General features: G+C 37.6%; 55 protein-coding genes, 1 tRNA gene, 1 pseudogene and 1 other annotated feature (2 of these 58 cut by a window edge). Of the genes and pseudogenes, 36 read left to right on the forward strand and 21 right to left on the reverse strand.

What is annotated here, in order from left to right:
* Together P3T75_RS02210 and P3T75_RS02215 are read left to right on the forward strand one after the other, a co-directional pair.
* A protein-coding gene (locus P3T75_RS02210) for a YhgE/Pip domain-containing protein (RefSeq protein ID WP_282462095.1) crosses the window boundary here: on the forward strand, nt 1-182 show its 3' portion. It extends 2,524 nt beyond the left edge of the window; 182 of the gene's 2,706 nt are visible here — the last part of the coding sequence; its start codon lies off the left edge, out of view; its stop codon occupies nt 180-182.
* Between the two features lie 270 nt (nt 183-452).
* The gene (locus P3T75_RS02215; protein WP_206903574.1) at nt 453-2,279 is read left to right on the forward strand and encodes an APC family permease; all 1,827 of its coding nucleotides are present in this window, start codon (nt 453-455) and stop codon (nt 2,277-2,279) included.
* A gap of 531 nt (nt 2,280-2,810) precedes the next feature.
* Here P3T75_RS02215 and P3T75_RS02220 read toward each other — a convergent pair.
* From P3T75_RS02220 to P3T75_RS02240, 5 genes are all read right to left on the reverse strand, one after another.
* Nucleotides 2,811-3,473: an ABC transporter permease gene (locus P3T75_RS02220; protein ID WP_206903657.1), complete on the reverse strand. Its 663-nt coding sequence runs from the start codon at nt 3,471-3,473 to the stop codon at nt 2,811-2,813.
* 10 nt (nt 3,474-3,483) lie between these two features.
* Complete coding sequence (locus P3T75_RS02225) at nt 3,484-4,401, reverse strand: osmoprotectant ABC transporter substrate-binding protein (protein WP_282462096.1); 918 nt, start codon at nt 4,399-4,401, stop codon at nt 3,484-3,486.
* Complete coding sequence (locus P3T75_RS02230) at nt 4,398-5,036, reverse strand: ABC transporter permease (protein WP_206903576.1); 639 nt, start codon at nt 5,034-5,036, stop codon at nt 4,398-4,400. The genes P3T75_RS02225 and P3T75_RS02230 overlap by 4 nt, the downstream gene beginning before the upstream one ends.
* A gap of 3 nt (nt 5,037-5,039) precedes the next feature.
* The gene (locus tag P3T75_RS02235; RefSeq protein ID WP_206903577.1) at nt 5,040-6,203 is read right to left on the reverse strand and encodes a betaine/proline/choline family ABC transporter ATP-binding protein; all 1,164 of its coding nucleotides are present in this window, start codon (nt 6,201-6,203) and stop codon (nt 5,040-5,042) included.
* Between the two features lie 347 nt (nt 6,204-6,550).
* The gene (locus P3T75_RS02240) at nt 6,551-7,438 is read right to left on the reverse strand and encodes a VOC family protein (RefSeq protein ID WP_282462097.1); all 888 of its coding nucleotides are present in this window, start codon (nt 7,436-7,438) and stop codon (nt 6,551-6,553) included.
* Between the two features lie 173 nt (nt 7,439-7,611).
* Here P3T75_RS02240 and queA point away from each other — a divergent pair, with 173 nt between their 5' ends.
* Nucleotides 7,612-8,643: a tRNA preQ1(34) S-adenosylmethionine ribosyltransferase-isomerase QueA gene (gene queA, locus P3T75_RS02245; protein WP_206903579.1), complete on the forward strand. Its 1,032-nt coding sequence runs from the start codon at nt 7,612-7,614 to the stop codon at nt 8,641-8,643.
* Between the two features lie 175 nt (nt 8,644-8,818).
* Here queA and P3T75_RS02250 read toward each other — a convergent pair whose 3' ends face one another.
* Nucleotides 8,819-9,430, reverse strand: a complete 612-nt coding sequence (locus P3T75_RS02250; RefSeq protein ID WP_282462098.1) for a CPBP family glutamic-type intramembrane protease — start codon at nt 9,428-9,430, stop codon at nt 8,819-8,821.
* Nucleotides 9,431-10,156: 726 nt separating this feature from the next.
* On the opposite strand from P3T75_RS02250, the gene P3T75_RS02255 reads away from it, so the two are divergent.
* Nucleotides 10,157-12,793, forward strand: coding sequence for a cation-translocating P-type ATPase (locus tag P3T75_RS02255; protein WP_282462553.1), 2,637 nt, complete (start codon nt 10,157-10,159; stop codon nt 12,791-12,793).
* A 123-nt stretch (nt 12,794-12,916) separates the two neighbouring features.
* On the opposite strand, the gene P3T75_RS02260 is transcribed toward P3T75_RS02255, so the two are convergent.
* On the reverse strand, nt 12,917-13,657 hold the full coding sequence (locus P3T75_RS02260; protein ID WP_206903582.1) for a DUF975 family protein: 741 nt from the start codon (nt 13,655-13,657) through the stop codon (nt 12,917-12,919).
* Between the two features lie 215 nt (nt 13,658-13,872).
* On the opposite strand from P3T75_RS02260, the gene tgt reads away from it, so the two are divergent.
* The 7 genes from tgt (at nt 13,873) to P3T75_RS02295 (ending at nt 23,354) form a co-directional block, all read left to right on the forward strand.
* The gene (gene tgt / locus P3T75_RS02265; RefSeq protein ID WP_282462099.1) at nt 13,873-15,021 is read left to right on the forward strand and encodes a tRNA guanosine(34) transglycosylase Tgt; all 1,149 of its coding nucleotides are present in this window, start codon (nt 13,873-13,875) and stop codon (nt 15,019-15,021) included.
* Nucleotides 15,022-15,101: 80 nt separating this feature from the next.
* A complete protein-coding gene (yajC, locus tag P3T75_RS02270; protein ID WP_206903658.1) occupies nt 15,102-15,458 on the forward strand; it encodes a preprotein translocase subunit YajC in 357 nt (118 codons plus the stop codon).
* Between the two features lie 115 nt (nt 15,459-15,573).
* Nucleotides 15,574-16,344 carry a MurR/RpiR family transcriptional regulator gene (locus P3T75_RS02275; protein WP_282462100.1) on the forward strand — a complete coding sequence of 257 codons (771 nt, stop codon included), beginning with the start codon at nt 15,574-15,576 and terminating at the stop codon, nt 16,342-16,344.
* 297 nt (nt 16,345-16,641) lie between these two features.
* A complete protein-coding gene (malX, locus tag P3T75_RS02280; protein WP_230711265.1) occupies nt 16,642-18,198 on the forward strand; it encodes a maltose/glucose-specific PTS transporter subunit IIBC in 1,557 nt (518 codons plus the stop codon).
* 17 nt (nt 18,199-18,215) lie between these two features.
* Nucleotides 18,216-19,376 (forward strand): MalY/PatB family protein, encoded by a 1,161-nt coding sequence (locus P3T75_RS02285; RefSeq protein WP_230711266.1) that lies wholly within the window; start codon nt 18,216-18,218, stop codon nt 19,374-19,376.
* A gap of 334 nt (nt 19,377-19,710) precedes the next feature.
* A complete protein-coding gene (gene adhE / locus P3T75_RS02290; protein WP_206903586.1) occupies nt 19,711-22,317 on the forward strand; it encodes a bifunctional acetaldehyde-CoA/alcohol dehydrogenase in 2,607 nt (868 codons plus the stop codon).
* Between the two features lie 563 nt (nt 22,318-22,880).
* A complete protein-coding gene (locus P3T75_RS02295; RefSeq protein ID WP_282462101.1) occupies nt 22,881-23,354 on the forward strand; it encodes a hypothetical protein in 474 nt (157 codons plus the stop codon).
* 69 nt (nt 23,355-23,423) lie between these two features.
* On the opposite strand, the gene fni is transcribed toward P3T75_RS02295, so the two are convergent.
* Genes fni through mvk form a run of 4 tightly spaced genes read right to left on the reverse strand, consistent with a single transcriptional unit; the run spans nt 23,424 to nt 27,525 of the window.
* A complete protein-coding gene (gene fni / locus P3T75_RS02300) occupies nt 23,424-24,491 on the reverse strand; it encodes a type 2 isopentenyl-diphosphate Delta-isomerase (protein ID WP_195515716.1) in 1,068 nt (355 codons plus the stop codon).
* The gene (locus P3T75_RS02305) at nt 24,481-25,593 is read right to left on the reverse strand and encodes a phosphomevalonate kinase (RefSeq protein WP_282462102.1); all 1,113 of its coding nucleotides are present in this window, start codon (nt 25,591-25,593) and stop codon (nt 24,481-24,483) included. The genes fni and P3T75_RS02305 overlap by 11 nt, the downstream gene beginning before the upstream one ends.
* 29 nt (nt 25,594-25,622) lie before the next feature.
* Nucleotides 25,623-26,597: a diphosphomevalonate decarboxylase gene (mvaD, locus tag P3T75_RS02310; protein WP_282462103.1), complete on the reverse strand. Its 975-nt coding sequence runs from the start codon at nt 26,595-26,597 to the stop codon at nt 25,623-25,625.
* The gene (gene mvk, locus P3T75_RS02315) at nt 26,590-27,525 is read right to left on the reverse strand and encodes a mevalonate kinase (protein ID WP_282462104.1); all 936 of its coding nucleotides are present in this window, start codon (nt 27,523-27,525) and stop codon (nt 26,590-26,592) included. The genes mvaD and mvk overlap by 8 nt, the downstream gene beginning before the upstream one ends.
* Before the next feature lie 384 nt (nt 27,526-27,909).
* Between mvk and P3T75_RS02320 the strand changes: the two genes are divergently transcribed.
* Together P3T75_RS02320 and P3T75_RS02325 are read left to right on the forward strand one after the other, a co-directional pair.
* A complete protein-coding gene (locus P3T75_RS02320) occupies nt 27,910-28,569 on the forward strand; it encodes a deoxynucleoside kinase (protein WP_206903592.1) in 660 nt (219 codons plus the stop codon).
* A gap of 88 nt (nt 28,570-28,657) precedes the next feature.
* Complete coding sequence (locus P3T75_RS02325; protein WP_282462105.1) at nt 28,658-29,563, forward strand: magnesium transporter CorA family protein; 906 nt, start codon at nt 28,658-28,660, stop codon at nt 29,561-29,563.
* 1 nt (nt 29,564) lies between these two features.
* Here P3T75_RS02325 and P3T75_RS02330 read toward each other — a convergent pair whose 3' ends face one another.
* On the reverse strand, nt 29,565-30,191 hold the full coding sequence (locus P3T75_RS02330; RefSeq protein ID WP_230711269.1) for a pentapeptide repeat-containing protein: 627 nt from the start codon (nt 30,189-30,191) through the stop codon (nt 29,565-29,567).
* Between the two features lie 382 nt (nt 30,192-30,573).
* Here P3T75_RS02330 and nox point away from each other — a divergent pair, with 382 nt between their 5' ends.
* The 6 genes from nox to leuD all read left to right on the forward strand — a co-directional run bounded on the left by nox (nt 30,574) and on the right by leuD (nt 37,726).
* Nucleotides 30,574-31,908, forward strand: coding sequence for a H2O-forming NADH oxidase (nox, locus tag P3T75_RS02335; RefSeq protein ID WP_282462106.1), 1,335 nt, complete (start codon nt 30,574-30,576; stop codon nt 31,906-31,908).
* A 309-nt stretch (nt 31,909-32,217) separates the two neighbouring features.
* Nucleotides 32,218-32,748 (forward strand): ClbS/DfsB family four-helix bundle protein, encoded by a 531-nt coding sequence (locus P3T75_RS02340; protein WP_230711271.1) that lies wholly within the window; start codon nt 32,218-32,220, stop codon nt 32,746-32,748.
* Between the two features lie 347 nt (nt 32,749-33,095).
* Nucleotides 33,096-34,622: a 2-isopropylmalate synthase gene (locus P3T75_RS02345; RefSeq protein ID WP_282462107.1), complete on the forward strand. Its 1,527-nt coding sequence runs from the start codon at nt 33,096-33,098 to the stop codon at nt 34,620-34,622.
* A gap of 20 nt (nt 34,623-34,642) precedes the next feature.
* Nucleotides 34,643-35,695 (forward strand): 3-isopropylmalate dehydrogenase, encoded by a 1,053-nt coding sequence (leuB, locus tag P3T75_RS02350; protein WP_407649825.1) that lies wholly within the window; start codon nt 34,643-34,645, stop codon nt 35,693-35,695.
* Nucleotides 35,696-35,750: 55 nt separating this feature from the next.
* Nucleotides 35,751-37,136 carry a 3-isopropylmalate dehydratase large subunit gene (leuC, locus tag P3T75_RS02355; RefSeq protein ID WP_016173749.1) on the forward strand — a complete coding sequence of 462 codons (1,386 nt, stop codon included), beginning with the start codon at nt 35,751-35,753 and terminating at the stop codon, nt 37,134-37,136.
* Nucleotides 37,136-37,726: a 3-isopropylmalate dehydratase small subunit gene (gene leuD / locus P3T75_RS02360; protein WP_282462109.1), complete on the forward strand. Its 591-nt coding sequence runs from the start codon at nt 37,136-37,138 to the stop codon at nt 37,724-37,726. Before leuC ends, leuD begins: the two co-directional genes overlap by 1 nt.
* 346 nt (nt 37,727-38,072) lie before the next feature.
* Here leuD and P3T75_RS02365 read toward each other — a convergent pair whose 3' ends face one another.
* Complete coding sequence (locus tag P3T75_RS02365) at nt 38,073-38,492, reverse strand: MarR family winged helix-turn-helix transcriptional regulator (RefSeq protein WP_206903600.1); 420 nt, start codon at nt 38,490-38,492, stop codon at nt 38,073-38,075.
* Nucleotides 38,493-38,601: 109 nt separating this feature from the next.
* Between P3T75_RS02365 and P3T75_RS02370 the strand changes: the two genes are divergently transcribed.
* Together P3T75_RS02370 and P3T75_RS02375 are read left to right on the forward strand one after the other, a co-directional pair.
* Nucleotides 38,602-39,015 (forward strand): Ohr family peroxiredoxin, encoded by a 414-nt coding sequence (locus P3T75_RS02370; RefSeq protein WP_282462110.1) that lies wholly within the window; start codon nt 38,602-38,604, stop codon nt 39,013-39,015.
* 16 nt (nt 39,016-39,031) lie between these two features.
* Entirely contained in the window at nt 39,032-39,973 is a 942-nt protein-coding gene (locus P3T75_RS02375; protein ID WP_016173753.1) for an NADP-dependent oxidoreductase, read from the forward strand.
* A 120-nt stretch (nt 39,974-40,093) separates the two neighbouring features.
* Here P3T75_RS02375 and P3T75_RS02380 read toward each other — a convergent pair whose 3' ends face one another.
* Nucleotides 40,094-41,113 (reverse strand): PocR ligand-binding domain-containing protein, encoded by a 1,020-nt coding sequence (locus P3T75_RS02380; RefSeq protein ID WP_016173754.1) that lies wholly within the window; start codon nt 41,111-41,113, stop codon nt 40,094-40,096.
* Nucleotides 41,114-41,345: 232 nt separating this feature from the next.
* Between P3T75_RS02380 and P3T75_RS02385 the strand changes: the two genes are divergently transcribed.
* The 9 genes and pseudogenes from P3T75_RS02385 to rplT all read left to right on the forward strand — a co-directional run bounded on the left by P3T75_RS02385 (nt 41,346) and on the right by rplT (nt 47,772).
* Nucleotides 41,346-42,485 (forward strand): glycerol dehydrogenase, encoded by a 1,140-nt coding sequence (locus P3T75_RS02385; RefSeq protein ID WP_016173755.1) that lies wholly within the window; start codon nt 41,346-41,348, stop codon nt 42,483-42,485.
* 29 nt (nt 42,486-42,514) lie between these two features.
* The gene (gene dhaM, locus P3T75_RS02390) at nt 42,515-42,910 is read left to right on the forward strand and encodes a dihydroxyacetone kinase phosphoryl donor subunit DhaM (protein ID WP_282462111.1); all 396 of its coding nucleotides are present in this window, start codon (nt 42,515-42,517) and stop codon (nt 42,908-42,910) included.
* A 4-nt stretch (nt 42,911-42,914) separates the two neighbouring features.
* Nucleotides 42,915-43,898, forward strand: a complete 984-nt coding sequence (gene dhaK, locus P3T75_RS02395) for a dihydroxyacetone kinase subunit DhaK (RefSeq protein WP_282462112.1) — start codon at nt 42,915-42,917, stop codon at nt 43,896-43,898.
* Between the two features lie 29 nt (nt 43,899-43,927).
* A complete protein-coding gene (dhaL, locus tag P3T75_RS02400; RefSeq protein WP_282462113.1) occupies nt 43,928-44,524 on the forward strand; it encodes a dihydroxyacetone kinase subunit DhaL in 597 nt (198 codons plus the stop codon).
* A gap of 39 nt (nt 44,525-44,563) precedes the next feature.
* Nucleotides 44,564-45,728 (forward strand): annotated as a pseudogene (locus P3T75_RS02405) (iron-containing alcohol dehydrogenase).
* Nucleotides 45,729-45,985: 257 nt separating this feature from the next.
* Entirely contained in the window at nt 45,986-46,195 is a 210-nt protein-coding gene (locus P3T75_RS02410; RefSeq protein ID WP_016173760.1) for a hypothetical protein, read from the forward strand.
* A 229-nt stretch (nt 46,196-46,424) separates the two neighbouring features.
* Nucleotides 46,425-46,550 (forward strand) — a sequence feature (ribosomal protein L20 leader region).
* Nucleotides 46,551-46,575: 25 nt separating this feature from the next.
* Entirely contained in the window at nt 46,576-47,097 is a 522-nt protein-coding gene (infC, locus tag P3T75_RS02415) for a translation initiation factor IF-3 (protein ID WP_016173761.1), read from the forward strand.
* Between the two features lie 52 nt (nt 47,098-47,149).
* Nucleotides 47,150-47,350: a 50S ribosomal protein L35 gene (gene rpmI, locus P3T75_RS02420; RefSeq protein WP_016173762.1), complete on the forward strand. Its 201-nt coding sequence runs from the start codon at nt 47,150-47,152 to the stop codon at nt 47,348-47,350.
* 62 nt (nt 47,351-47,412) lie between these two features.
* On the forward strand, nt 47,413-47,772 hold the full coding sequence (gene rplT / locus P3T75_RS02425; protein WP_173103647.1) for a 50S ribosomal protein L20: 360 nt from the start codon (nt 47,413-47,415) through the stop codon (nt 47,770-47,772).
* A gap of 119 nt (nt 47,773-47,891) precedes the next feature.
* On the opposite strand, the gene P3T75_RS02430 is transcribed toward rplT, so the two are convergent.
* The 4 genes from P3T75_RS02430 to P3T75_RS02445 all read right to left on the reverse strand — a co-directional run bounded on the left by P3T75_RS02430 (nt 47,892) and on the right by P3T75_RS02445 (nt 50,411).
* Nucleotides 47,892-48,065 carry a tyrosine-type recombinase/integrase gene (locus P3T75_RS02430; protein ID WP_282462114.1) on the reverse strand — a complete coding sequence of 58 codons (174 nt, stop codon included), beginning with the start codon at nt 48,063-48,065 and terminating at the stop codon, nt 47,892-47,894.
* Between the two features lie 147 nt (nt 48,066-48,212).
* Nucleotides 48,213-49,037: a hypothetical protein gene (locus P3T75_RS02435; protein ID WP_282462115.1), complete on the reverse strand. Its 825-nt coding sequence runs from the start codon at nt 49,035-49,037 to the stop codon at nt 48,213-48,215.
* 8 nt (nt 49,038-49,045) lie between these two features.
* Nucleotides 49,046-49,321, reverse strand: coding sequence for a hypothetical protein (locus P3T75_RS02440; protein ID WP_282462116.1), 276 nt, complete (start codon nt 49,319-49,321; stop codon nt 49,046-49,048).
* A 484-nt stretch (nt 49,322-49,805) separates the two neighbouring features.
* Nucleotides 49,806-50,411: a DUF1054 domain-containing protein gene (locus tag P3T75_RS02445; RefSeq protein ID WP_206903610.1), complete on the reverse strand. Its 606-nt coding sequence runs from the start codon at nt 50,409-50,411 to the stop codon at nt 49,806-49,808.
* A gap of 167 nt (nt 50,412-50,578) precedes the next feature.
* On the opposite strand from P3T75_RS02445, the gene P3T75_RS02450 reads away from it, so the two are divergent.
* Nucleotides 50,579-51,574 (forward strand): LPXTG cell wall anchor domain-containing protein, encoded by a 996-nt coding sequence (locus P3T75_RS02450; RefSeq protein WP_282462117.1) that lies wholly within the window; start codon nt 50,579-50,581, stop codon nt 51,572-51,574.
* Between the two features lie 161 nt (nt 51,575-51,735).
* Here P3T75_RS02450 and P3T75_RS02455 read toward each other — a convergent pair.
* Nucleotides 51,736-51,809: transfer RNA gene (locus P3T75_RS02455), tRNA-Pro, on the reverse strand.
* 149 nt (nt 51,810-51,958) lie between these two features.
* Between P3T75_RS02455 and P3T75_RS02460 the strand changes: the two genes are divergently transcribed.
* The 5 genes from P3T75_RS02460 (at nt 51,959) to P3T75_RS02480 (ending at nt 56,207) form a co-directional block, all read left to right on the forward strand.
* Nucleotides 51,959-52,609, forward strand: coding sequence for a hypothetical protein (locus P3T75_RS02460; protein ID WP_282462118.1), 651 nt, complete (start codon nt 51,959-51,961; stop codon nt 52,607-52,609).
* Between the two features lie 309 nt (nt 52,610-52,918).
* Nucleotides 52,919-53,848, forward strand: coding sequence for a PLP-dependent cysteine synthase family protein (locus P3T75_RS02465; protein WP_282462119.1), 930 nt, complete (start codon nt 52,919-52,921; stop codon nt 53,846-53,848).
* Between the two features lie 50 nt (nt 53,849-53,898).
* Nucleotides 53,899-55,044 (forward strand): cystathionine gamma-synthase, encoded by a 1,146-nt coding sequence (locus P3T75_RS02470; protein ID WP_282462120.1) that lies wholly within the window; start codon nt 53,899-53,901, stop codon nt 55,042-55,044.
* On the forward strand, nt 55,045-55,689 hold the full coding sequence (locus tag P3T75_RS02475) for a class I SAM-dependent methyltransferase (RefSeq protein WP_206903614.1): 645 nt from the start codon (nt 55,045-55,047) through the stop codon (nt 55,687-55,689).
* Between the two features lie 53 nt (nt 55,690-55,742).
* A complete protein-coding gene (locus P3T75_RS02480) occupies nt 55,743-56,207 on the forward strand; it encodes an S-ribosylhomocysteine lyase (RefSeq protein WP_206903615.1) in 465 nt (154 codons plus the stop codon).
* Nucleotides 56,208-56,492: 285 nt separating this feature from the next.
* Here the strand turns inward: P3T75_RS02480 and P3T75_RS02485 are convergent, their stop codons facing one another.
* Together P3T75_RS02485 and P3T75_RS02490 are read right to left on the reverse strand one after the other, a co-directional pair.
* Entirely contained in the window at nt 56,493-56,921 is a 429-nt protein-coding gene (locus P3T75_RS02485; protein WP_282462121.1) for an acyl-CoA thioesterase, read from the reverse strand.
* Between the two features lie 59 nt (nt 56,922-56,980).
* Nucleotides 56,981-57,671, reverse strand: partial view of an aldo/keto reductase gene (locus tag P3T75_RS02490; protein WP_282462122.1) — the 3' portion only. The gene runs 248 nt beyond the window's last position; the window shows 691 of its 939 coding nt (coding positions 249-939); the start codon falls outside the window, past its right edge; its stop codon occupies nt 56,981-56,983.

The following is a 57,671-nucleotide window of genomic DNA, read 5'->3' on the forward strand; positions in this document are numbered from 1 at the left end:
CGGTAGATTTATTGCGGGAGTCAGCGGGAGGAATTTATTGGGCAAATGCTTGGCCAAATATTTTTATCATGTTAGGACTGTTTATTTTCTTTGGTGTCGTTGGGACGATCGCCTATCCATATTTAGAAGGAGCGACAAAAAAACTCGGCAATATGACCAAAGAAAGTCATTTCTTCCATTAAAAGTAAGAGAGCAAATTGTAGCAACGCAAATTACTGCAATTTGTTCTCTTTTTTCTTCTTTTTAGAAAGCGATTTCTTTTGCTTGTTAGTGGTCCTTTAAAGCTTTAAAAAAAGCTATAGATTTTTAAATGAAATTTTCATTGACTTTTTCAAAAGAGAGGCGTAGCATACACTCTTGATTGCAGCAATTATTTCTATTTTTTGGGTTGTTACAAAACCACGATTAACTATCTTGTTAGACTAAATTATTTCGTAAAGGAGTAAGGAAAAGTGAATTATTTAAAGCGGCTGTTAGTGGGACGGCCTTTAAAATCAGCAGAAAATGATGAACAAAAATTAACGCGGTTTGCGGCGTTAGCATTATTATCTTCTGATGCACTATCTTCAATTGCGTACGGAACAGAACAAATTGTTGTTGTTTTAGTCGCTTTGTCCACAGCGGCAATTTGGTATTCATTGCCAATTGCAGCATTTGTCATTATTTTGTTGGTCTCTTTGACATTGTCTTATCGGCAGATCATTCATGCTTATCCACATGGCGGGGGCGCCTATGTCGTTAGTAGTGAGAATTTGGGGCGGAATGCAGGCCTGATTTCCGGAGGCTCCCTTTTAATTGACTATATGTTAACCGTAGCGGTATCTGTTTCTGCTGGTGCTGAAGCGATTACTTCAGCTGTACCGGCGTTGTACGGACACCAAGTTGCCATTTCCATTTTCATCGTTTTGCTGATTATGATGATGAACTTGCGGGGATTAAGAGAGTCGGCTAGCTTTTTGATGGTGCCGGTTTATACATTTATTGCCGTAATCACGATTTTAATTGCTGTTGGTCTATTTAAAATCATTAGCGGTGCACAACCACTTAATGCAACAGCGCTACCTGGAGCAGCGATTCCGGGAATTTCGATTGCGTTAATTTTACGAGCATTTTCTTCTGGTTCATCTTCTTTAACTGGGGTGGAAGCCATTAGTAACGCTGTACCTTTCTTTAAAAAACCTCGGGCAAAAAATGCAGCTGCAACGCTAGCAATCATGGCGAGTATCTTAGGCTTCTTCTTTGTCGGAATTACTTTTATCAACTATTGGTATGGGATCGTCCCTGAACAAGAGGTAACAGTTTTATCTCAAATCGGGGAAGCTGTTTTTGGTCACGGAATTATGTATTATGCATTACAATTTACGACAGCTTTAATCTTGGCTGTGGCTGCCAATACGGGTTTTTCAGCTTTTCCAGTTTTGGCTTATAATTTAGCAAAAGATAAATTTATGCCGCATATGTATCAAGATCGTGGTGATCGCTTAGGTTATTCCAATGGGATCATAACCCTTGCAGCAGGCTCTATTGTCTTGTTGATTATTTTCCAAGGTTCGACAGAGCGCTTGATTCCGCTTTATTCTATTGGGGTATTTATTCCCTTTGCGTTATCACAAACCGGGATGGTCCGTCACTGGCAAAAACAAGGCAGTGGCTGGTTGAAAAAATCAATTGCAAATATTGTCGGTGCCTTTATCTCATATGCGATTATTACAATCTTATTTGCTTATCGCCTAGGTGATATTTGGCCATTCTTTATCATTATGCCGGTTTTATTATTTATCTTTTACAAGATTCATGATCACTATCGGAAAGTTGCCGAGCAATTGCGTTTAATGGAAGATGAAGCCAAACTTCACACTTACGACGGCAATACCGTGATTGTCTTAGTTGGTAATGTGACCCGCGTAAATGTCGGGGCACTAAATTATGCCCAATCTATTGGTGATTACGTGGTTGCGATGCACGTTTCATTAGATGAAGATGTAAAAAAAGAAAAAGAGATTGAAGCAGAATTTAAACAAAACTTCCCAGATGTACGTTTTTCTGTTGTTCATTCCTCTTACCGTTCGATTGAAAATCCGATTATCCGTTACGTCGACTTAGTGAGTAAAAATGCCGTGAAACACAACTATACGACAACGGTTATCATTCCCCAATTCGTACCGCGGCGACGTTGGCAAAATATTTTGCACAACCAAACAAGCTTACGTTTGCGGATGCGTTTATCTTGGCGTCAAAATATTGTCGTCAGCACCTATAGTTACCATTTGAAAAAATAAAAAAGACTTGAATTTTTGTACCGACTGTTAAGGGTTAGTTTTTACGCTAGCTCTTAACAGTCGGTATTTTTTTCAAGTCTTTTTTAGTTGATTCACTGATATGTTTTTAACTAAAATTAGCATTCTCAAATGAATAAATCGCTTTAGCAAAGCTTTCTAACTAGCTAGCTTCATGTACTAACGCGCCAGCAATAAGTCAAAATTTCAAAGAAATTTGCAGAACAATTTATTGCAATTCTGTCTTATTGCGTGCGAGTAAAACAAGTTTGAAAAACTTTTATTGATGTCTAGTTTTTCAAACTAACTCGCTGTGACAATAAGCCAAAATTTCAAGAAATTTGCAGAATAATTTATTGCAATTCTGTCTTATTGCGTGCGAGTAAACCGAGTTTGAAAAACTTTTATTGATGTCTAGTTTTTCAAACTAACTCGCTGTGACAATAAGCCAAAATTTCAAGAAATTTGCAGAACAATTTATTGCAATTCTGTCTTATTGCTTGCGAGTAAAACAAGTTTGAAAAACTTTTATTATTATTTTGAAGTTTTGCCAGCGGGATCTAGGCGATGTTCTACAATGCTTAAAATCCAGTCTGTGATAATCGCCATTAAAGCAGTTGGTAAAGCACCGGCTAAGATAATTGAAGCACCATCTGTAGCATTTGTACCGCGAATAATAATGTCGCCTAACCCCCCAGCACCCACAAAAGCACCAATTGCTGTAATCCCGATCGCAACCACTAAGGCGTTACGAATTCCGGCCATAATAACAGAAATGGAAAGCGGCAATTCAATCATGTAAAGACGCTGCCAGCTAGTCATCCCCATCCCTTTACCAACATCTAAAGCATTTTTATCGACCTGTTTCATTCCCGTATATGTGTTTTTAATAATCGGTAAAATAGAATAAAGGAAAACCGTTACGATAACGACATTTACCCCTAGACCTAATCCAATCATTAAAATGGATAACATTGCCAGCTGCGGTACGGTTTGAATGACATTAGCAATCCGAATCACCCAATCGGCTAATTTGTGTCTTTTAGAAATTAAAATCCCTAGTGGAATTGCCACGATCGCTGCGAGTAACACGCCATAAATCGAAATTAAGAAGTGACGTAAAAACTGGCTGAAAACGTAGCTGCCGTTTTCTTTAAAGTAATAAACAAATTGTTCGGCTAAATTCATATTTTGCAGATCCATCTACTCACTTCCCTTCGAAATAGTGGTTGTCTTTAAGAAATTTTTCTGCAACGACAGAAGGTTCAACTAAATTATTATCGGCTTCATAATTTAATTTTTGCATTTGCTTGGTGTCTATAACACCTTCTAGGCGTCCTAATGCCGTCTGTAAATCAGGGTATTTTTTTAACAATGCATTATCGGCAATAGCAGCTGCATCATAAGGTGGGAAGAATTTTAAATCGTCTTCTAACATCACCAAGTCGTAGCTGGCAATCCGGCCATCGGTGGAGTAGCCTAATACGATATCCATTTTGCCGGCGGCTACTGCGTCATAAACTAAGCCAATTTGCATCGGTAAAATATTTTTAAATGAAAAACCATATTCTTTTTGGAAGCCGTCATACCCATCACCTTTACGATTAATCCAAGAAGTATCGACGCCGGCAACTAGCTTGTCACTTACATTTTTTAAGTCGCTGATTTTTTTCAAATTATACTTTTCAGCTGTATCTTTGCGAACTAAAAACGTATACGTATTGTCAAAACCATAAGATTTAAACCAAGTTTGTTGATAACGCTTGTTAAACTCGGATTTTACAATCTTAAAAGCTTCGGCGGGATCTTTGACCGGTTCCATGCCTAAGGTGGCAGTTAAGTCAGTCCCGGTATAGCGCGCAGCTGAAATTTGAGCGTCGCCATTTATCATAGCTTGGTTGTTAATTGTAGTAGTCGCCAAGTTATTAATAATTGTCGTATCCAAATCGGTGTAGTGTTCAATCATACCAGCGACTAAACTCGCTAAAATTTGTGCTTCAGAAGTAATACCACCAGTAATGGCAACTGTATTTTCACTACTAGAAGAAGCTAGTCCAGGAAATGAACAACCAGCTAATAAAACCGTCGTCATCAGCGTAAGGAAGAGTGTTTTTAATTTTTTCATTCGTCTGCCCCCCTTAAAGCTTTTGGCGTTAAATAGTTTTCTAATAAACCTAAAAGAAAATCACTTAATAAAGCCAATAGTGTTACTGGAATAGTCCCAGCAAAAATTAAATCAGGTTGGTAGTTATTTAACCCGCTGAAAATTAGATCCCCCAAACCGCCAGCACCGATATAAGAGGCTAGCGTTGCCCAGGCGATGACATAAACTGAGGCTAAGCGAATTCCGGCCATAATGGTTGGCATCGCAATCGGCAGTTCCACACTAAAAATTGACTGCAAATTCGTCATGCCCATTCCGCGGGCGACATCTAGGTAATTGCCATCGACATTTTTCATCCCAATGTAGGTATTCCGTAAAATTGGTAAAAGCGAATAGATGAATAAGGCAATAATCGCCGGTACTTTTCCAACACCAAAAATGGGAATCATCAATGCCAAAAGTGCAAGAGAGGGGATAGTTTGCAACGCAGAGGTGACCGTAATCACAATGTTAGCTGCTTTTTTAAAGCGCGTCAAAAGAACACCTAAAGGCACTGCAATAACAATCCCTAATAATAAAGCAAAAAAAGATATATAAATATGCTCAAAACTTTTATTTAAAATTTCAGAACCGTGTTTTGCAAAAAAATCAGCCATGCTTTACGCCTCCTCTTTTGCAGATTCAATCGCTTCACTGATGGAAGCTTCATCACCCCATAAAACATCGTAAACAATATCAACCAATGAGGCGCGGGTTAAAATTCCGACGACGCGGGTTTTTTGATCCACCACTGGAACATATTTTAAGCCCCGTTTTAAAATGCGCTGCAACACGTCCCGTAGTAATTTATCTTCTTTGACATAAAAGACGTCTTTATTCAAAATATCCCCCACACTAGAGGCTTTTCCGCGCATTTTATCGATAGACTCGACGTCGATAAACCCTTTTAATATTTTGCTGTTATCTGTTACCAGTAGCGTATCCACGCGTTTTTCCCGCATCAAAGAGATTGCTTCACGTAAAGATTTTTCTGGTGTAATCGTAATCGCGCTTTTTAGCATAACTTCGCCAACGGTGGTTGTATCAGGTTTTGCTTGTAATAAGCGGTCTTCACCAATTAATTCTTCGACGAACTCATTCGCAGGATTACGCAAGATATTTTCTGGCGTATCAAATTGGATCACTTTACCTTCACTCATAATGACAATGCGGTTGGCTAATTTTAAAGCTTCGTCCATATCGTGAGTAACAAAAACAATCGTTTTACCTAAACGTTCTTGTAGATCCTTCACTAAATCCTGTAATGCGTCACGGGTAATGGGATCTAAGGCACCAAAAGGTTCATCCATTAAAATGATGTCTTGGTTGGCTGCAAGGGCGCGTACTACCCCAATGCGCTGTTGTTGACCGCCGGAGAGTTCAGCAGGGTAACGATCTAACATTTCTCGTGGTAATTCCACTAGATCAATCATTTTTTCTGCAGTTTCTTTGCGAGTTTGTTCATCTACTTTCAGTAGCTTTTGGACCAAGGTAATATTTTCTCGAATCGTCATATGGGGCATTAAGCCGATATTTTGAATTACATAGCCAATTTTGCGTCGTAATTCCACCGGATTAACTTCCTTGATGTCTTTGTCATTAATTAAAATTTTTCCTTTTGTCGGTTCATTCATCCGGTTAATCATCCGCATACAAGTCGTTTTACCAGAACCACTTGTGCCGATAAAACAGATAAATTCCCCCTTATCAAAAGACAAATTGACGTCTTCGACAGCGACTTTGCCGCCTTTGTAAATTTTTGTTACATGTTGAAATTCGATCAATGTGCTTCACCTCTTCATCTTTTTTCCCTGTAGGTATCATTACTAGTATGAAAGTAAATGGAAAATATGACAAATAATACGCATATTTTTGCAAAAATAAATGAATTAAAGGGTGAATGATAGCGTTTTATTATTTTTGGCTTATTTAAATCCTGTATGAAAAAATTCACATCGGGATAACGAAATCCTAAAGGTAATCTATGGTTCTTAATAAACAGATAAACTCAAATTAGCTTCGTATATTTTTAAATTGATGCTCTTTGTTTCAAAAAAATTCCAGACACAGAACATGTATGCAAAAAAAGGCCCAGTGACAAAGATTGTCACTGGACCTAAGTAAAATATTTTTAGTCAACTGGATATAAATTGGCTTCAATTTCCGCCCGCTTATCAGCTAAAAATGGTGGTAAAGCAAAACTTTCTCCTAACGTTTCCAAAGGTTCATCGATAGTAAAGCCTGGCGACATCGTAGCAAATTCAAGTCGGTTACCACCTGGTTCACGAATATAGAGGCTCTTGAAGTAACCACGGGAAATAATTTCTTCAATATTCCAATTTTGCTCTTGTGCTTTTTTGTATAAATCATCTAAGGCAGTATCATCTTTTACCGCAAAGGCAACATGGTCGATACTACCACGACCCATCCGCATTTTTTCTGGGGTCTTTGTTTGATAGATTTCTAAATGTTCACTTTCACTTAGTTTGATTTGACCAGCGACCACATCCCAATCCAAATAGCGTTTGAAAAAGTCCGCCGTTTTTTCGAGATCAGCTACATGTAGTTGTGTTGAAGCTAACCCGAGGATTTGTTTGTCACCAGGAATATCATTTTTGACCTGTAATTCAGATTTTAATGGACCTTCTGGTACTTCTGTTAAGATTACAGCTACATTATCAGGATCATCAAAAAATAGTTGATTTTCTTGTTGGGTAACCGCAACACCGGCATTTTCTAACCGTTCTTGCCAATAATTCAAACTATTTTTGGGAATCTTTAATCCAATCGTGGCTAAAAAGTGGTCGTGATCATATCGTTGGCCAAGATGGGGCACAACAAAAAAAGTAACAACACTGCCGGGACTGCCGGTATAATCACCGTAATAGTAATGTAGCATTCTATTATTTTCTTGATTGACAGTATTTTTAACAAAACGCATACCCAACAGTTCAGTATAAAACGCAACATTTTGCTTGCGGTCTTTGGTTAATAACGAAATATGATGAAACGCTGGCATAAAAGACACCTCTTTTTAAAATTGGAGAAAACAAAGCAGGGGCTAAGTTTCTCTTACTTAATGTAAGGATACTTGCTAAAAGTCTTTTCAGCAAGTATTGTGTCTCATTCATCGTCAAGGCTTCTAAAAAGTGTTAAAATACAAAAGACAATTTCAGGAAAAGAGTGGTAAATATGTTAACAACAGAAGATTTTGATTTTGATTTGCCAGAAGAACTAATTGCGCAAACGCCCTTGGAAAAGCGTTCTAGTTCACGTTTGTTAGTTTTAAATCGGCAAACAGGTGAAATGGAAGACAAACACTTTGGGGATATTATTGATGAATTGAATTCTGGCGATGCGCTAGTCATGAATGACACGCGTGTTTTACCAGCCCGTTTGCATGGCGAAAAACCAGATACAGGGGGCCATTTAGAAGTTTTACTTTTAACCAATACCAAAGGTGATACATGGGAAACACTGATTAAACCTGCTAAAAGAGCTAAAGTGGGGACAGAAATTGTTTTTGGCGATGGTAGATTAAAAGCCGTGGTAGAAGAAGAGTTAGAACATGGTGGTCGCATTATTACTTTTAAATATACGGGCATTTTCTTAGAAATCTTGGAATCATTAGGAGAAATGCCGTTACCACCTTATATCAAAGAACGTTTAGAAGACCCAGATCGCTATCAAACAGTATATGCAAAAGAAAATGGTTCGGCGGCAGCGCCAACGGCTGGATTACACTTTACCCCTGAATTATTAGCAGCAATTGAAGCAAAAGGGGTCAAATTGGTTTATCTAACATTACATGTGGGACTTGGCACATTCCGACCGGTTAGTGTCGATAATATCGCTGAACACCAGATGCACAGTGAATTTTATCGTCTGACCGAAGAAGCCGCCCAAGTGTTAAATGATGTTCGTGCAAATGGGGGCAAGATTGTCGCAGTGGGAACGACATCCATTCGTACCTTGGAGACAATTGGTACGAAATTTGATGGTGAAATTAAGGCAGATAGCGGTTGGACAGATATCTTTATTACGCCAGGCTATGAATTTAAAGTTGTCCAAGCTTTCAGTACCAACTTTCACTTGCCAAAATCAACATTAGTTATGTTAGTCAGTGCCTTTGCCGGTCGTAAATTAACTTTGGATGCTTATCAACATGCCATAAACGAGCGTTACCGCTTCTTTAGTTTTGGCGATGCAATGTTTGTAAAATAAATGGCGTTAAAAAATTCCTAAGCAGGTAGTAATCCTTTAAGATTAGCTTTGCTCTAATTTTAAAGGAAAATATCCGCTTAGGAATTTTTTATGGGGAAATAAAGATTTATCCTCCCTTAACTAGGTTTTGACAAGTTAAAAGCATTTTGCCGGTTTGAGATGTGGTGAAAGTGAATTAGAAGATAAGCGTAACAATATCCACCAACACATGAGAAAGCCAAGAGCCCCAAATACTGCGATTTGTTTTTAAATAGACGGAGTTAAAAATCAGGCGTGCCACTCCTTGGAGCAGTAAAACGTGGAGCAAGGTTGAAAATATGGAACCATCCCAATAAACAAAGCTATGCATCAAACCAAAAATCAAGGCGCTCAAAAGTGAGCTACTCATTAAAGATAGACCTTTATTTCTAGCGGTTTCTAAAATGCCGATACCTAATAATTCTTCTCCCATTAACATAAAGGGAATTTTTAACAGCATACTGCCCAGCTGGTTGGCAATGGGATTACCTGCCCAAGAAAAACCTAAAAACTTAGCCAAGGTACCAACAACAATACCTAAAATTAAGTAACCGACAAATCCTACTAGAATAATCCAAGGATGCTTTGGAAAGGTAAAAATAGTAAATAAGTCTTTCTTAAAGACGATAAGCCAAGCAGCGATACTTCCTAATAGCAGTGCCCACCAGGCCCATGTGAAAAGCGATAATAGTGTAAACCCAATACATAAAAATAAAGCACCCAGCACAATGTTGCGTGTTTGTAGTGGCTTTGATTCTAATCGATTCATTTAAATTTCTCCTTTCTATTTTTTTAGCGTGACCTACATAGATTATTGTAACAGCCAAACTTCTTAATAGGAAAAGATAGCGCTTTAGATAATCAAAAGAGCAACACTGAAGTCTATTGAAATACTATTTGTACACTTTTTTGCAATAGTTAAAAAGACAAAAAGAAGAGGATGGGCTCTCGAGTGCCCATCCTCTTTTATATCATGGAAGGATTTGTTGAAAAGGGTATTTGCAGTTTATATATGCAAAGTATTAATCTCTTGTGTTAAACATAAAATTTTGTTTTCACTACATTTTCTACACTAAAACATGTGATTCTTGTTGCTATTCACTTGTAATTTTGTATCCTGTAATTGTTACGTATTGATTTTTTTACTACATGTTGCTTAATTCTCAACCTCTAATACGCATTCACTATTTATAATTTGGTGCTACTTCACACATATAAATCTAGGTGAATCTTGTACATCGAACAACTTTTAGCTTGTTTAATTTTTCTTCTTTTCGAGATCTCCTTTCCAACAAATATCTTCCTTCCTTACACCCATAGTATAGCACGATATAAAAGCGCTTTCAAGTAATAAACTCACCTTTTTCAAAAGAAAATTCCTACCTTAAATATGAATAAAATATGAACATTTGTGAAAAAACCGCATATAATTTGTGGTCTTAAAAAATCATATGTTATAGTTAGATTGTGAATTAAATTAAAGGGAGAGAAGATGATGGACTATTATAAAAAAACAGCGGATGAAATAGTGAAGGAGTCTTCTTCACAAAGTAAAGCAGGCCTTAGTCAAGATGAAGTAAAAACGCGTTATGAAAAATATGGACCAAACCGTTTTGCTGAAGAAAAAAAAGATTCCATGCTAAAGAAAATTTTATTAAGTTTAACGGATTTTACTACATTAGTTTTAATGGTAGCGGCAATTATTTCGTTTTACACCGCCATTGCAACGGATCATGGTGACTTATTTGAAGGAATTTTGATTATTGCGATTATTGTCATTAATTCGGTTTTGACAATTGTGCAAGAAGGAAATGCTGAAAAAGCGCTCAGTGCGTTGCAGGATATGAACAAACAAACGGCAACTGTTATAAGAGACGGTCAGCAAAAAGATATCGATGCGGATGAATTAGTACCAGGTGATTTATTGGTTATTGAAAATGGTGCAATGATTGCGGCGGATGCTCGTTTAACGCAAGCTTCCCAATTGCGAATTGAGGAGTCTGCGTTGACCGGGGAAAGTGAGCCGGTGGAAAAAGATGCTGATTTTGTTAGTGAGGAACAATTACCATTAGGAGATCAGCAAAACATGGTCTTCAAAGGCTGTACTGTCGTAAATGGACGCGGACAAGCGATTGTTACTGCTACCGGGATGCAAACGCAAATGGGTAAAATTGTGGGCTTGTTAAGTGACGCAGGCACTTCTTTGACACCTTTACAAAAAAGGTTAAATCAATTAGGCAAACGGATCAGTTTAATTGCTTTGGTTGCTGCAGCTTTAGTCTTTTTAATTGGGTATTTACAAAATGAGCCAATTTTAGAGATGTTTATGACGTCAGTTTCTTTAGCTGTTGCGGCAGTTCCTGAAACCCTAACTGTCATTGTCACATTAACATTAGCTTATGGCGTGCAGAAAATGGCCAAGAAAAATGCAATCATTAGACGATTACCGGCAGTCGAAACGCTCGGGACTGCAAGTGTGATCTGTTCGGATAAAACTGGTACCTTGACTCAAAATAAAATGCAGGTTCGCCGTGTTTGGTCTAGAGGCGATGAAGTAACAGACGTTGAAGATGGCATGACAGATGAAGCGATGGAAGTATTAAAAATTGCCAGCCTTTGTACCGATGTCATTGTAGAAAAAGGCGAAGATGATGAAGTAATCGTCAAGGGTAACCCGACAGAAGTTGCCATTGTAAGAGCGATCGAAGAAAATTATCATACAAAAAAAGAATTAGATGAAGAATATCCGCGGATTGCAGAATTGCCTTTTGATTCACAGCGCAAGATGATGACAACGGTGCATAAAATGGGGAATAAGAAATTTCTTTCCGTTACCAAAGGCGCCTTTGATGTTTTAATGCCCAAATTTCATTATGGGGACGTAGAACGGGCACAAGTTGTAAATGATCGTTTTGGGAAAAAGGCGTTGCGCGTCATTGCAGTTGGGTATCGGATCTTTGAGGCAGAGCCAACTGAGATCACTTCGGAAAATTTGGAACAAGATTTACGCTTACTGGGATTAGTGGGGATGATCGATCCGCCGCGACCTGAAAGTAAAGGTGCGATTAAAAAAGCACGCAAGGCAGGAATTAAGACCGTTATGATTACAGGGGACCACGTAGTAACTGCTAGTGCAATCGCCAAAGAGTTAGGTATTTTGAATCACAAAAATCAAGCAATCTCCGGGGCGCAATTGCAAAAATTAACCGATGATGAATTAGATGGAAAAGTAAAAGATTTAACCGTCTATGCTCGTGTAACACCAGAAGATAAAATCAGAATTGTAAAATCATGGCAGCGAACGGGTGCTGTCGTGGCCATGACCGGAGATGGTGTCAATGATGCACCGGCACTAAATGCTAGTGACGTTGGATGTGCGATGGGAATTACCGGGACAGATGTTGCCAAAGGAGCAGCAGATATTGTTTTAACCGACGATAATTTTGCTACAATTGTTGATGCAGTTGCGCAGGGGCGAACTGTTTATCAAAATATCCGTAAAGCGATCAACTTTTTATTAAGCTGTAATATCTCAGAAATTTTCATCGTCCTTATTGCTATGCTGATTGGCTGGGGAGCACCATTTAGTGCTGTGCAATTGCTATTTGTAAATGTTGTAGCAGACGGCTTGCCAGGTTTTGCCTTAGGAAGAGAGCCAGCTGAAGCGGGAATTATGAATGAGCCACCAATTCCAGCTCATGAAGGAATTTTTGCCCGTGGTCTTTGGCAGAAGATTGCGGTAAATGCAGGTATCTTTACTGTAGTAACACTATTTGGTTATTATCTTGGTTCTTTTGTGGATAGCGTTAGTCCATGGGTAGATGCAAGTGCTGAAGTAGGTCAGACGGTTGCCTTTTTAGTCTTAGCCTATTCTTCGATTATTCATGTTTTTAATGTTCGGAGCAGTCGTTCGATTTTCCAAGTGAAATTAGCAACGAATAAATCATTGTTTGAAATGGCAGTCTTAGCGATTTTGATTACAACTGCAATTGCTTTGTTGCCTTTTACACAAGACTTGTTTAATTTAGTGCATATTAGCTTAAATCACTGGTTTTTAGTGGCGATTTTATCAATCGTCCCGGTATTTGTAAATGAAATGATTAAGTTTCATTTTTCAACTGACGAAGAATAAAAAATTCCTGAAATTTTTAGAATGCTCTTTTTACGCTAAGATAAAAAAACCTCTGTTGCCTTCATCTAAAATGAAAGTAACAGAGTTTTTTTGTGTTTGATTTTTTTACACTAGCATGACTTATTAAAAAGTTTCGGCTTCGTTTGGTAAGTTGTTGTAAAAAGCTGCTTTAGTGGCATAAATATAAGGATTTAACCATAAGTAGCCAATACCGCAAGTCAATACTGCCAAGATGTGCCAACCGATAAAGCTTAGATCCAACCAGAATAACTGGCCTTTGTAGCCGTTCATTAAGCGACGGCTTGCAGTAATACATTCAAGATAACCTGGTTTTTGGCCAGTACCATCTAAAATATCGTAATAGATAAAGTTCGCTTGTGAATAAGAATAACTTTTAACAATCCCAGGAATTAAGAATAGTAAAGACCACAAACCAATAAAGATTGTTGAAAGTAGGTAAATACATACAACGCCAACTAGATAAGGGCTTTTGAATGCACGGAAAATATCACTCATTGGATGGATGTCCACACGTTTGCCACGGTAAATATCTAAGAAAGTCCAAGACATTCCAGAGACAAAAATAGAGGTCAGAAGCCCGCTAATAATGCCGCCACCTTGTTGTCCAATTTGTGCTGTCCAAGAGACATCACCGTTACTGTTTTGAATCCCATTTGAAACGGTATCCAATGTATCAGGACTAAAAAGTGCGATACCACTAATAATAGCAATAAGAGGAATGATAATAATTGCTGCAATTGCAATACCAATAACCGTTGGGATTAAGTTCATTAAAACGGCATCTTTCCAGCGCCCTTGTAGCATTTGTTTTGCTTCTAACTTTAATTCACCAGATGATTTCATTTTTTTCAACTCCTTTTTCAAAGTAATATTAGTATAACAAAAACTTTAACTTTTGGAAAATTACAAGAATTTTTCTGTATTTTGCCTTTTTTTAAGGGAATAAAAGCACATTTATTAAGAGAAAATAACAGTAGAAATTATAACCTTGCAAATTTTTTCCCGAGCCTTTATGATGGTTGAAGCTACAAAGAACAAAGTAGAAAGTAGGGAGTAAAATGGCACAAGAACCAGCCATCAAATACCGTTTAATAAAAAAAGAAAAACATACGGGAGCTCGGTTAGGTGAACTGATTACACCTCACGGGACTTTTCCAACCCCAATGTTTATGCCAGTAGGAACATTAGCAACTGTAAAAACTATGGCGCCAGAAGAATTAAAGGAAATGGGTGCCGGAGTAATTTTGAGTAACACTTACCATTTATGGCTACGACCAGGGGAAGATCTAGTTGCAGAAGCTGGTGGTTTGCACAAGTTTATGAATTGGGATCAACCTATTTTAACTGATTCAGGTGGCTTTCAAGTATTTTCATTAGCCGATATGCGTAATATCACCGAAGAAGGCGTTCATTTTAAAAATCACTTAAATGGTGCACCGCTTTTCTTATCACCAGAAAAAGCGATTAATATTCAAAATAAACTGGGTTCAGATATTATGATGAGTTTTGATGAATGTCCGCCGTTTGATGAAAGTTATGATTATGTCAAAAAATCCGTTGAACGGACTTCACGTTGGGCACAAAGAGGATTAGAAGCCCACGCCAATCCAGATCGCCAAGGTTTGTTTGGTATTATCCAAGGAGCTGGCTTTGAAGATTTACGTCGTCAAAGTGCCAAAGATTTAATTAGTATGGATTTTCCCGGCTATTCTATTGGTGGGTTATCAGTTGGTGAACCAAAAGCTGAAATGAATCGCGTCTTAGATTTCACAACACCGCTGATTCCAGATCATAAGCCCCGCTATTTAATGGGCGTTGGGGCAGCAGATTCACTAATTGATGGTGTGATTCGCGGAATTGACATGTTTGACTGTGTCTTACCAACAAGAATTGCCCGCAATGGTACTTGTATGACTTCACAAGGCCGGTTAGTTGTAAAAAATGCAAAATTTGCCCACGATTTTAGACCATTAGATGAAAAATGTGATTGCTATACTTGTCGTAATTACAGTCGCGCATATATTCGTCATTTGATTCATTGTGATGAAACCTTTGGGATCCGTTTAACCACATATCACAACTTATACTTCTTGTTGAATCTAATGAAACAAGTTCGCCAAGCAATCATGGATGATAACTTGTTAGAATTTCGTCAAGCTTTCTTTGAAGAATATGGCTATAATAAAGAAAACGCGAAAAGTTTTTAAAATTCATAGAAAAAACTAGTTTAAGTAAAGAATCTTTGTTAAAGTTATTCTTGTGAATCAAATTAAACGAGGTGAATAAAATGGGTGGCTTACCAACGATTATCATGTTCGTTGTTTTATTAGGGGCAATGTGGTTTATGTCACGTTCAACGAAAAAACAACAACAAGAACGTCAAAATACGTTGAATGCAATGAAACCAGGCGATGAAGTTGTAACAATCGGCGGCTTACATGGTGTTTTGTCTGAAGTTGACGAAACGAATAAAACCGTAACAATCGATTGCGAAGGTGTGTTTCTTGTTTTTGATAAACAAGCAATCAAATCAATTACTCCTGGTAAATCTGTCGTAGTTGACGATACGGTGACAGAAGTTAAAACAGAAGACTTAATTTCTGATTCAACAGATTCAACTGACGAAAATAGCGATAAAGAATAATCCTGCTTTTGCGGGATTTTTCTTTTATCCTTTAGTGTTAGTCAGCTAATAAAAAAATACCCGATACATAAAAAAGATGGAGTTTGCACGACCTTTTTAATACAAGGAGAAAAAAATGCAAAGCTTAATTAATAAACTGCAAAAAAGACGGGACCAGCTAAGTGAATTGGAACGCCAAGTTTTTGATTATATTTTACGTAATCCGCAAAAAATTGGGCAGATGACCGCCGATGAAGTCGCTGGGGAGCTGTTCATTTCAACGGCGACAGTATCGCGTACGGCAAAACATCTGGGATTTCGCGGCTTTCAAGAATTAAAATACGCGATTGCGCAATATGACGATGTGGAAAAAGCAGAACAGCACGATTTACGAATTGATCACGACATAAAAACCATTATGGCCTCAATTGAAAAACAATTGCATCAAACATTTCGTCTGTTGCAAAAAGAGCCGTTAGATGAAGTAGTGACAAAGTTGTTTCATGCTGAAAAAATTGAAATATTTGGTGTTGGAGGCAGTTTGCCAAATTGTATTGAAGCTGCACGCAAATTAACCTTCTTAGGTAAAAATGCCTCTGCAAGAATTGATTGGGATGAACTTCAAGCGGTTTCTAAATCTTTAACAAAAAAAGATGCCGCAATTATTGTCTCCAATAGCGGCGAGACAATTCATTTAATGGAATACGCCCGTAACCTGATGGCAAATAAAGTTCCAATCATTGCTATCGTGGGAACGAAGAATTCAACCTTGGCTAAACTGGCGGACTATCCCTTACAAGTTATGGTAGAAATGGTTTATTTTGATCAAGTTGATTTAAGCTCGCGGGTGTCTTTAACAGCTGTTACAGATATTTTAATGATGAAACTAGCAGAAAAAATGAGATAAAAATGGCAATAGCGATAATGAAAGAGCATACAAAATCTTGTATGCTCTTTCATTGTCTTTCGCAAATATTGCATTTTTGTTTTAACTGGCTAAAATAAGACAAGTAATAAGAAAGCGGATACATAACGTTTTTCTTGTTGCAGGTGATGTGTAATAAAATAAAAAAATATTATGCACTACCACAAATTAAAAATTATCACTGAAACTTATCTAATGTATCCGAAATAATTTACAGCACTCATTTAATTAGCATAAGAACAGATGATAATAAAAATAACAAGTGTGGAGGACACAAGAATGAAGAAAAAAGCTGGGTTTTGGGAATTTTTTCAAGGATTAGGAAAAACGTTTATGCTTCCAGTAGCATTGCTGGCGTTTATGGGGATTTTACTAGGGATTGGGAGTTCATTTTCTAGTGAGTCAACAATCCAAGCCTTACCATTTTTAGGAAATGATATTTTACAAGTTATCTTCCGCTTTATGTCAGCGATTGGTGGTTTTGCATTTACTTATTTACCAGTTATGTTTGCCATGGCAATTCCTTTAGGTTTAGTTCGTAAAGAAAAAGGGGTAGCAGCCTTTTCTGGTTTTGTCGGCTACGTTGTAATGAATTTAGCCATCAATTTTTACTTAACTGAAACAAACAACTTAGCTGCTGCTGAAAGTTTACGAGAAGCAGGCCAAGGAATGGTCTTTGGTATTCAGACAATAGAAATGGGTGTACTAGGGGGTATTATTGCCGGAGTAATCGTCTATCATCTGCATAATCGTTTTTATCAAACGCAGCTGCCAGATAGTTTTGCTTTCTTTTCAGGCGCTCGTTTTGTACCAATTATCACATCACTTGTAATGGCGTTGGTAGGGACAGCGATTCCGATGATTTGGCCAGTATTTGCTTTACTTATTACTGGTATTGGCACTTTAATTCAAAAAGCTGGTCCATTTGGTCCATTTTTATTTGGTTCAGGCGAACGTTTATTACTCCCATTTGGCCTGCATCATATTCTAGTATCTATGATTCGTTTCACAGAAGCTGGGGGTCATGCAGTAATTGATGGTAAAGAAGTTTTTGGTGCTTTAAATATTTTTTATGCAGAATTGCAAAATAATTTACCAATCAGCTCTGCTGCTACTGCCTTTTTATCACAAGGTAAAATGCCAACATTTATGTTTGGTCTACCAGCAGCCGCACTGGCAATGTATCAAACTGCCAAACCAGAAAATCGTCATAAAATTAAAGGACTATTAATTTCCGGCGTAATTGCAACTTTTGTCACAGGAATCACAGAACCGATTGAATTTCTATTTTTGTTTATTAGCCCATTACTATGGATTTTCCATGTTATTATGACTGGCGCTGGTTTTATGATTATGAGCTTATTAGGAGTTACGATTGGCAACACAGATGGTGGGGTATTAGACTTCTTAATCTTTGGTGTAATGCAAGGTAATTATACGAAATGGTGGATGGTATTAATCGTGGGTGCTTTTTGGTTTGCAATTTACTACTTCGTCTTTAAAACTGTTATCTTACGAAAAGACTTGAAAACACCAGGTCGTGAGGCAGTAGTAGATGAAACAGAATACACTGATACTGAGACAAACTACGCTAAAAAAGGTGGCTATGATGCGACGGGCATTTTAAATGCTTTAGGTGGCGCAGAAAATATTGAATCATTGGACAATTGTATTACACGTCTTCGTTTAGTTTTACAAGATGGCAAAAAAGTTCAAGATGATGAATTGAAAAAATTAGGGGCTTTAGGCGTCGTGCATTTGGATGATACCAATGTTCAAGTCATTATCGGTACTAAAGTTACAACAGTGCGCAATGCACTAGACAATTTGATTTAAGAAAAGAGGCAAAGACGATGGATTTTGACACAGTCGTCAATCGTAAAGGTACATTTTGTACCCAATGGGATTATGTTCAAGATCGTTTTGGCGTAGCGGACTTGCTACCTTTTACGATTTCAGATACCGATTTTGCTTTACCTGATGAAGTAATGACAGCTTTAAAAGACCGGTTGCAACATCCAGTTTTTGGTTATACCCGCTGGAATCACGAAACATTTAAACAAAGTATTTTACATTGGTATGAAAAAAGGTTCACGAGTTATCTTACGCCAGAAGATATCGTTTATAGTCCGACAGTCATGTATAGCATTTCAAAATTATTGCAAATCGTCTCTAAAAAAGGAGAAGGTGTTATCGTTCAAACACCGGCCTATGATGCGTTTTATAAAACAATTGCTGGTAATGAACGTAAAATTATTCCCAATCCCTTACGTTATGAAGAAGGTCAGTATGAAATTGATTGGCAAGATTTAGAACTAAAATTAGCAAGTCAAGAGAATACGGTGCTGTTATTATGTTCTCCTCACAATCCTACTGGACGCGTGTGGCAAAAAGAAGAATTGGCTAAAATTGTCAGCTTGTGTTGGCAATACGATGTCTTTTTGATCAGTGATGAAATTCATATGGATATCCTTCGTAAGGGGCAAAAGCACCACCCGATTATAGATTTCATGGATAAAAATGTTGCGCTAGTAACATCGGGGTCTAAAACTTTCAATTTTCCGGGGTTAATTTTTTCATACGCTATTTTACCAGATGAAAGAATACGCGAGCAGTTTCAACTGGCTTTGAAAAATCAAGATGGTCTGTCTTCAGCTAGCAATCTTGGCATGTTGGCTACTATGACTGCGTATTATGAATGTAGTTACTGGGTGGATGAATTAAATGAATACTTAGACGCCAATTTTGCATTTGTTAAAAAATATCTGGCAGCAAATTTGCCGCAAATAAAAATCGTTGATTCAACAGCAACGTATTTGATGTGGCTAGATATCACAAAACTTAATTTACCAATGGAAGTTGTCCAACGACGCTTAATAGAAATTGGGCAAGTTGCAATTATGGATGGCAGTGTTTACGGCGATGAGGGGAGTAATTTCTTGCGTCTAAATATCGGGTGTTCAAAAAGCAAGTTAGAACTGGGCTTAGAAAAAATGGTAAAAAGTTTCACTTAAAAATAAATTGTGTCATTTTGCACGAGTTTTTAAATGGTATTAAAAAGTCTAAATGAAAATAAAATACTTAAGTTATAATTAATCTATTTTCATTTTATCTAACGAAATAAAAAAATATTTTACGAGCAGTTACAATAGATGAAAATCTTGTAACTGCTTTCTTTACTTTTAAATCAATGTTTGTCAAAACGTGATTGGAACAGTAAAAACAGCGTTATAACAAAAACTGTGAAAAAAATCACAAAAAGTATTTACAACGAAAAAAATATAGTGTATAGTTCTGTATGTGAAATGATTAACAAAGAAAATTTAACCAACTTTTAGGAGGAACACAATGGCTAAGACATTGGAAAAAGAAGTTAAAGTAATCGATACAGATGCAGTAATCGACGATTTGGCAGCAAAAGCAAATGCGGCTGCTAAACAAATGGAAAACTTTACACAAGAACAAGTAGATAAAATCGTTCATGAAATGGCAATGGCTGCTTTAGACAAACATATGCCTTTAGCAAAAATGGCAGTTGAAGAAACTGGTCGTGGGATTGTTGAAGATAAAGCAATCAAAAACATGTACGCATCAGAATATATCTGGAATTCAATTAAACACGATAAAACAGTCGGCATTATTGGCGAAGACAAGCAAAAAGGTTTAATCGAAGTTGCAGGACCAGTTGGCGTGGTTGCAGCAGTTGTACCAACAACTAACCCAACTTCAACAACAATTTTTAAAGCGATGATCTCATTGAAAACTGCAAATGCAGTTATCTTCTCTTTCCACCCATCTGCACAAGAATGTTCAAAAGAAGCAGCTCGTATCGTGCGTGACGCTGCAATTGCAGCAGGTGCTCCTGAAAACTGTATCCAATGGATTGAAAAAGAACATTCTTCAATCGAAGCAACACAAAAATTAATGAATCATCCAGGCGTTGCCATTGTATTAGCAACTGGTGGTCCTGGTATGGTTAAATCAGCTTATTCAACTGGTAAACCAGCTCTAGGTGTAGGTGCAGGTAACGTACCAGCTTACATCGAAAAAACAGCTAAAATCAAACGGGCAGTAAATGACGTTATCGTTTCAAAAACATTTGATAACGGTATGATCTGTGCTTCTGAACAAGGCGTGATTGTCGATAAAGAAATCTACGCTGCTGTTAAAGCTGAATTTGAAGCGCATCAATGTTATGTTGTGAAAAAATCAGAATTGAAAAAATTAGAAGATGCTGTAATGAACGAAGGTAAATATGCTGTTAACCCAGCAATCGTTGGTCATCCAGCAGTTGAAATTGCAAAATTAGCCGGTATCAAAGTTCCTGAAGGGACAAAAATGCTAATCGCAGAACTTGACGGTGTGGGTGCGGATTATCCATTATCTCGCGAAAAATTATCACCAGTTTTAGCTATGATGAAAGCTGAAAGCACAGAACACGGTTTTGACCTAGCGCAAGGTATGTTGGAATTAGGCGGTCTTGGCCATACAGCAGTTATCCACTCTGAAAACGAAGACTTGCAATTACAATATGGCTTGAAAATGAAAGCTTGCCGGATCTTAGTAAACTCTCCATCTGCTGAAGGTGGTATCGGGAATATCTACAACGAAATGATTCCATCATTAACATTAGGTTGTGGCTCTTACGGTCGTAACTCTGTATCTAAGAACGTATCTGCGATCAACTTAATCAACGTTAAAACTATCGCGAAACGGAGAAATAACATGCAGTGGTTCAAATTACCTTCAAAAATTTACTTTGAAAAGAACTCTTTATTGTACTTGGAAAAAATGGAAAATGTTGAACGTGTCATGATCGTTTGTGACCCAGGTATGGTGCAATTTGGTTACGCAGATACAGTTCGTGAAGTTTTAGCTCGTCGTAAAAACGATGTGAAAATTGAAATCTTCTCAGATGTTGAACCTAACCCTTCAACAAACACTGTTTACAAAGGTCTTGAAGTATTCAACGCTTTCCAACCTGACACAGTAATTGCTCTTGGTGGTGGTTCTGCAATGGATGCGGCAAAAGGTATGTGGATGTTCTTTGAACACCCAGACACTTCATTCTTTGGCGCGAAACAAAAATTCTTAGATATCCGCAAACGGACTTACAAAATTGGCAAACCTGAAAAAACACAATTTGTATGTATCCCAACTACTTCAGGTACTGGTTCAGAAGTAACACCATTTGCAGTTATCACAGATAGCGAAACCCATGTAAAATACCCGTTAGCTGACTACGCATTGACTCCAGATGTTGCCATCGTGGATCCTCAGTTTGTAATGTCAGTACCAGCAGGTGTAACTGCCGATACAGGTATGGACGTATTAACTCACGCAATTGAATCATATGTTTCTGTTATGGCATCTGATTACACACGTGGTTTAAGTTTACAAGCAATTAAAATTGTCTTTGACTATTTAGAAAAATCAGTGAAAACACCGGATATGGAATCTCGTGAAAAAATGCATAACGCTTCAACAATGGCTGGTATGGCATTTGCGAATGCATTCTTGGGTATTTGTCACTCAATTGCACACAAAATTGGTGGTGAATACGGTATTCCTCACGGACGTACAAATGCGATTTTATTACCGCACATCATCCGTTACAATGCCAAAGACCCACAAAAACATGCGATGTTCCCTAAATATGACTACTTCCGTGCTGATACAGACTATGCGGATATTGCGAAATTCTTAGGCCTTAAAGGTGAAACAACTGAAGAATTAGTTGAAGCATTAGCAACAGCAGTTTACGAATTAGGTAAAAAAGTCGGCATCGACATGAGCTTGAAAGCCCAAGGTGTAACGCAACAAACATTGGATACAACTGTTGATCGTATGGCAGAACTTGCTTATGAAGACCAATGTACAACAGCAAATCCAAAAGAACCTTTAATCTCTGAATTAAAAGGTATCATTATTGAAGCGTACAACGAAAAAGCTTAATTTTATAGCTGACGTTTAAGACGATATTTGATATTTTTGATTAACAAAAACCGCCCGGCTTCTTAGCAGCTGGGCGGTTTTTTACTAGAAAAGGTTAAAATCTTTGCCTAGATAAATTCATTTACAGAAGATTCTTCATGTCTAACTTTCTGCGATATTAAGCCAAAATTCCAAGAAATTTGAAAAGCAATTTATTGAAATTCTGTCCTAATGCTTGGAAGCAAAACAAGTTCAAAAAGCTTTTCCAGTTGTCTAGCTTTCTGAATCACCCCTTCGGCCAAAAGCCAAAATTAGCAAAAATGAAACAGCCATTTTAGCAAATTGTGGTCTTATGGCTCAGGGCAGAGCGATTCCTTCAGCTTTTCTAGATGTCTAGTTTTTTGAACTAACTTTCTGCGACATTAAGCTAAAATTCCAAGAAATTTGAAAAGCAATTTATTGAAATTCTGTCCTAATGCTTGGAAGCAAAACGAGTTCAAAAAGCTTTTCTCATACTCCTTGACTTTTTGGGCACATAATTTGATACTTGGCTATAAAGAAATAAGGGGAAAGGAAGTGAAAAAATGTTAGCAGAAGCAATTGGGGAATTAAAAACGTCTCAAGTATTATTGAAGAAATTTGTCGCAGGAATTGAAAATCCTACTGATGACGCAACATTAATCCAATTACGTAATGACTTAGTCGATTACGGCGAAAGTTTATCTGTCGTAACATATTTTTTTAAAGATCAAGCAGAAAACGAGCTTAAAAATTATGAATTACGAAATATTTTGCAACAGCAATATACCTTATTACAAGCAATTATTGGTGAGTTACAGTCAACAGAAGGGCAAGCAGAAGCAAAAGCAAAATTTGATTTGACACCAGGGGCAATCCGGCGATTGACAGAAAGTTTAAAAGGTATCACAGAACTCAACCGGACTTTGCAAAAAGAACCTAATCTGGTAGTCGATTTAGCTAAAGTACCAGTTACAAAAGAAAGTGCGGCACCAGAAAAAAATGTTTTTTTAAACGACTTTTTAAAAAATGATCAATAAAAAATAACGTCCTTTTCAAATTTTGAAAAAAGACGTTATTTTTTGTTTTATCTAAGTGATAACTGAAGTTTAAAAACGAAGCGGTATTTCATTTTGTCCTCTGCTTGCATACTTTCTTACATCAATGCCGCGGGCTTGGCACCACTGCCAAACTTCATCAGTAAAAATAAGCGGAACTGTTTCTAAACTATGAGTATTTTTTTTACCTACCATGGTGTAAAGAAGCGCCAAATCTTCTTGCCAATTTTGAATCATCTCAATCGTAGCCTCAACGCCGTGGCTTAAAAGTTGATTTAAAATGGTGGCAGAAATACCTACTGTGTCAGCACCTAAAATTAATGATTTAAAAATATCAAAAGCATTGCGAATGCCACCTGAGGCGATTACTTCAAAGGAGCGCGTTACTTGGGCAGCTTCAAGTAACGAAATAACAGTCGATTGACCAAATTCACTTAAATACGCCATCTCACGTTTTGGTCGGCGTGCATTTTCAATTTGGGTAAAACTAGTACCGCCTTGACCAGAAACATCAATCGTTTGAACCCCAACACTGATTAATTGCAGCATCGCTTCTCTGGTCATGCCAAAGCCAACTTCTTTGACTATTACTGGTACTTGGAGTTTTGCGACAATTTCAGCGATGTTGTCTAACCAATCCGAAAAAGTTCGATCTCCTTCAGGCATGACCAATTCTTGCGGTGCATTTAGATGGATTTGTAAGGCGTTAGCACCAAATAGTTCCACGGCACGTTGCGCATTTTCTAAGGCATTGTGCGCACCAATATTGGCAAGAAAAAAGCCAGCTGGATTAATCTGGCGCACTATTTTAAAACTATCACTGACACTTTCGTCTTTTAAAGCAGCTGTGACAGAGCCTGTTGCCATCATTAACTGACATTCTTTAGCAATAAGGGCCAAATCGTGATTAATCTGTAATGACTTTTTGGAACCACCAGTCATGGCGTTAATGAAAAAAGGAAAGTTTTCTTCGTGATTTAAAATCTCTGTTTTTAAACTGACATCTTTTACATCAATTTGTGGTAACGGGGTATGAATTAAACGGACTGCGTCAAAATCATTTGTTTTTTCTTTATGAAAAGCTTTTGCTAAGCTTACGTGTTCATCTTTACGATTCATGCTGCGTCCTTTCTTCAACCTTTTTTTGATAATGATAAACGTGTAGGGGCAGCGGTGTGATACCAGCTTTTTCCCAAACGCTCATCAAAGGCAATATACCACTTTTTTGATCGGTAATCACGATACCGCAATCACCGCCACCAGCGCCAGAGGATTTGGCAGCACCGCCGTAATTTTCAGCTAAATCACAGAGCATTTTTAATGGGGGTGTTTCAATCGTGACATTGGTGATTTGGGTTAATTCGTTTAAAAGCCGCCGGTTCTTCTTGATCATTTTTTTTATCAAGCTGATATTTTGGGTGTGAAAACCAGTAATCATTTGCTCTACACAGTCTTTACTGGCGGCTAAAAATTCTTCATAAGAAGTAGAGGTTTTCTTATCTGCTCTGGATTCATTTACTTGATCCACCAGATCAGAAGTAGACGCAGGAGATCCTGTCCAACCGATCAACAAACGCAGATGAGAAACTTCTGGCAGCGGTGTAATAGCAAGCTTAGGCCATTTTTTTGCTAATAAAGTCGTGATACTTTCTGCTTGGCGATGTTTTTGCAACCAATTTTGTTCAAAGGTAGAAAAAGCAATCCAGCCGCCGTAAGAGCTTGCGGCAATATCTCCGCAAGAGCCATTGCCTTGCACTTCTAGGTGAGATAAGGCTGCGAGTTTAAAAGTCATCATGGGAGTTAGCGAAAGTTCATAAAACGCACTTAATGCTTTTACTGTTGCGACTGTTACCGCTCCGCTGGAACCAAGACCGTATTTACGACCATTAGAGTTATCCAATTCACTTGTGACCTTTAAATCAAAGAAAGCCAATTGTTTGCCTTGTTCTTGGGCATATTTTTCGGTGATTTTAATTGCTGCCAAAATATAATGAAATGGATTTTCCCGAATATCTAAAACCAGTTCGCCACCGCGGCGCGTCCATTTTACTGGTAATTCACTGTATTGCGCCGATTGGATGCTACCACTTTTTGTGGCTTTTGTGATGGTAACTGTGATAAATTGATCAACGGCGATAATAATTGCAGGGTGCCCAGCTTCAACCACGGCATATTCTCCTGCAATATAAAGTTTTCCTGGAGCCGAAGCTTCCACTAACATTTCTTTTTCCCCCTGTAATGTGTCTCCATTTATAAATACGTAATTCCTGGACCGCTAAAAGCGGTGACAAGCTGATCTGCTGCAAAATAATCACGTAATTTAGCTTTGATTTTTTCAGCATCTTTTTTCAGGCATAATACTTTAACATTTGGTCCAGCATCCATGGTGAAATAACAAGGGATTCCTGCTGCCCGCATTTTTCTGACCGCCTGCATTGCTTTTAAACTGTCAGGTGACCAATAAGTAAATGGTGGTACGGCTGCTAATGTCGTGCCGTGCATTTTTAAAGCATTGTTTTCAGCGATGCTACCTAACTTATTAAAATCTTGCGCGTGGATGGCAATTTTAGCACTGGCTAAATCTTGCGGTGCCGTTTGCAACCAACCTTCATAAAAGGCTGAAGTTTCGACTGTTCGTCGCATACCATCACGGCTGGAAACATCTTTTTCTTGATCGTTAATCAAAATAAAGAGCATTGCCAGTTCATTTTCCCAGCCATTGCTTGGCACCACTTCAGCAAAAGAAGTTTCATCGCTGTTACCTTTTTGCCATTCCACAAAACCAGGGAAAATACTGCGACAAGCAGAACCTGAACCACGGCGCGCTAAGCGGGATAAATCCCGATCAGACAAATCTAATTGCAGCGCTTGGTTGCAAGCGGCAGCTAGGGCGGCTAAGCCGCTTGAAGATGAAGCTAAACCAGCGGCATAAGGAACATGATTATAACTTTTTACTTCAGCGAAAAGCGGACAAGTTGCCATTTTGCGCACTAAGTCTAAAAAGCGGCTGACTTTTTCTGTGCTTTTTTCATCTTGTAAAATATCATCTAAATAAAAGGTATCTGCTGTTAAATCTTCTGAAAATATTACCGTCGTCTCGGTATAAAAAGCATCTAAAGTTAATGAGAGACTGTTGTTCATGGGAATAATTAATTCTTCATTGGCTTTGCCCCAGTATTTGATTAAGGCGATATTGGTGTGTGCCCGGGCACTTCCTTTAAGCATATTGATAAACTCCTAATTCTTGAATCCAAGTTGCTTTGGCACCTTGGTTAGTTAAAGCGGTCGTAATTTTTTTGGCGGTACTGTAATCTGAAGCTAGGGCGATCATGCAGCCACCCTTACCACCACCAGTTAGTTTAGCGCCTAGTGCGCCATTTTGATTGGCCACCATAATTAAATTATCCAATGTTTGATCGCTTACTTGTAGGGCGGCTAAGTTTTTTTGGGCAGCATTCATTAGTTCTCCCAGATACGCGGCTTGATTATTTAAAATAGCCTTTTTAGCTTTTAAAGTTAAGTCTCCTAGCTCATTAATTAAATGACCAGTAGTCTTATTATCTTGTTCAAAACGTTGCGCGACTGCTTTAACAGTTTGGCGGGTTTTGCCTTTAACACCGGTATCTGCCACAATTAAAAAGCCATTGATGTTGATAGGAAAAGTCTCAAAAGCTGCGCCTTTTTGAAATAAAATCGGTTCATCACCGGCTGTGGCTGCAGCATCAATGCCACTTGGATTCCCATGGGAAATTTTCTCAGCATAATTTACATAGGTTAATAAAAGCTCATGGCTTAGGGGTAAATTTTGCCAATCAAAAAATGCCCGGGTAATGGCTACCGCAACAGCAGCGCTTGATCCCATTCCTCTTTCAGCGGGAATGGTACTAGAAATTGTAATTTGTACTGGTGGCGTAGAAAAGTCATGACGCAATTGGTGAATGAGTGTTTTAATATTTTCCAGACTTTTTGGTGCCTTCGCTAAGGGATCGACAAAATAACCCGAACGTAATACGTCGTAAATGTGGTCGGTTATTTCAGCTGTGACATGGGTCGGTTGGAAAGGAAAAGCGATGGCGGGTTTTCCATAGACAACAGAATGTTCCCCCATCAAAATAATTTTTCCATTGGCATTACCTTCACCACTGGATTTCATGCAAATGCCTCATTTCTTTTTATATTTAAATAAAACAAAATATGTACTGCTTGTCCATTCTACTAAAAATTAAGCGAATCGTTAAGGGTTTATGAAAAATTTCAACGCTTTTCAATTTTTTCTTAAGAGATTTTTTTAACTTCTTTTTTTAAATTCATTGCATTTATAAAGGTAAACTATAGAAAGCTATTTTTTTGTCAGTCAAATAATTTTTTTCACTCAGGTGGCTTGTTCTAATTTTTAAGCCATATTGGTAGCGGATTTTATCAAAATAGTACCTGTTTTTGTGAGTACTTTCTTATTTGACGCAACAAGATGTTGTGGGGTATAGTGTGTCAGGTAGAGAAAAAACACAATATTTAGTGATAGGTGAGTTGGAGGTCCATGAGTGTGATTGTATTAGCAGGTACCATTGGCGCAGGTAAATCAAGTTTAACAGAAATGATTGCCAATCATTTAAACAGCGAAGCATTTTATGAATCAGTTGATGATAATGAAGTATTGCCCTTATTTTATCAAGATCCCAATAAATATGCTTTTTTATTGCAAATTTACTTTTTGAATAAACGATTTGATAGTATAAAAAAAGCATTGCAACACGAAGACAATGTTTTGGATCGTTCGATCTATGAAGATTCTTTATTATTTCATTTAAATGCTGATTTGGGTCGGGCAACTGCCACAGAAGTACAAGTGTACGATGAATTGTTGGCCAATATGATGCAAGAATTGCCATTTGCCGCTCAAAAAAAGCATCCTGATTTATTGGTTCACATCAAAGTGTCCTTTGAAACGATGTTAGCGCGAATTAAAAAACGTGGCCGCGAGTTTGAACAATTGGAATATGATCCAAGTCTTTACGATTATTATCAAGAATTAAATCGTCGTTATGATGCGTGGTTTGAAAACTATCACGAGAGTCCAAAATTACAAATTGATGGCGATCTGTTGAATTTCGTGGAAGATGAAGTAGCGGCAAAAGAAGTTATCCAACTGATTGATGACAAGTTGGCAGAAATTCGCCAATTAGAATTTATCGGCTAAAAAGTAAAACGCTGGAATCCAGGCTTATGAATAGGGATTCCAGCGTTTTTTGTTATAATTGAAGATAGAAAATCAAATGAGGTGGAATATGGAACATAAAAGAGAATTTAATCAAGGCGCCTCTTATTGGGTCCAAGTCGATAATCACAGTGTCACCACTTTAAGTGAATTACAAGAAAAGTACCAGTTAAGTGATGAGATGCTGACATATTCTTTAGATAAAAACGAACGCGCGCGGGTAGAATATGATCCCGAAGAACATGCTTTTTTACTGGTTTATAACGTGCCTCATCGCCATAAAACAGATAATCATTATGAAACAAGTCCGATGACTTTTATTATTAAAGAACATCATCTTTTTTCTTTTACGACAGAGCATACCAGCTATGTAGCAGATATGATGGAGAATTTACTCCACAAAAATAGTAAACAAAGTGAATACAGCTTATTGTTCCACACGCTATTTTTAATCTCAGATTCTTTTTTTCCTTTGATTGAAGAAGTGAACAGTGAGCGGATGCGTTTAAATCAAAAACTGCGGGAAAAGACGACAAATAAAAATTTACTGGAACTTTCTGACCTTGAAATTGGTTTGGTCTATTTAGTAACAGCGACCAAACAAAATGCGGTCTTATTGCAACAAATCCGCGCCTTGAATATTTTCCATCGCCTGCAAGATAATGAAAAAGAGCAATTGGAAGATGCTCTAATTGAAGCCAAGCAAGCAGTGGAGATGACGAATTTAGCTGCTCAAGTTATTGACCAACTTTCAGGTGCCTATAATAATCTTTTAAATAATAATTTGAATGATACGATGAAATTTTTAACTATTTGGTCGTTATTGCTTACGGTACCGACGATTGTTACGGGCTTTTTTGGCATGAATGTTCCGCTGCCATTCTCCAATTCTGTTTTTGGTTGGGGGATTGCAATGTTGATCAGCATTGGCTTATCTGTTTGGATGCTTTTGGCTATGTGGCGCCGAATTAAATAAGCTAATCTTTAATAACAAGCCCCAGACTAGCTGCAATAACTAAGGCTTGTTGGGAATTGACAATGAGCCCGCGCAAGTTTTCTTGCTCTAAAATGATGCGATAAAATTTGTTATTGCTAAAATCAAGCTTGTTTAAAGATGTATGGCCCCAATTACTACCTGTTAAATCATTGTTAATGAAGTTTATATGTTGCCATTTCAGATTGTAAAATTCACTATCAGTCAGGCGACAATTGGCGAAAGTCACAACTTTCAAATTTCCTTGACTAAAAGAGACAAAGTCACAAAGACAGTCGTGAAATTGACAATCGCGTAAATAACTTTCTGCAAAATTGGCTCCCGTGAGCTTACATTGTTCAAAAATTACTTGATGAAAGCTGGCTTTAAGCCATTCAATATTGGAAAAATCACAATTACGAAAAATCACGTTGCTAGCCTCGAAATTGTCCAGGCGGGTTTTATGCAAGGTGATTTTTTCTAATTCACTTTGACGAATGATGATGTTTTTACCAGTTAAATAGCTGTGATCGCTATTAGTAAAACGATTTGCTTCAAAGTAGGCTTCATCTTCAATAAAAAAATCATTTTTAATTAAAACTGGTAATTGAGGTGGGGCAGGCTGCTTCATTGGCGCGTCTCCTTTGTGGTTTGTTAGTTGCATTTTAGCTAAAAAAAATACTAAAAACAAATTAAGCTAAAACAGATATGTCATTTCACTTAAAAATATTTATTATTTTAGAATAATTATTGTGAAAAATATTTTATCTCATAAATTTCTAATATTGAAAACGTATTATCGCAAGCTTTAGAATGAAAACTCCTGTTATAAATAAGGCAATAGAGATTCACAAGCAGAATGATCGCCTTTAGCTTCTTTTTTTTCTAGAATGTAAACGGAAACAGAAAATAGATTGTTTCACACTTATTTTTTCAGAATTGCTTTTTTCTCTTTTTTGAAAAAGTTTGTGAAAAAAGTAGTATGAATGAGTTTATTATTGGAGGAATAAAAAATGACAAAAACGATTATTGTCGGAACTAACCATGCCGGAATTGCTGCTGCAAATACATTATTAGATAATTACCCAGATCAAGAAGTCGTGATGATCGACCGCAATACGAACTTAAGTTACTTGGGTTGCGGCACTGCCTTGTGGGTAGGCCGTCAAATAGATGGTTATCAAGACCTTTTTTATACAAATAAAGAAGCATTTGAAGAAAAAGGCGCCAAAATTTATATGGAAACTTCTGTAACCAGCGTTGATTTTAACAAAAAAATCGTTCATTGCGAGAAAAAAGACGGTTCTACGTTTGAAGAAAATTATGACAAAATTATTTTAGCCACAGGTTCTCGCCCAATTTCACCTAAAGTACCCGGTCACGATTTAGACGGAATTCACTTCTTGAAATTATTCCAAGAAGGACAAGATGTTGATCGCGAAATGGCACGAGACAGTGTAAAAACAGTGGCTGTCATTGGTGCTGGTTATATCGGTGTAGAAATTGCAGAAGCAGCAAAACGCCGAGGCAAAAATGTCTTATTATTTGATGCTGCTGATCGTTCATTGCCTTCATATTATGATAAATGGTTTACAGATGATATGGATAAAAATTTGGCAGATCACGGGATTGAATTACATTTTGGAGAATTGATCAAAGAATATAAAGGTGATAGCCGCGTAGATGCCGTTGTTTCTGAAAAAGGCGAATACCCAGTGGACATGGTTATTAATGCGATTGGTTTTGGGCCAAATGCACAATTAGGAAAAGATCATTTAGAATTATTTGCTAATGGGGCTTATTTAGTTGATCGTCACCAACAAACAAGTGATCCAGATGTTTATGCAGTCGGAGATTGTGCGACCATTTACTCTAATGCACTTGATGCTACGACTTATATTGCACTTGCCTCTAATGCTGTTCGTACAGGAATTGTGGCGGGTCATAATATTGGTGGCACACCGGTTGAATCTGCTGGCGTTCAAGGCTCAAATGGTATTTCAATTTTTGGCTTTAATATGGTTTCAACAGGCTTGTCTGTTGCTGCAGCCCAAAAGAACAACATGGAAGTTAAATACACGGACTACGAAGACTTGCAAAAACCTGGTTTTATTAAAGAAGAAAATGGCGATGTGAAAATTCGTATCGTTTACGAAGCGTCTTCACGTCGAATTGTCGGTGCACAAATGTCTTCCACCGAAGATATTTCCATGGCAATCCATATGTTCTCGCTGGCAATCAGCAAACACGTTACAATCGACGAATTAAAATTATTGGATATCTTCTTCTTGCCACACTTTAACCAACCTTACAACTACATTACAATGGCTGCTTTAGCTGCTGAATAGGTAGAAAAATAAAATAAGTGTAAAAACGTTAAGAGCAGTTTTATCGCTGTTCTTAGCGTTTTTTTGTAATCTTAAAAAAATTTAGGCTGTTGGGAAAAAGTTTGTCGTTATAGTGCTACTTGTATTTGGTAGTTATGAAAACTGACAGGCTTCTTTTTATTAAATGCGAAAATATTGGAAATAAAGAATATTTCAAGTGGTAGGATTAGTTTTCACTTGACGCCTCCTATAGGGATAACGGCATAATGAAATAGTAGACAATTTATTTTAAGTGGTAGGCTGATTATTAAAAACTTAGGGAGGATTAAAATGGCAAGACCAAAAACAAAAGAAGCGTTACTTCAAGCAGGAAATGATACTTATCTTAATATGATGGAATTATTAGACACACTGCCACAGGAAAGTTTAACGCAAAATTTCACCTTTGACGTTGAAAAGGAAAAGCAAGCACATTGGCAGCGGGATAAAAATTTACGGGATGTTTTCGTGCATCTGTATGAATGGCACAAGCTGCTGTTAGATTGGGTAGCGGCCAATCAAAAAGGAAAAGCAAAGCAGTTTTTAAAAGCTGGCTATAATTGGAAAACTTATGGGAAAATGAATGAGGAATTTTTTTTAAAACATCAAAATACCAGTTATGAAGAGGCGTTGCAACTTATAGCTAAAACGCATTACCAAGTTATGGATTTGGCTAAGACATTTTCGAATGAAGAATTATTTGAAAAAGGAGTATTTCCGTGGGTGGGAGGCAGTACCTTAGGAAGCTATTTTGTTTCTGCAACAGCGAGTCACTATGAATGGGCAATGAAAAAAATCAAACGATTCAAAAAGAGTTTGTAGCTCCGTAGTAAAAAAGTCTGTCTACCCAAGTATGTTTAATCTTATGCGTAAGAGTAACCAAATTTTGAAAACAAATATAAAAGAATATTCAGAAAATTTAGAATAAACTGTTGACATCATTTTCACGAAGCTTTATGATATTTGTAACAAACAAGCAGGTGATGAAAATGACAACTTCGACATTCATGATGAATTTATTATTATAGCCTAGGACTCTTTTGGTAATTTAAGAGTCCTATTCGCATTGCATTAACGGTTAAAACCTTAATGGAATGCTTTTTTTATAAATTTTTTTGGAGATAAAAGCTGTTGCACATTGCAAATTACCGCATCAAGGAGGGAATTACATGCGTGAGATTCAATTTTTTGACACAACGCTACGGGATGGCGAACAAACTCCCGGTGTTAATTTTAATACGAAAGAAAAGGTGCAGATTGCCTTACAGTTAGAAAAATGGGGCATTGATACAATTGAAGCGGGCTTTCCGATTGCTTCAGAGGGAGATTTTGAGGCTGTAACAGCAATTGCCAAAGCGGCAACCACTATGACGGTAGCTGGCTTAGCGCGGTGCCAGAAAAAAGATATTGATCGTGCTTATGAAGCGTTGCAACATGCTAAGTTTCCTCAAATTCATGTCTTTTTGGCAACGAGTGATGTGCATATGCAATACAAATTAAAAATGACAGAAGATCAAGTCTTGGCAGCGATTTGGGAACATGTGAGTTATGCAAAAGAAAAATTCGCCAAGGTTCAATTTTCACCTGAAGATGCTACTCGTACCAACAAAGAATTTTTATTAAAAGCTGTTCAAACGGCAATTGATGCGGGTGCCACAATTATCAATATCCCCGACACAGTCGGTTATTCCAATCCAACTGAATATGGTGCTTTGTTCAAATATTTATTGGCAAATATCAAAAGTGAAGAAGAAATTATTTTTTCTTCCCATTGTCACGATGATTTAGGTATGGCCACAGCCAACGCATTGGCTGCAATTGAAAATGGTGCCAATCGAATCGAGGGTACAATAAATGGTATTGGTGAACGTGCGGGAAATACGGCTTTAGAGGAAGTGGCCGTAGCACTGCATATTCGCCGTGATTTCTATCAATGTGAAAATAAAATTCAACTTAAAGAAACAAAACGAACCAGTGATTTAATCGCCCGTCTTTCAGGAATTTCTATTCCGCGTAATAAAGCGATTATTGGCGGCAATGCCTATGCCCACGAGTCAGGAATTCATCAAGATGGTGTTTTAAAAAATCCAGAAACATATGAAATTATTACGCCACAATTAGTGGGGGTGAATACGAACTCCTTGCCACTGGGAAAACTTTCTGGCCGTCACGCTTTTGTAACCAAAATGGAGGAATTGGGCTACAGCTTAGCAGAAGCAGAAGTCAAACCACTTTTTAAACGTTTCAAAAATTTGGCAGATAAGAAAAAGCAAATTACTGACGCGGATCTCCTGGCTTTGGTAGCCGATCAAGTACGCCAAGAAGAAACAAGTCTTCACTTAGCTGGTGTGCAGTTACAGTATGTTTCTAATGGCCATCAAGGCGCGATTGTTTCGGTTCGTGACAAAAAAGGAGAAATCAAAATGGCTTCTGCGATTGGTTCTGGCAGTATTCAAGCAATCTACAATTCAATCGATCAGATTTTTGAACAACAGCCAGTTTTGATCAGCTATGAAATCACCGCTTTAACTGCTGGCGAAGATGCGCAAGCACAAGTGCAGGTGATTTTAGAATGTCCCCAGACAAAAAAACGGATTAACGGAATTGGCATTGATTTTGATGTCTTAGAAGCTTCGGCAAAAGCCTATGTTCAAGCCAGTGGTAACCTAAAAAATCTTTTCTCAGAAGATAAATAATAAAGGTGAGGGGAATCGTGATGAAAAAAATTACAGTTTTAGCCGGGGATGGAATTGGACCGGAAATTATGAATAGTGCCATTGCTGTGTTGCAGGCAGCTGCACCCAAGTGTGGTCAGGAATTTCAATTTGATGAACAACCTTTTGGCGGTGCTGGAATTGAAGTCAGTGGTAAAGGATTGCCGCAAAAAACATTAGTTGCCTGTCAAAATGCGGATGCAATTTTATTAGGGGCTATTGGTGGTATTGCAGGTTCACCTTGGGAAAAAGCCGAACAAACGCCTGAACAAGGACTGTTAGCCCTACGAAAAGCGTTAAATCTCTTTGCCAATATTCGGCCAATCAGTGTGCCAGATGCACTGCTACCCTTATCTCCCATTAAAGAAGCAATCGTAAAAGGGACAGATTTTATCGTGGTGAGGGAATTAACCAGTGGCATTTATTTTGGCGAACCAAGAGAGTTACAAGAACAAGCAGCTTTTGATACCTGCCGTTACACGCAAAAAGAAGTTACGCGAATTGCCCATAAAGCTTTTCAAATTGCACAAACTCGTAATAAAAAAGTAACGTCGGTGGATAAAGCCAATGTATTGGCTACAAGTAAATTATGGCGCAAAGTTGTGACGCAAGTAGCCAAACAATACCCTGATTGTACATTGGAACATCAGCTGGTTGATTCCTGTGCGATGCGTATCGTGCAAAAGCCCACAGAATTTGATGTGATTGTCACAGAAAATTTATTTGGTGATATTTTAAGCGATGAAGCCTCTGTTTTACCGGGAACATTAGGTGTTTTGCCAAGTGCTAGTCATAGTGAAAACGGTGTGTCATTATATGAACCCATTCACGGTTCAGCCCCAGATATTGCCGGAAAAAATATTGCCAATCCTGCTTCAATGATTTTATCAGCGGCTTTAATGTTACGACAAAGTTTTAGTGAAGAAAAAATGGCGCAAGCAATTGAAACAGCCGTTTTTGCGGTTATGGATGAAGGTGTCATTACGGCTGATTTAGGCGGTAGTGCAAAGACGACGGAATTTACAACAGCTGTCATAAATAAAATTCAAGCATAAACAGTTTGTGGATTAAAGGAAGAAAAACATATGTGCATAAGAGGGGAGTAAAAAGATGGGAAAAACACTTTTTGATAAGATTTGGGAACGTCACGTCATTAAAGGAGAAGCAGGAGGCGCTCAATTATTATATGTAGATCTGCAGCTGATCCATGAAGTTACTTCACCGCAAGCTTTTGAAGGCTTGCGACAAGCTAAGCGTAAAGTTCGCTGTCCCAAGCGAGTTTTTGCCACGATGGATCATAATGTCCCAACGGTGGATATTCATAATATCACGGACTTGATTGCAAAAAAGCAAATCGATACTTTACGCCAAAATTGTCAGGAATTTGGGATTGAGCTTTGTGATAATGGTTCAGAAAATCAAGGAATTGTTCACATGGTAGGACCAGAGATGGGGTTGACACAACCAGGTAAAGTCATTGTTTGTGGCGATTCCCACACGGCTACTCATGGTGCTTTTGGCGCAATTGCCTTTGGGATTGGCACAAGTGAGGTGGAACATGTTTTTGCAACGCAAACAATTTGGCAGAAAAAACCAAAACGCATGGGTATTAAAGTAACAGGGAAATTACAACCAGGAGTTTATGCTAAAGATATTATTTTAGCTTTGATTGCTAAATACGGTACGGATTTTGGTGTTGGCTATGCGGCGGAGTTTTTCGGAGATACAATTACGAATTTATCAATGGAAGAGCGGATGACTATTTGTAATATGGCAATTGAAGGTGGTGCTAAAATGGGGATGATGGCCCCGGATCAAAAGACATTTGATTATGTTGCAAAACGTAAATATGCACCTAGAAATATGGACGCAGCTATAGCCGATTGGCAGACGCTTTATACAGATGAAGATGCCCAATTTGATACGTTATTAGAATTGGATGCCAAAAATTTAGCACCTTATATTACCTGGGGGACCAATCCGGAGATGGGGGTTTCTTTTGAAGAGAACTTTCCTGCAATCAAAGATCATAATGATGCATTAGCTTATGAATATATGGATTTAAAGCCTGGTCAAACACCCAATGATATTCCAATTGAATATGTTTTTATTGGTTCTTGTACTAACGGCCGACTTTCAGATTTACAAGAAGCCGCTAAAATTATTGCAGGCAAAAAAATTAAAGTCGGTGTCACGGGCATTGTTGTACCAGGTTCACGACCAGTAAAAAAGGCCGCTGAAAAGTTAGGGCTAGATGAAGTTTTCAAGGCCGCAGGATTTGAATGGCGAGAACCCGGCTGTTCCATGTGTTTGGGGATGAATCCAGATAAAGTTCCTGAGTTTGTCCACTGTGCCTCTACTTCTAATCGCAACTTTGTGGGCCGTCAAGGGAAAAATTCCCGCACGCATCTATGTAGTCCGGCTATGGCGGCTGCCGCTGCGCTAAATGGAACTTTTGTCGATGTACGAAAAATCGTGAAAGGAGCTGCATGTTAATGGAGGCATTTAAAGTCTATACGGGAATGACTGTTCCTTTTATGAATGATAATGTGGATACCGACCAAATTATTCCAAAAACGTATTTGAAACGTGTAGATAAAAAAGGTTTTGGTGAATTTCTTTTTGATGATTGGCGCTATTTGTCAGATCACAGGCCCAATCCTGAATTTGTGTTAAACTTTCCAGAGTATCAAAAGGCTACGATTTTAGTTTCAGGCGATAATTTTGGTTCTGGTTCTTCGCGAGAACACGCGGCCTGGGCTTTAATGGATTATGGCTTTAAAGCAGTTATTGCTGGCAGTTTTAGTGACATTTTTTATATGAATGCGACTAAAAATGGCCTGTTGCCGATTGCTTTAGACAAAGTAGCACGAGAAAAATTAGCAGCTGTATCACCGACCGCTAAAATTACGATCGATTTACCAAACCAAGTTGTCAAAACAAAAGAGGACACATTTTCATTTGCTATTGATGAAACGTGGAAAAATAAATTGGTGAATGGCTTAGATGAAATTGGGATTACCTTGCAAGCAGAAGAATTGATTAGCCAATATGAAAATGAAGGTGTGCCCACCTATTGGCGTTAACAAAAAAGCTTTCTGTCAGTCTCTGGGATGAAATCACTAAAAAATTAAAGTAAGAGCTTAATTTTTTAGTGATTTCATCTACAGGTACATTTACAGACGGCTTTTTTTTGTCTCACTTTATGAATCACTACGGCCATAAGCAAAAATTTTCAAAAATAAAAAGCCATTCTAGCAAATTTTGTTATATAGCTTGGGACAAAAAGGTTCCTTAAGCTTTTCAAGCTGGCTTGTTTTTTTATCCAACTTTCTGCGATATTAAGCCAAACTTTCAAGAAAATTGAAAAGCAATTATTGAAATTCTGTCTTATTGTATAAAAGCAAAACGAGTTTTAAAAACTTCTCTACTTTAAAAAGCCAAGTTTAGTTGATTTAAAAAGTGCATGAGTTGATGGTAGTCAATTTCGGGATTGCGGCTTTTAATATTTTGATAAACTTTTTTTGAAATATTAGGTAATTGGGATTTAATTTCTCGCCCTTTTTGGGTTAAATCAATTTTTAGAATTCGCTCATCTTCAGGAGAACGGCTACGATTTAGTAATCCTTGATTCTCCATTTTTTTTAAAAGTGGGCTTAAAGTGCCCGAATCTAGGAATAATTTTTCACCTAAACATTTTACACTCATATCCTCTTCAATCGCCAATAAAGCGATAAAACTTGTATAAGTCAAATCCAATTCTGCTAGAAAAGGTTTATATAACCGAATTATTTCTTTTGAGGCAACATACAGCTGAAAACATAATTCTTTTGTTAAAAAATCTTCCGCCAATTTTTTCACGTCCTTTTAATTTCTTTTAGTCTAAGCAGAATCTAAATTTTTGTCAAACACAATTAAATTGTATACAATTTAATTTGTAAATAAGAAAGAAGGAATTGACATGAAAAAAGTTTATGCAACTAAGATGATTAATACCGGTGGTCGTACAGGAGAAGTTCACTCACCTGATCACGCTTTTACCATGAATATTTTGCCTCCTGGCAGCAAAGAAAAAGGCCCAGCAAATCCCGAACAACTTTTTGCAGCAGGTTACAGTGCTTGTTTTAACAGTGCACTTTCTTATATTAAAGAACAAGCGGGCTTTACCGGTGAATCTACGATTGAAGTAACCGTTTCTTTATATAATTTGAGTCAATCGGAATTACCTGACGTGCAATTAGGTGTTGAAATTGCCGGACATATCGACGGTGCGACGAATGAAGAAACAATGGAATTATTGCAAGAAGCGCATAAAGTTTGCCCGTATTCTCGTGCTACCAAAGGAAATATCGCAGTAACTATTAATGCTTATTAAGTAAGGGGGTAAAAGAATGGAAACTCGTGCAATTGTCATTAATCAGTATGGTGGTAGTGAAGGTTTACAAGAAGAAAATGTGAAGCTGCCCGCTTTAAAAGAAGATCAAGTTTTAGTTCAAGTTCAAGCGACCTCAATTAATCCAATCGATTGGAAATTGCGAGAAGGTTATTTGCAACAGATGTTTGATTGGGAATTTCCCATTATTCTTGGCTGGGATGTAGCTGGAATAATTAGCGCAGTTGGTGAAAATGTCACAGACTGGCAAATCGGTGATCGTGTTTTTGCTCGACCGGCGACTACGCGTTTTGGAACTTATGCCGATTATGCGATTGTGGATACAAATCTTTTGGCTAAAATACCCGCTAATATTTCCTTTGAAGCTGCTGCTGCCACACCTCTGGCGGCTTTGACAGCTTATCAAGGATTATTCAATCATGGTCATTTGCAAAAAGGTGAAAAAGTTTTGATTCATGCTGGTGCCGGTGGTGTCGGAACTTATGCAATTCAATTAGCAAAAGCACAAGGAGCTGAGGTATTTACAACTGCTAGCAAAAAAAATCATGAACTGCTTTATCGCCTTGGCGCAGACAAAGTAATTGATTATCATGAAGAAAATTTTGCAGAAGCTTTTTCTGATTTAGATTTGGTATTAGATACAATGGGAGGAAAAATTCAAGAAGACAGTGTCCAAGTGCTCAAAAATGGTGGTCGCTTAGTCACAGTCTTAGGTATCAGTAATCCGGATTTAATGACAGCTAAAAATATTTTTGCACAGGCTATTTGGTTAGAACCAAATGGTAAAGAGTTAGCGCAATTAGCCAATAGGATGCAGGCAGGTCAGTTAGAAAGTGTTATTGGTGCGCAATTTCCGCTAACGGCTGCAGGAGTGAAATCAGCCCATGAATTAAGTGCTACCCATCATGCGGTGGGCAAAATTGTTTTAATCAATAATTAAAAAATATAGATAAATAAAAGTACAGCTTTAAACAACACAAAAAATACAGCAGAAATTATAGGTATAATTTTCGCTGTATTTTTTGTGTTGTTTAAACTTTTTCTACGCGTAGCTTGAGGCTTAGGGGCGATTTTGTTGGCGCCATTTTAAAGGCGTTTGTCCCTTAATTTTTTTAAAAGAGCGGATAAAATAGCTAGGCTCCAGGTAGCCGAGTTCTTCACTAACATCGCTGATTGATAAATCAGTATCTTTTAACAACTCTTCGGCCCAATAGATTTTTAGCTTACTGTAAATCTGGCTAAAAGGCTCACCAAATTCTTCTTTCAAAAGACGGCTTAAATAACTAGGGCTCAAATTCACCAACTGTGCTAGTGTTGGCAGATCCACATGATTGCTTTTATTAGCGAAGACGGCATCGACAGCTGGTTGCAAAATTTTGTTTTTAGCTTGATAAATGCCACTGTTGGTATTTAAGCGTTTTTCTAAGACTGATTGGCGAATATCCTCTTGAATAAAGGTCAAATCAACCGGTTCTTCATCTTTTATGACAGCTAAATTTGTAGTGCGCTTTGTTAGACGAAGTGTTTGTTGATAGGCTTTGATTAAGTAATCTTTTTTGATGGCTTCGGTGACAATATATTCACTTAATTGTTCTAACATATTGGCTGCATGATTTAAATCGGCCATACTAAAACGCGGATAGGCGTTAATTAAATCCTGATGTTCAGCTTTAAAGGCGGCGACATCAGCGCGGGTATCCAAGTTTAAAATCTGTTCTAATTCTTCTTGTTGTTCGTCTAATAAAATTTCCCCTGCCATAATAGCACCGACGTAATTATTGTCCACCAGAATAGGAATGGCTAAATCAACAATATTAAAATGACAGCGGTAAATGAAAGGTTCACCGGTGCGCACAGCTTCTAAACCGCCGCGGGCATCACATTTTTCACAAAATTGTGCTAATTGTGGGTGGTGACGGGCTAAGTTACAAAAGGGTTTCACTTGGCTGTGCTTTGTAATGGGTTTGCCTTTGTAATCAACTAAAATAATTGCTAAGTGGGTAGCGACAGCAATACTTTCTTGTAGGCGCTCCCATTTTTCTAAATCCAAAACTTTTTCAATTTCAAAATGGGTACTCATAATTGGGCCCTCCGTAGTTTTATTATAGAACTTTTTGGTTTAATGACAAATAATTGCTATTTCACAAAAAAGTTCTATCTAAATTTATAAGAAAGCGCTATCAAAGTGTCGTGTTAATTGTAATGGAAGCGGTTATTATTGTGGCGTAGAGAAAAAGAGATAGTTAATTTTTACTATCTTTAATTTTCGATTTATAAAAAATCGACCCACCACAAATGAGGAGGAATTTACTATGAGAAAAGCATTAATCTTACCAACAAAGTATGTCCAAGGAGAAAATGAATTACTAAATTTAGGTTATTTTGTTCAAACATTTGGCAAATCAGCTTTACTAATCGCAAATCCAGAAGATGTCAAACGCGTGAAACCGCAATTAGATGCGACTGCCAAAAAATTTAATATCACCTTTATTGAAGGTGGTTTTAATGGTGAAGTTACTCGCGCAGAAACCAAACGCTTGCAAGCTGTAGCAAAAGAAAATCATACTGATGCCATCGTTGGTTTAGGTGGTGGTAAGGCTATTGATGCTTCAAAAGTAGTCGCAGAAGGCGAACATTTAATTATTGTACCAACAATCGCGGCAACGGATGCACCAACTTCACATTCTGCTGTTTTATACCATGAGGATGGTTCTTTTGATGATTATGCATACTTTAAACAAAGTCCAAGTGTCGTTTTGGTAGATACAACTGTCATCGCCAAAGCACCAACCCGCTTTTTAGTTGCTGGTATGGGAGATGCTTTGTCCACTTATTTTGAAGCAAGAGCCACGCATAACTCTTATTCACGGGTAAATGCGAGCTTACCAATGGGCTCAAGAGAAGGTTTAACACCTAATGCGTCTGGAACGTATGCGGCTTTAGCGATGGCTAAATTATGCTGGACTCATTTGCAAGAAGATGGTTTAAAAGCCAAAATTGCAGCGGATAGTAATTTAGTAACAGAAGCTTTAAATAAAATCGTTGAAACCAACATCTTGCTTTCAGGACTTGGTTTTGAAAGCGGTGGTTTAGCAGCAGCACACGCCATTCATAATGGGATGACGGTTTTACCAGGTGCCCATGGCTACTTGCACGGTGAAAAAGTGGCTTTTGCAACAATTGTTCAATTGGTCTTAGAAGATGCGAACAAAGAAGAATTAGAAGCAGTCATGGATTTTAGTGCTTCTGTTGGTTTGCCATTAACATTGGCTGATTTGGGAGTTGAAACGATTTCCTTTGATGAAGCCATGGCAGTTGCTGAAATTGCTTGTATTCCAGAAGAGTCCATTCATTCAATGCCGTTTCCAATTGTGGTAGAAGAAGTGGCCAATGCGTTAATTGTCGCAGATAAAATTGGTCAAAATTATAAAGAGCGACACGACTTAGCATAGATTTTTATTGACGAAGGAGTAGGTTATCCATGAAAAAAAGTATCTTTTTAGTTTCCCATAGTAAAGAAATTACAGACGGTATTAAAGCTATGGTGGAACAAATGGCTCAAAAAGAAGAAGTAGCTATCTTTTCTTTAGGCGGCACGGCTGAAGGGCAATTGGGCAGTGATCCAACCAAAATTACGGCTGCCGTAGAAGCATCACAAGATGCCGCCGTCTACCTTGTTTTTGCCGATTTAGGCAGTGCGATGTTAAGCGCTGAATTGGCCTTTGATTTGTTAGATGAAAATGACCAGAAAAAATATCGCTTAGTGGACGCTCCTCTAGTTGAAGGTGCCTTTGCAGCTGCAATTACTGCCGGCATTACAGATGATGTTGAACAAATCATGACAGAAGCAAAACAAGCAGGCAAAAAAGGATGGTAAAAAGATGAAGAAGATTATTAATGAACCGGGTATGATTGTGGATGAAATGTTGCAAGGTTTAGTCAAAAGCTATCCTGAATCAATTCACCAAGTGGCTGACTCGCGTGTTGTGGCAAAAAATGAAACCAAAAAACAAGTTGGTCTAGTATCTGGTGGTGGAAGTGGTCACGAGCCAGCCCATGCTGGCTTTGTAGGGGAAGGGATGTTAAGTGCGGCCGTTTTAGGCGATGTCTTTACTTCTCCAACCCCTGATCAAATTGAAATCGCTATAAATGAAGTAGATTACGGCGCAGGTGTTTTATTAATTGTAAAAAATTACACCGGCGATATTTTAAATTTTGAAATGGCGAAGGATATGGCAGCATTAAATGAAATTCCAGTGGAGATGGTCGTAGTTGATGATGATGTCGCAGTTGAAAATAGTACGTATACAGCCGGAAAACGTGGCGTAGCAGGAACTATTTTAGTGCACAAAATTTTGGGTGATGCAGCCAGAAGTGGTCTAAGTTTAAGCGAATTAAAAACGCTGGGGGAAAAAGTTGTCGCTGAAATTAAAACCATTGGGGTGGCCTTAGCTGCGGCAACCGTACCGGAAGTTGGAAAACCTGGCTTTACTCTAGCAGAAGATGAAATTGAATTTGGTGTTGGTATCCATGGTGAACCCGGCTACCGTCGGGAAAAGATGCAGACTTCAAAAGAGATGGCCAAAGAATTAGTTGGTAAAATTTTGGCACAATATGAACAAAAACCTGTTGAAGTTGGGGTGTTGGTGAATGGTATGGGCGCAACACCGCTAATGGAACAATTTGTCTTCATGAATGATGTCTTAAATGAATTAAACAGTCAAGGTATTGCAGTTACTTTTCACAAAGTGGGCAATTATATGACTTCCATTGACATGGAAGGACTTTCTTTAACCTTGATTAATTTGAGTGAGAAAACTTGGTTAAGTGCGCTAAACAGTCAAGTAGACACAATTTCTTGGTAAAAGTTGGCAAAGAAAGGACAAAAAAAACAATGGAAATAACCGTAAAAGAATTGCAAGCATGGTTGGCAGATTTTGCAGCTGAAATAAAAGCCAAAAAAGATTATTTAAGTGAGCTAGACACCCCGATTGGTGACGGGGATCATGGAAATAATATGGCTCGCGGAATGAAGGCCTATGAAGAAAGTTTGGCACAACAAAAACCTGCGACAATTAGTGATACCTTTAAAGTATTGGCAATGGCCTTAATTTCAAAAGTTGGAGGCGCTTCTGGGCCCCTCTATGGCTCAGCTTTTATGAATTTAACCAAAGAAACGAAAGATACTACAGAAATCACCAGTCAGGCCCAATTAGGAAATTTAATGGCACAAGGCTTAAATGGTATTCAATTACGGGGAAAAGCTGAAGTTGGCGATAAAACGATGGTCGATGTCTGGTCACCAGTGGTTGTCGCGTTAAAAGAAGAAAATTTAACGGTTGAAAAAATTACAGCTGCTAAAGAAGCTACAAAAGATCTAGTGGCCAAAAAAGGCAGAGCTTCTTATTTAGGCGAGCGGGCAGTAGGCCATATCGATCCTGGAGCAGCCTCAAGTGCCTTGTTATTTACCACTCTTTTAACATATTTTTAAAAGCGTAACGAATAAATAACATTTTAGGAAGGGAAAAAAATGAAAACAAATTTTGATTTTATGATGCCCAGTGTCAATTTTTTGGGCCAGGAGTAATTAAAAAAATTGGCGAACGAGCAAAAATATTAAATATGAAAAAGTCTTAATTGTGACAGATAGTTTTTTGCGTCAAATGGAAAATGGTCCGGTCAAACAAACAGAAGCAAGTTTATCTGATGCTGGTGTGGCTTATGCAATTTTTGATGAAGTAGAACCTAATCCCAAAATTCGCAATGTGAAGGCTGGGGCAGCATTGTATCAATCTGAAAACTGCGATGCCATTATAACCGTGGGCGGTGGCTCTGCTCATGATTGTGGCAAAGGGATTGGAATTGTTTTGACCAATGGTACTGACGTGACAAAATTGGCAGGAATTGAAACGCTAGATAAACCATTACCTCCACTAATGGCAGTTAACACGACGGCAGGTACTGCTTCTGAAATTACCCGGCACGCAGTCTTGACAAATGAAGCGACACATTTGAAATTTGTGGTAGTTTCATGGCGTAATGTACCGCTAGTTTCCTTTAATGATCCATTACTAATGTTAGATGTTCCAACAAAATTAACCGCTGCAACTGGCATGGACGCATTGTGTCATTGTGTGGAGGCTTACGTTTCAGAAAATCACAATCCGATTACAGACGCGCAAGCAATTCAAGGAATGAAGCTAATTGGGCAATATTTACGACGTGCAGTGGCAAATGGTCACGATTTAGAGGCACGTACCAATATGGCCTATGCTTCGTTACTTGCGGGTATGGCATTTAACAACGCTGATTTAGGGTATGTTCACGCAATGGCGCATCAATTAGGTGGTCAATACGATGCGCCTCATGGTGTTTGTTGTGCTGTATTAATGCCTACTGTTGAACGTTGGAATATGATCGCTAGTCCAGAACGTTTTGCAGATATTGCTGTTTTTTTAGGTGAAAATATTGCAGGCTTGTCAAAAATGGCAGCTGCTGAGCGGGGAATTGCAGCATTAGAACGTATTTCAGAAGATGTCGGCATTCCTGCAAATATTAAATCCATAGGCGCAAATCCGGCTGACTTTTCTTTAATGGCAGAAAATGCTTTGAAAGATGGGAATGCTTTTTCAAATCCCCGTAAAGGGACAAAAGCCGATATCGTTTCACTGTTTGAAGCAGCCTATAATGCTTAACTAAAGGGATAACAGGTGGTATTAAAACCGTCTAAAATAATAGCACCTTTTTCTATTTAACTACTCCTACGCGTCGTTTGTTGACAAAAACTGTCAACAAAAAGAGCTGTGACAATTGTTGTCACAGCTTTTTTTGTTTGCTTAGAAAGTTTAGTGAAATATAAGAAATGTGAGCACTAAGCGGACTATTTTAGTTTTAGTGCTAAAAATGATACGCTTACATTGAAGGCAAATTAAATAGTAGAGGAGTGGTGAAAATGGAGGAGAAAGAAAAACAATTAGCAGACTTGGCTAAAGAAGCAAAAAAAGATAAGACAATGGAAAAAATCGACGAAATGGAAAAAGAATTGCAACTGGATGATGACAATGAAGAAAAAGATGAAAAAGAAAGCAAAGGCCTTGAAAAGGTGTTAGAAGAGACCCCGTTACCTGGCGCCAATTTTCGTGGCCCAAACCAGACCTTTTAGGCAATTAAAAGTATAGGTGTAAAATCGTAAAAGATAATACAGGCTCAAATAAAAGCCAGTTTCTTGAAATGTAGTACTTCTAAAAAGTTAGATTTTTAATCTGACTTTTGGAATTGCTGCAAAAGAAAATGGCTTTTTTTTGCTTGGTAACAGAAATTTATAAAAAAGTTAGTCAAGTTTCTTTCTTGTTGACAAAGAATTTTAGATATAGTATATTATACGAGTTGAGAAATGAAAGCAGAAGCACCCGCTTCTCGCCTTAGTGAAGATATTGCTGGGCAGAATAGTTAGATCGCTTGTTTACAAGCTGATTTTGCGCGCGGGTTCGAATTCGAACTCGTTTTTTTATTGCTTTCTCTCTTCAAAAAACTTGGAGGTGAATGACCATAGCAAAGGATATGATGGTAAACGACGGCATTCGTGCACGTGAGTTGCGTTTGATCGACCAAAACGGTGAACAATTAGGTGTTAAAACTAAAGCAGAAGCATTGAGTATTGCAGAACAAGCCAATCTTGATGTCGTTTTAGTAGCTCCCGGTGCGAAACCACCAGTAGCGCGGATCATGGATTACGGGAAATATCGTTTTGAACAACAGAAAAAAGATCGTGAAGCTCGTAAGAAACAAAAAGTGATCAACATTAAAGAAGTTCGTTTAAGTCCGACAATTGATGTCAATGATTTCAATACAAAACTGCGTAATGCACGTAAGTTCCTAGAAAAAGGAGACAAAGTGAAAGCTTCGATCCGTTTTAGAGGTCGTGCCATTACCCACAAAGAAATTGGTCAGAAAGTCCTTGATCGCTTAGCTGAAGAAGTTGCGGATATCGCAGTTGTTGAGCAAAAAGCGAAGATGGACGGACGCAGCATGTTTCTAGTGGTTGCACCAAAACCTGAGAAATAAGCGTCAGTCAGTCAAAGTTCATGAAGAATTGATTTTGAGGAGGAAATTAGTTATGCCAAAACAAAAAACACACCGCGGTTTAGCAAAACGCGTAAAACGTACCGGTAAAGGCGGATTAAAACGATTCCGCGCGTTTACAAGCCACCGTTTCCACGGCAAAACAAAAAAACAACGCCGTCAATTGCGTAAAGCAAGCATGGTGTCAGCTGGCGATTACAAACGTATCCGTCAACAATTAGCTCGTATGAAATAAGCTAATTGAACCCTTGCTTTACCATTTCAAAAATTCGAGATTTATTTTAGGAGGAATTAAACATGGCACGTGTTAAAGGTGGAACAGTAACTCGTAAACGTCGTAAAAAAGTGCTTAAATTAGCTAAAGGTTACTACGGTTCCAAACATACTTTATTTAAAACAGCAAAAGAACAAGTAATGAATTCATACAACTACGCATACCGCGATCGTCGTCAGAAAAAACGCGACTTCCGCAAATTGTGGATCGCACGTATCAACGCAGCGGCTCGTATGAACAACTTGAGCTACTCAAAATTAATGCATGGCTTGAAATTGGCTGAAATCGACATCAACCGCAAAATGTTGGCTGATCTTGCAGTCAACGACGCAGCAGCTTTCACTGCACTAGCTGACCAAGCGAAAGACGCATTGGCTAAATAATTAGTATAAATATTGATTTATCAGTGTTTACTCTACCTTTTATTGTGAAGGTAGAGTTTTTTATTGCCGTTTTTATTGCTATGTTCCAAATCTTCTGTGTTTAATTGCGATAATTTCTGCTATTGTTCATCTGAAGAATATAAATAGAATTCTTTTGTTGTAGCAACTTCTTTGTGACCTAATCTTGCAGAGATGTCTTTTAATGGAACACCAAGATCACTAAGAATAGAGACATGAGTATGTCGTAGTTTATGAATAGTAATTTGCTTGTGACCATATTGATATCTTTCCATTGAAAAAGAAATTGAATTGGCAAAATCCTATTCAATTTAGAAAAGCAGTTAGCTACCTAATCCTCATTTTATTGCATGAAAAAAGAGTGGATTTCTCCACTCTAAAAAAGTCTAACTTTTGGGGGGCACTACAAAGCTCCCTGCTTTTTATTTGATAACGTTCGCTATAGCGAATGGGAGGGACTTAGAAGCTCCAAGAACAGTTTCATAGGTAATAATCCCTCTAGAATATCCATAGACAGTTATTTGATCATCTTCTAATAGACGACCATTTACTTGACTATCAAAATATTCGACAACCATTACTTTGTCATAGTCATTGTTTACAGCTAATCGAATTTTATTAAATAAAAATCCTTCGATAACTTGTAGAACTTTTCCAGAAAATTTTACTTTTGTATTTTCTTTAACGTCTTCTTCATAATACTTATCTGGATTTCTTGCAAGACTATCATAGGATGGGGTATTTACATAAGTTTGGGGGTTCTTTTTCTCTTTTTCGGCTTTTTCTTCTTCTTGACGGGCTTCCTCTTCTTCAAAACTGCTTTCTATGGTTTCTTTCAAAGAGTCAATTTCATTACTTTGATAAGTCAAAAAAGAATACCCTTTCTTATCTTCAATGTACTTGTTTCCTTTGTTAATATACTCAATTGCCGTTTGCTTTTTATCAGATGGACAAAATTTATGATCTTTTACTTTATTTAATTCTGTTATTTTTGTTTGTAGGTGCTGTGAAGCCAATTGTCTAATCTCATTTTCTTCAATATTAGTTCTAAAATCTGTTAAATCGACTATAGCGGTGCGTAGTTCATTTATAGAAGTGGATGCGCTGAGGTTGATAGATTCACTTGTTTTCTTTTCGATTTTGTTCTTAGTAACATCATCAATATATGTTAAATTAGTTAAATCTGTTAATTGATCTAACTCTTTTTCTACAGAACTTTGTGCATATTTGAGCTGTTTGCCTTCCATGTCGTCTATTACTTTTGAAATTTTTTCTTTTCTATCAGTTGCTGCTTTTGTTGAAAGTGAAGCCACATTTTTTCCGATTCATATAGTTCTAAATAATTATCCATGTCATAATTATCTAAGAATTTCTGCGAACGTATTTTCTCGCCACGTGCTATTTCCTTGTTCAATTGTTCTTGAGCAAGTTTTTTTTCATCATTTTTTTTCTGTACTGTAATTGTTGTAACTATTCCTACAATTATGACTAGAAAAATGGATAATAATGCAATTTTTCTCTTCTTCCCCATCAAAAACATCCCCTTTTTTAATTTTTTTATAATTAAATTTTAATATATTTATCTGCATTTAACAAGAATAAAGGTCGCTCTTTTGATAATGTTGATAAATTTGTTGTATATTACATTAATGTAGTAAAAGTGAACTTATAATAGTATATTTTTAAACTTATTGAGAAAATAATCGTATCTATAGGAATACTGCGTTTTGTCTAATTTTTACCTAAATTAATCTAAAAAGCCTATTCCATTATTTGGAATAGGTACTTTTTGTATCGCCAGAATTTATTGCCATATTTGTTGCCACTGTGATAAAGCTTAATAAAATTCATTCAAACTGTATTTACTATTTTAAACTGTTTTTTTTGTTATAAAACATAGTAAAAGTCAGTACAATACGATTAATTAGCTGACCAAGCGAAAGACGCATTGGCTAAATAATTATATTTAACTACTGCAAATCCCTCACGAATTTCGTGAGGGATTTTTTTACGATTTACACGTCCTGAAGTAAGGCGTATAAAGGCAGTAGCTCTTTGTAAGTTTCTTCAATATATTGCGCGGCTTTAGCAGGATGATGCCATAATTCATCTTTATTTTTAATAATTCGTCCAATTTGGAATTCAGCTTTTTTAACGGTGCTCAGTCGCAGTAAGGCATGTTCTAAATTTTCTTGCGTTAATGGGACTGTTTTTTCTTTGGTATGATCCAAACTCATAACGGTATCTGCTGGTAGCCTATCAAATATAGCAGTGTTTTTTAACAGTATAGCTGCCATTTCTTTTTGTCTTTTTGGTTGATCGATAATGGAGAGCCACATGAAAACATATTCTGGCCAAATACCGATTTGAAAGTGAGCACTCATTTTGTAGCCGCGTTTACCTTCGCTCATAGCGGCCCAAGTATTTTCGGGCGGGTGAACAGTTCTACGGCGGTGTTGGGCAATATGCAGATAAAAAGGATGTTTAAAGTGTTGTGCTAGCATTTCGCAAGTTGGGTTACCAATTGCTGTAAAAACTGGCTGAATCTCGCTACGAATAGCAGCCATTCGTGCTTCTAAACCTGGTATAGTAAAAACGGTAAAGCTTTTTTCATTAAACATTTCATAACTCCTTTTAGTTATTGTTAGTTTAAAGATAGCATATTTTCTTTTCCAGATAAAAAATAACAATTCAAAATTTTTTTCATAAAAAGTCTTCTATTTTTTAAGTTAATGTTACAATTGTGTTACAAAAGAAATGTTTTTGTAAAAAATAAAAGTGAAGAAGTGTGATCAAAGTGAAAAAAGTATTGGGGATTTTGGCTTTCATGGCACTATTAACAGTTCCAAGTGCGTATGCCGCTGAGGAAAATACGGCTGCAAATGTGAATGAAAGTGAAGAAACACTAACCACCACAACGGCTGAGCAGATGAGTACGACGCAAACGACAACATCTTTAGAGACGACAAGTGAAAAGACAACAGATACGACAACCACAGCTGTTGAAGTGGGGGAAGCAATCAAAAATGGTATTGAAGAACAGACGGGAATTAAAGCTGTTGAAGCTAGTGAAACCGTTAATCAAAATGTAGTTGAAATTCGCAAAGCCTTAGCAAGTGGGCAATATGCTATTACGCCAGAAGAGTTGGCAAACTATACAGATGAACAGTTAGACGAAGCGTTGCAATTATTTACCCGCATAAATCAAGATTTTTATGGTATGGATTTAGGTGCGTATGTACGTCTATTAACAGCCTTGTATCAAGATAAAACAATTGCTGTGTCATCAGCACTTGCAGCTTTAAGTTTTGACGCGACCGGTTTATCTTTGTCGGAGTTGAAAAACCAAGTCGATGCATTAGAAAATTACTTGCAAACTGTTTATCCAGCCAACAGTAGCTTTATTTCAATTCGGCAGTTAAGCCATGATGAACTGCTTGCGATTTTAAATTTTATAACACCACTACAAGAAAAAATGTTGGCAGAAGAAGGGCGATTTTTCCCCGGCATTATTGCTTGGATTGCCCGCTATGCCTCTGAAGGAATCCCGCAAGCCCGCAATGAATTGGTGAAGCCTGTGACAACGAATGCGACCACAGAAACAACCACTGCTACTAATGAGACGACAACGGAATCTTCTGTAACTAAAAAAGAAGATAATAAAAAAGAACAAACTGGAATTTTACCAAAAATGGGAGACAATCCGATGTTTTATGTTTCAGTTATTGGGATATTGGTAATTATTAGCGTTACTTTTATTTTTTATCGTCGCAAAAAGAAATAGACACTTTATAGCTAGAAAATAAAATATCCTTGGGAAAAAACTGGTAAAAACAGTTTACATTCACAAGGATATTTTTTTGAGCGATTATTTAATTTATAACTACGGACATGATTTTGATAACTAAAGTAGTCAGAGTAAATGGATGAATTAAAAAAATAGAATCGGGAAAACAGGATTTGAACCTGCGACCCCTTACTCCCGAAGCAAGTGCTCTACCAAGCTGAGCTATTTCCCGTCAACGATTACTACGTTACTGCTAAAAGATAATTTTTGCAAAAGAAAAGGTCAAGTGTTTCGTAAAACGACTTAGCATCATGACAGAGTGCAAGTCATCAGTTATACTAATTAAAAGTCATCTTTTCTAAAGGGACTAAGGAGGTTTTTATGGATTTTGCCAATCAAGATTTTGCATATTACGAGCGCACCATTGCATTGATGTATCGCAAGTTTTTTATGAAGCGGATTGTATTATCACTTTTAGCACTTTTGATTATTGTTATTTACAGTCTTATTTTTAAAGATCATTTACTTGTAAATGGTGTTATTGTCGTCATACTTTTAGGGGTAACTTTTCTACTGCTACAAAAGCTGCAGGAATTTCCCAAAGTTTATGCTGACTTTTTAGCACAAAATAATCCGACAGCTGAAATTATTCAAATTGAAGAAGCGGAATATACGTATAATGTCAAAAAAGATAAGCAATTAATCGTTGCGATTAATAAAAAAGGGGCGCGTAACTTACCTGCTAGTAATAAGCAATATACTTTGTTAGTCGGATTTGCGAAAAACTTTTTTACACTGCAGCCTTTGGAGCTTTACTATTATGATATGTTGGAGCTGACTTATGAAGAGAAGTTTCGGTTAAAACGCAATGGTTACAGTAACGTGCCTAGGTTTTTACGCCGTTTTACTTGGAGTAATTTGAAGGCTACCGCTGGCAATGGTGTGAATTTCATTTTAGGAAATCTGTTTTTCTTATTTATTTTATATCGATTACTGCGTTATTTATGGCGCTTTGTTCAAATCTTGTTTTGATTGTTATTTAATAATTTACTTATTGACAGCAAATGTTGTGGATGGTAGATTTGTATCAAATTTTAAGAAAAGGGGTCAGGCGGACATGGCACAGCGAACTGTTTTAGTTGCAGATTGTTGTTGTATGGTGCAAAAAATTGCAGCATACCATTTTGTCATGCCTATTAATAGACCTAGTTTCTAAAATTTGTCGTAAATAATTCTGCGTGCACCAGAGTATATTTGCAAATATTTTTAGACTTTTCGAGGTACTGATTAATAGTCAGTACCTCTTTTTTTATTTTCAACGTCAAAATAAGGAGTAAAAACATGATAGTAAATCAGATTGATGAATTGATCGGCAAGACGCCAATGATACGGTTTACCAGTAAACAATTGCCGTTGCCTTTGGGGACAGAAATTTTTGCAAAACTGGAGTTTTTAAACCCTGGCGGCAGTATTAAAGATCGCTTGGGGCAATTTCTAATTCAAAAAGCGCTACGAAAAGGAGAACTGCAAGTAGGGGGTACGTTGATTGAGCCGACAGCAGGTAACACCGGAATTGGGTTAGCGTTAGCGGCGCAACCGTATAATATTCAAACCATTTTTGTAGTACCAGAAAAATTTAGTTTGGAAAAACAAGCGTTAATGCAAGCATTGGGGGCTGAAATTGTTCATACGCCAACAGCTGCTGGCATGAGTGGTGCAATCAAAAAAGCCAAGGAATTAGCAGCAGAAATTCCTAATAGTTTTCTGCCGTTGCAATTTGAAAATAAAGAAAATCCACAAGCTTACTATGAAACCTTAGGCCCAGAAATTGCGGCCGAGTTTCCAAGTGGGTTGACGGCTTTTGTAGCAGGAGTCGGCTCAGGGGGCACTTTTGCTGGAACAGGCGCTTACTTGCAAGAAAAATATCCTGAAATTTTGTTGTATGGTGTAGAACCAGTGGGCTCTATTTTAAACGGTGGGAAAAGTCATCGTCATGAAATTGAAGGCATTGGGGTAGAATTTATTCCGCCATTTTTTGAAGCTTTAACAATCAGTGGCTATGAAACCATCAGTGATGACTTAGGATTTTCTTATACGCGTAAATTAGCCCAAACCTTTGGTATTTTGGCTGGCAGTTCCAGTGGCGCGGCTTTAGCAGCGGCAGTGAATGTGGCCCAAAAATTGCCTGCTGCTAGTGTGATTGCCACAATTTTTCCTGATGCAGGCGATCGCTATTTATCAAAAAAAATTTACAGTCGGACAAATTATTAAAAGAATTAACAGTAAAAATTTATCAAAAGAAATTTTGAGGAGGAAATTTTATGCATCTCAATACGAAACTTATTCATGGGGGTATTAGTACAGACCCTGCTACAGGAGCTGTTAGTGTCCCAATTTATCAAACATCTACTTACAAACAAGATGCTGTTGGTAAACCAAAGGGGTATGAGTATTCTCGCTCAGGAAATCCTACTCGATTTGCCTTAGAGAAATTAATTGCCGATTTAGAAGGTGGGGTAAAAGGCTTTGCCTTTGCTTCTGGTTTAGCAGGTATTCACACCGTTTTATCTTTATTTAACCCTGGAGATCACATCTTACTAGGAGATGATGTTTACGGCGGCACGTTTCGTTTGCTGGCACAAGTTTTTGAGAAGAATGGCTTGACCTATACAACAATTGACACGAGTGATTTAAGTAATATTGCCGAAAATGTTCAAGCAAATACGAAGGCCCTTTACTTGGAATCTCCTAGTAATCCACTTTTGAAAATCACAGATATAAAAGGCGCTGCGGCATTAGTCAAAGCCAATAATCTTTTGACAATTGTGGATAATACATTTGCTACACCGTATTTTCAACAACCTTTAAACTTAGGGGCAGACATTGTGGTGCATAGTGGCACGAAGTATTTAGGAGGACATAGTGACGTCGTTTCTGGTTTAGTGACGACGAATAGTCATGAATTAGCAGAAAAAATCGGCTTTTTGCAAAATGCGATTGGAGCAGTGCTAGGACCCCAAGACAGTTGGTTAATGCAACGGGGAATAAAAACTTTAGGCGTGCGTATGCGAGAACATCAGCGTAACGCTTTAAAAATAGCTGAATTTTTACAAAATCACCCGGCTGTTGCTAAAGTTTATTACCCGGGTCTTAGCACACATCCGGGTTTTGAAATCGCAGAAAAACAAATGCAAGGCTTTTCCGGCATGGTTTCTTTTGAACTTTTGGCAGAAGAAAAAACGACAACATGGGTAGAAAGTTTAACTTTATTTACCCTTGGTGAAAGTTTAGGTGGTGTTGAAAGTTTGGTCGAAGTTCCTGCAGTAATGACCCATGCATCCATTCCCAAAGATAAACGAGAAGAAGCAGGGATTAAAGACGGCTTGGTCCGTTTATCAGTGGGTTTAGAAGATCAACGAGATTTATTGACAGATTTAAAATTTGCCTTTGAAAAGGTGGGATTGTAAATGGGTTTGGAGTTTATGCCGATTTTTAAAGAGTGGGCTGGCGCATATGATGATACAGTGGCAGGAGGCGATCGTGAATATGCCGAGGTCTTTTCAAACTATAATGAGATGTTGCACATGATTGCTGAAAAGTCAGGGCAAACTGTGTTAGAATTTGGCAGCGGTACGGGTAATTTAACTATTAGTTTATTAAATGCTGGTAAAATTGTTTACCCAATTGAACCATCAGCTGAAATGCGAGCGCTGGCCCAAAGTAAGCCTGAACTTGAAAAGGTGGATTTTTTGACTGGCGATATGGAAAATTTTCCTGTGCCAAATGATAACATCGATACAATTGCCGCGAATTTTGTTTTCCATCATTTAAATGGCATAGAAAAAAAACAAGCGCTAAAAAAATACGCCACACTTTTACCTAAAGGTGGCAAAGTCATTATTGGTGATACGATGTTTGTTTCGCAAATCCGCTTTGATGATGTAATTACAGAAGCTGTGAAGGCTGAAAAATTAACACTCGCTGCTGATTTGCAACGAGAATACTATCCTTTATTACCAGATTTAGAAAACTATTTCCATGAAGCTGGTTTTGCGGTAAAATTTTGGCAGATTAACACCTTTGCCTGGATTGCCGAAGCTGTAAAAAAATAATGCAAAAACTTCCCCAAAAATTCAGGAAATTTAAATGAAAAGGAGTATCAACAATGAAGATGAATGTTGAAAGTTTCAATTTAGACCACACAAAAGTAAGCGCGCCTTATGTTCGCGTTGCTGATCGTAAAACAGGGGGTAATGGCGATACGATTATTAAGTATGATGTCCGTTTTAAACAACCCAATAAAGAACATATGGAAATGAAAAGCTTGCATTCTTTGGAGCATTTAACAGCCGAATTAATTCGAAATCATGCCGATTATATTGTAGACTGGTCCCCGATGGGATGCCAAACCGGTTTTTACTTAACAGTTTTAAATCATGATAATTACGCTGAAATCTTAAGTGTTTTGAAAAAAACGATGGAAGATGTATTAGAAGCGACAGAAGTGCCTGCAAGTAATGAAAAACAATGTGGCTGGGCAGCTAATCATACGTTGGAAGGTGCTAAAAGCTTAGCCCGAGAATTTTTAGCTAAAGAAGATGAGTGGTCAGAAGTTTTTGCTACAAAATAAAAAAGTTAAGCTCAAGCTCTTAGCTGTTCAGAGCTTACGTGAAAAACACCGAGATCAAGGACGTCATTTCCTTTATCTCGGTGTTTTAGTTTTAATCAGAAGATATAAAGTTTTCCCGTGAAATTAATTGCAGCTGTATCCGTGGCTGTTTCACAAACTAGCACTTTAAGAAACAAGACGAAATTTCCAAAAAATTAAGCAACAATTTTAAAAAAGTTCTGATCTTATCTCTCAGGGCTGAAGGATTCTTTCAATTTTTCTGGCTAGTCCTTTTTTAATAAATTTTTAGAGGGCTGTATAATCACTGAATAGTTGGTGAAAGGTTGGGTTTGCTTTTTTTAAGTGGACCAAACGCCCGGAATCCCCTTGCAAGAAGCAGTGTTGACTGTCACCTGTCGTCAAGATTTTACTTTCATCTGTTACAGGTGTAATACGATACGCAAAATTTAGACGGGTACCGGTGTATTTTTCTACTGAAACATGAATTTTTACCGTATCACCGTAACGAATCATATCTTTATACTGACAACTCACCCCAAGTACCGGGACGATAATGCCGCTTGCTTCTAAAATGTGATAAGGCAGCCCCAAGTGTTCCAATAAATCAACACGAGCTTCTTCAAACCAGCGTATATAATTGGAGTGGTGGATAATTTGCATTTGGTCGGTTTCATAATAATGGGGACTGCGGACATATCCTGAATATTTCTCCATAGTTGCTCCTGTCTTTTTTTTATTTAGCATAGCAGTCTTTTATAAAAAGTACCAGAATATTAAAAACGGAATAAATCATCAATTAATTCATAATCGTCATTGTTGAGGCGAATGTCTGTTGCTTTTGCATTGGCACGCATTTGTTCTTCATTGCGAGCACCAGGAATCACAGCAGCAATATGGGGATTTTTCAAATACCAAGCCAAAACTAATTGTGAAACGGTGGCATCGTTACGGTGAGCGATAATCTTCATCTCTTCCATTGTGGCGATAATTTTTTGATAACGTTCGCCGGTAAAATCGGCTTTTTTACTTCGCGGGTCTGGAGCAGAAAATTTTTGATCCGCTGTATATTTTCCTGATAGCAAACCAGAAGCTAATGGGAAATAAGGGATAAAGCTGATTTGGTGTTTGTCTAAATAAGGAAACAATTCTGTTTCGGCTTTACGGTGTAATAAATTGTAATTGTCTTCAACAACATCGACATAATTGTCTAAATTTGCTTCTTTTACTTGCGCTAAAGAAAAATTAGAAACACCAATGGCCCGAATTTTACCGGCTTCTTTTAATTCATGTAAAGCTTTTACAGCTTCATTTTTTGGTGTCGTTTCATCTGGGAAATGAATGTAAAAAATGTCAATGTACTCTGTTTGTAGGCGCTGTAGAGCATCTTCTACGGCATTTTTTAAAAATTCGGGACGATTGTCCATTTTGTCTTCGTTGCCAGGAATATGGGCAGCTTTGGTCGCG

Source organism: Enterococcus montenegrensis (genome assembly GCF_029983095.1).
In the GTDB taxonomy this organism is placed as follows: Bacteria; Bacillota; Bacilli; order Lactobacillales; family Enterococcaceae; genus Enterococcus_C; species Enterococcus_C montenegrensis.

What these genes read in the sequence shown, in the direction of transcription:
- P3T75_RS02305 (WP_282462102.1), bottom strand. Translation starts at nt 25,593, where the DNA reads ATGTTAGTGGAAGCTTCGGCTCCAGGAAAACTTTATATTGCAGGAGAA.
- P3T75_RS02485 (WP_282462121.1), bottom strand. Translation starts at nt 56,921, where the DNA reads ATGGAGAAATATTCAGGATATGTCCGCAGTCCCCATTATTATGAAACC.
- P3T75_RS02340 (WP_230711271.1), top strand. Translation starts at nt 32,218, where the DNA reads ATGGCAAGACCAAAAACAAAAGAAGCGTTACTTCAAGCAGGAAATGAT.
- fni (WP_195515716.1), bottom strand. Translation starts at nt 24,491, where the DNA reads ATGAATCGTAAAGATGAACACGTAAGCTTAGCAAAAGCTTTTCATAAA.
- P3T75_RS02380 (WP_016173754.1), bottom strand. Translation starts at nt 41,113, where the DNA reads ATGAGTACCCATTTTGAAATTGAAAAAGTTTTGGATTTAGAAAAATGG.
- leuD (WP_282462109.1), top strand. Translation starts at nt 37,136, where the DNA reads ATGGAGGCATTTAAAGTCTATACGGGAATGACTGTTCCTTTTATGAAT.
- P3T75_RS02320 (WP_206903592.1), top strand. Translation starts at nt 27,910, where the DNA reads ATGAGTGTGATTGTATTAGCAGGTACCATTGGCGCAGGTAAATCAAGT.
- rplT (WP_173103647.1), top strand. Translation starts at nt 47,413, where the DNA reads ATGGCACGTGTTAAAGGTGGAACAGTAACTCGTAAACGTCGTAAAAAA.
- P3T75_RS02480 (WP_206903615.1), top strand. Translation starts at nt 55,743, where the DNA reads ATGAAGATGAATGTTGAAAGTTTCAATTTAGACCACACAAAAGTAAGC.
- leuC (WP_016173749.1), top strand. Translation starts at nt 35,751, where the DNA reads ATGGGAAAAACACTTTTTGATAAGATTTGGGAACGTCACGTCATTAAA.
- P3T75_RS02285 (WP_230711266.1), top strand. Translation starts at nt 18,216, where the DNA reads ATGGATTTTGACACAGTCGTCAATCGTAAAGGTACATTTTGTACCCAA.
- rpmI (WP_016173762.1), top strand. Translation starts at nt 47,150, where the DNA reads ATGCCAAAACAAAAAACACACCGCGGTTTAGCAAAACGCGTAAAACGT.
- infC (WP_016173761.1), top strand. Translation starts at nt 46,576, where the DNA reads ATGACCATAGCAAAGGATATGATGGTAAACGACGGCATTCGTGCACGT.
- dhaM (WP_282462111.1), top strand. Translation starts at nt 42,515, where the DNA reads ATGAAAAAAAGTATCTTTTTAGTTTCCCATAGTAAAGAAATTACAGAC.
- P3T75_RS02295 (WP_282462101.1), top strand. Translation starts at nt 22,881, where the DNA reads ATGTTAGCAGAAGCAATTGGGGAATTAAAAACGTCTCAAGTATTATTG.
- P3T75_RS02250 (WP_282462098.1), bottom strand. Translation starts at nt 9,430, where the DNA reads ATGAATCGATTAGAATCAAAGCCACTACAAACACGCAACATTGTGCTG.
- yajC (WP_206903658.1), top strand. Translation starts at nt 15,102, where the DNA reads ATGGGTGGCTTACCAACGATTATCATGTTCGTTGTTTTATTAGGGGCA.
- P3T75_RS02255 (WP_282462553.1), top strand. Translation starts at nt 10,157, where the DNA reads ATGGACTATTATAAAAAAACAGCGGATGAAATAGTGAAGGAGTCTTCT.
- P3T75_RS02465 (WP_282462119.1), top strand. Translation starts at nt 52,919, where the DNA reads ATGATAGTAAATCAGATTGATGAATTGATCGGCAAGACGCCAATGATA.
- adhE (WP_206903586.1), top strand. Translation starts at nt 19,711, where the DNA reads ATGGCTAAGACATTGGAAAAAGAAGTTAAAGTAATCGATACAGATGCA.
- tgt (WP_282462099.1), top strand. Translation starts at nt 13,873, where the DNA reads ATGGCACAAGAACCAGCCATCAAATACCGTTTAATAAAAAAAGAAAAA.
- P3T75_RS02240 (WP_282462097.1), bottom strand. Translation starts at nt 7,438, where the DNA reads ATGCCAGCGTTTCATCATATTTCGTTATTAACCAAAGACCGCAAGCAA.
- P3T75_RS02445 (WP_206903610.1), bottom strand. Translation starts at nt 50,411, where the DNA reads ATGTTTAATGAAAAAAGCTTTACCGTTTTTACTATACCAGGTTTAGAA.
- P3T75_RS02410 (WP_016173760.1), top strand. Translation starts at nt 45,986, where the DNA reads ATGGAGGAGAAAGAAAAACAATTAGCAGACTTGGCTAAAGAAGCAAAA.
- P3T75_RS02435 (WP_282462115.1), bottom strand. Translation starts at nt 49,037, where the DNA reads ATGGAAGGCAAACAGCTCAAATATGCACAAAGTTCTGTAGAAAAAGAG.
- nox (WP_282462106.1), top strand. Translation starts at nt 30,574, where the DNA reads ATGACAAAAACGATTATTGTCGGAACTAACCATGCCGGAATTGCTGCT.
- P3T75_RS02470 (WP_282462120.1), top strand. Translation starts at nt 53,899, where the DNA reads ATGCATCTCAATACGAAACTTATTCATGGGGGTATTAGTACAGACCCT.
- mvaD (WP_282462103.1), bottom strand. Translation starts at nt 26,597, where the DNA reads ATGCTTAAAGGAAGTGCCCGGGCACACACCAATATCGCCTTAATCAAA.
- mvk (WP_282462104.1), bottom strand. Translation starts at nt 27,525, where the DNA reads ATGAAATCCAGTGGTGAAGGTAATGCCAATGGAAAAATTATTTTGATG.
- P3T75_RS02260 (WP_206903582.1), bottom strand. Translation starts at nt 13,657, where the DNA reads ATGAAATCATCTGGTGAATTAAAGTTAGAAGCAAAACAAATGCTACAA.
- P3T75_RS02345 (WP_282462107.1), top strand. Translation starts at nt 33,096, where the DNA reads ATGCGTGAGATTCAATTTTTTGACACAACGCTACGGGATGGCGAACAA.
- P3T75_RS02325 (WP_282462105.1), top strand. Translation starts at nt 28,658, where the DNA reads ATGGAACATAAAAGAGAATTTAATCAAGGCGCCTCTTATTGGGTCCAA.
- P3T75_RS02460 (WP_282462118.1), top strand. Translation starts at nt 51,959, where the DNA reads ATGGATTTTGCCAATCAAGATTTTGCATATTACGAGCGCACCATTGCA.
- P3T75_RS02370 (WP_282462110.1), top strand. Translation starts at nt 38,602, where the DNA reads ATGAAAAAAGTTTATGCAACTAAGATGATTAATACCGGTGGTCGTACA.
- malX (WP_230711265.1), top strand. Translation starts at nt 16,642, where the DNA reads ATGAAGAAAAAAGCTGGGTTTTGGGAATTTTTTCAAGGATTAGGAAAA.
- P3T75_RS02385 (WP_016173755.1), top strand. Translation starts at nt 41,346, where the DNA reads ATGAGAAAAGCATTAATCTTACCAACAAAGTATGTCCAAGGAGAAAAT.
- P3T75_RS02430 (WP_282462114.1), bottom strand. Translation starts at nt 48,065, where the DNA reads ATGGAAAGATATCAATATGGTCACAAGCAAATTACTATTCATAAACTA.
- queA (WP_206903579.1), top strand. Translation starts at nt 7,612, where the DNA reads ATGTTAACAACAGAAGATTTTGATTTTGATTTGCCAGAAGAACTAATT.
- leuB (WP_407649825.1), top strand. Translation starts at nt 34,643, where the DNA reads ATGAAAAAAATTACAGTTTTAGCCGGGGATGGAATTGGACCGGAAATT.
- P3T75_RS02225 (WP_282462096.1), bottom strand. Translation starts at nt 4,401, where the DNA reads ATGAAAAAATTAAAAACACTCTTCCTTACGCTGATGACGACGGTTTTA.
- P3T75_RS02230 (WP_206903576.1), bottom strand. Translation starts at nt 5,036, where the DNA reads ATGGCTGATTTTTTTGCAAAACACGGTTCTGAAATTTTAAATAAAAGT.
- P3T75_RS02275 (WP_282462100.1), top strand. Translation starts at nt 15,574, where the DNA reads ATGCAAAGCTTAATTAATAAACTGCAAAAAAGACGGGACCAGCTAAGT.
- P3T75_RS02330 (WP_230711269.1), bottom strand. Translation starts at nt 30,191, where the DNA reads ATGAAGCAGCCTGCCCCACCTCAATTACCAGTTTTAATTAAAAATGAT.
- P3T75_RS02440 (WP_282462116.1), bottom strand. Translation starts at nt 49,321, where the DNA reads ATGGGGAAGAAGAGAAAAATTGCATTATTATCCATTTTTCTAGTCATA.
- P3T75_RS02375 (WP_016173753.1), top strand. Translation starts at nt 39,032, where the DNA reads ATGGAAACTCGTGCAATTGTCATTAATCAGTATGGTGGTAGTGAAGGT.
- dhaK (WP_282462112.1), top strand. Translation starts at nt 42,915, where the DNA reads ATGAAGAAGATTATTAATGAACCGGGTATGATTGTGGATGAAATGTTG.
- P3T75_RS02475 (WP_206903614.1), top strand. Translation starts at nt 55,045, where the DNA reads ATGGGTTTGGAGTTTATGCCGATTTTTAAAGAGTGGGCTGGCGCATAT.
- dhaL (WP_282462113.1), top strand. Translation starts at nt 43,928, where the DNA reads ATGGAAATAACCGTAAAAGAATTGCAAGCATGGTTGGCAGATTTTGCA.